Genomic DNA, 55,346 nt, shown 5'->3' with positions numbered 1-55,346 from the left:
CTGACGCAGCTGTCGGGCGGCTTCTACGATACGTGATCGGCGGCTTCATGGACACGCAACCCTGACCCGGCTCGCACCGTGACCACCTATTCGGACCGCATCTGCGGTCCCGACGAGACCTGGCGCCGGATCGAGGCCTTGCTACCCCGGTTCGGCATCACGCGGTTGTCGCGCCTGACGGGGCTCGACCGCGTCGGCATTCCGGTCTGGAACGCCGTCAGTCCCAATGCCCGTTCGATCGTCATCAACCAGGGCAAGGGCATCACCGATATCGACGCCAAGGTCTCCGCCGCCATGGAGGCGCTGGAGCGCTCGATCGCCGGCGAACCGCTCGTCCCGGCACGGCGCGCAGCACGACGGGATTTCGTGGCGGCCGGCGAAACCTGCCTGCCGCTCGACATCTTCGTGGCGAGCGGGCAGGCCTTCCTTGCGGAAGACGAAGGCCTCGACTGGCTCGCCGGGCGCGATATCGTGACGGGCGAGACGGTCTGGGTGCCGCGCGAGGCCGTCTGCCTCGACAGGACCGAAACGGCGCCGCGCTTCTGGCAATCCTCCGACGGCCTCGCCTCCGGCAATTCGCAGACCGAGGCGATCCTGCATGGCCTCCTGGAGCGCGTCGAGCGGGATGCCGACCGCCTTTGGCGCCTGCTGCCGCGTGAACGGCGCATGGCAACGGCCGTCGATCCGGCCGGTCTCGCCGATCCCCTCATCGATACGCTCGCCGGCCGGTTCGGCGCGGCCGGGCTGGATCTGCGCCTCTTCGACATCACCAGCGACCTCGCCATCCCGACCTATGCCGCCGTGCTCGGCGATGCCGGCCTTGCCGCGAAGAAGCGGCCGCTGTTCCACGATGCGACCATCGGCTACGGCACCCATCCGGTTGCCGCCCGCGCCGCCATCCGCGCGCTCACCGAAGTCGCCCAATCGCGCCTCACCTCCATCAGCGGCGCGCGCGATGATCTCTTCGCCGAAACCTTCACCCGGCCGCTGCCGCCGGAAACCCTCGCGCTCTTCGAAGCCCGCCCCCGCGCAGCGAAGACCCATCCCGCGCCGGGGGGCGATGCCGCCGCGCTGCTCGCCCATTGCGTGGCAAGGCTCGGCGCATCGGGCATCGCCCCCCTCGTCGCCGTCCCGCTGGGAGACGCGACGCTCCCCGTCTGCGTCGTCAAGATGGTCGTGCCGGCGCTGGAAAGTCCGGAAGGGGCACGCCGCCATGCCTTCGGCCCGCGCGCGCTCTCGCGCATGCTGTTCGCAGCCGCATGAAGATCCTCTTTGCCGGCCCGAGCCTGCCCGATGCCGCCGCCGTCTGCGGCAGTGCGATCGTCGTCCGCCCACCCGCTGCCCAGGGCGACGTTCTTGCCGCCGTGCGTGCCGGCGCTGACGCGATCGGCATCGTCGATGGCAATTTCGAGCATGTGGCCCCCGTCTGGCACAAGGAAATCCTCTACGCGCTGGATCAGGGCGTCGCCGTCCTCGGTGCGGCCAGCATGGGTGCGCTGCGCGCCGCCGAATGCGCCGCGTTCGGCATGGTCGGCATCGGCCGCATCTACGAGGACTATGCCTGCGGCCGGCGCGTCGACGATGCGGACGTCGCCCTGCTGCATGGTCCCGCCGAACTCGGCTATCCCGCCCTCTCCCTTCCCCTCGTCAACGCCGAGGCGACCTTCGATCGGCTGGAGGCGGAGGAAGCCCTTGATAAGCATCGAATATCGATGCTCCGCGCGGCAGCGGCACGGCTCTTCTACAAGGAGCGGACCTGGCTTGCGATCATAAAACAGGCCGAAGCGGCATCGGACCGGAAGGCGCTCCTGCAACTTCTCCTCGCAGCAACGGTCGACCAGAAGCGTGCGGACGCCCTCGCCCTCGTGCACGCCCTCAAAGATTTCGACGCAAAACCCCCTGAAAAACAGGGAAACTGGACATTCCGGGCGACATCGCTCTGGCGCATCCTCGCCGATCAACCCGAAACCTGAAAAGACGGGCAGTTTCCCATTCCGCGTGTGTCACGCTCGAGTCACGCGCGCCGCTTCGGAGTCACGCCTATACTTCGCCTCAGGGGTTGGAAGCGAGCATGGCTCGAGGGGGCACAGGACATGAAAATTGAGACCATCGAAACCGAAGACAGGGGCACGGAACTGATGGCGCTGGCGCGGCTTGTCGCATTCGCGCTGGAATCGGCCAAATCGCTGAATGCCGAGGTCGCCGAATTCTGTCTGGACAAGGCACTGCATGCGGTGCTGGAGCAGATCGACGAGCCTTCGCGCATGGCGCTGACATCGAGCGATATCGTGCTGATGAACCGGTCGCCGCTCTGCTGACCGGGCGGATGAGCCGGCCGACCGGCTGCAAGTCTAGCCGCCGTCGTCCTCCGCGGCGCTGATCGTGCCGGCGGCCCGAACCTGCGGGCCGCCGCCGATCTTCCCGCAATTCTCCGATTGCGAAACGAAAACACACGGTTGCACTGATCGCGGAACTCTGAAAGGTTCTCTTCTCGAAAAACGCCCCGAAAACGGGGCCGACGGAAAGAGGGAGAACAGCATGCGGAAGTTTCTGGCGGGCGGCGTGGCCGCTCTCGCGATCGCGACGGCGGGCGTCGCCCATGCCGAACCGGTGAAGATCGGCGTCATCACCACGCTGTCGGGCGGCGGCGCGGGCCTCGGCATCGACATGCGCGACGCCTTCCAGCTCGCCATCAAGCAATCCGGCAACAGCGAGATCGAACTCGTCGTGGAAGACGATGCGCAGAAGCCGGAACTCGCCGTTCAGATCGCCGAGAAGATGATCCAGAGCGACAAGGTGGACCTGATGACGGGCATCATCTGGTCGAACCTCGCGATGGCCGTGGTGCCGAACGCGGTGGCGCAGGACGTCATCTATCTCTCGCCCAATGCCGGCCCGTCGGCGCTCGCCGGCGCGAACTGCCATGCGAACTATTTCAACGTCGCCTACCAGAACGACAACTTCCACGAGGCGATGGGCGAATACGACAACAAGGACTACAAGAAGACCTTCATCCTGGCGCCGAACTACCCGGCCGGCAAGGACGCGTTGACCGGCTTCAAGCGCTATTACAAGGGCGAGCTCGCCGGCGAGGTCTATACCCAGGTCGGCCAGACGGACTATGCCGCCGAGATCGCGGAGATCCGCGCGTCCGGCGCCGATTCCGTCTATTTCTTCCTTCCCGGCGGCATGGGCATCGCCTTCATGAAGCAATATGCCCAGTCGGGCGTTTCCATCCCCGTCACCGGGCCCGGCTTCTCCTTCAGCCAGGACGTGCTGCCGGCGATCGGCGATGCCGCGCTGGGCGTGAAGAATTCCGGCACCTGGGCGAAGGACCTCGAAAACCCGGCCAACAAGGCCTTCGTCGAAGCGTTCCAGAAGGAATACAATCGCCTGCCCTCGATCTACGCGGCGCAGAGCTGGGACACGGCCAACCTTATCCTCTCGGCCATCGGCAAGGCGAGCGTGAAGGACAAGGACGCCTTCCGCGCCGCCCTGAAGGCGGCGGATTTCGCCTCCGTGCGCGGAAAATTCAAGTTCAACACGAACAACCATCCGATCCAGGACATCTATGTCACCGAGGTCGTGAAGGAAGGCGACGTACTGACCAACAGGATCATCGCCACCGCCTTCACCGATCACGGCGACGCCTACGCCGACAAGTGCTCGATGTAATCCGCGACCGGACATCCGCCCCCGGGCGGATGTCCCCGCATGACCTTCCGGACCGGCCATCTTGTCCCTCGCCCTCCTGATCGAACAGTTCCTGAACGGGCTCCAGCTCGGCGTGATGCTGTTCCTCATCGCCGCCGGCCTGACGCTGATCTTCGGCGTGATGGGACTGATCAACCTTGCCCACGGCGCGCTCTACATGGTCGGTGCCTTCGCCTGCGCCGCGGTTGCCGCCGCGACCGGCTCCTTCTGGCTCGGGCTCGTCGCGAGCCTTGCTGCCGCCGCCGCCGCCGGCGCGCTGATGGAGGTTGCCGTCATCCGCCGGCTCTATGCCCGCGACCATCTCGACCAGGTGCTCGCCACCTTCGCGCTGATCCTCATTTTCTCGGAGGGCACACGCTGGCTCTTCGGCTCCTTCCCGCTCTATCTCGATATCCCGCCGCTGCTACAGGGCGCCGTGACGCTGCCCGGCGGCGGGCAATATCCGCTCTACCGCCTCGCCATCATCGGCGTCGGCATCGCCGTCGCCATCGGCCTCTACCTCTTGATCGGCCGCACGCGGCTCGGCATGCGCATCCGCGCGGGCGAATCCGACCGTGAGATGATCGCCGCGCTCGGCATCGACATCCGCTCGCTCTACACGATCGTCTTCGCCTTCGGCGCAGCGCTCGCCGGCCTTGCCGGCGCGCTCGTCGGCGCGCTGCAATCGGTGCAGGTCGGCATGGGCGAACCGGCTCTGATCCTCGCCTTCGTCGTCGTCGTCATCGGCGGCATCGGCTCCATCAAGGGGGCACTGATCGGCGCGGTCCTCGTCGGCCTCGTCGATACGATGGGCCGTTTCCTGCTGCCCAAGGCGCTCGCTCTGGTGATGCCGGCGACCGAGGCCGGGCCCGTCGGCGCCGCGCTCGCCTCCATGCTCATCTATATCGTGATGGCGCTGATCCTCGCCTTCCGGCCGAGCGGCCTCTTCTCGGCGAGGGCCTGAGGCATGACGGCGCGCGAAACGACGGTCAACCTCCTCCTCGTCCTCCTGCTGCCGGCCGTCGCGCTCGCGGCACTCCTCACCGGCGAGGTCTTCTACATCACGCTTGCCACCCGCGTCGCGATCCTGGCATTGGCGGCCGTCGGGCTCAACATCGCGCTCGGGCTCGGTGGCCTCGTCTCCTTCGGCCATGCCGCCTTCTTCGGCCTCGGCGGCTATGCGGCCGGCGTTTTGGCGACGCACGCCTTCAACATGGAGCCTGTCGCCTTCGGCCTGCCGGGCACGACGTCCATGCCGGCGATCTGGCTCGTCGCGATCCTGCTGTGCGGCCTCGTCGCGCTGCCGATCGGCCTCGTCAGCCTGCGCACGTCGGGCGTCTATTTCATCATGATCACGCTTGCCTTCGCGCAGATGATCTACTATTTCGCGATCTCCTGGCCGGCCTATGGCGGCGAGGACGGCCTGTCGCTTTCCATGCGCAACGGCTTTCCCGGCCTCAACACGGCAAGGCCCTTTCCCTATTTCGCCGTGGTGTTCGTGCTGCTGCTCTTGGGCCTTCTCCTCTTCCATCGCCTGCGGGCCTCCCGCTTCGGCGCGGCGCTGGAGGCCGCGCGGCAGAACCCCGTGAGGCTCGCCGCCATCGGCATCTCGCCCTTCACGATCCGCCTCGTCGCCTTCGTGCTCTCGGCCGCGATCACCGGCCTTGCCGGCGCGCTCTTTGCCGATCTCAACCGCTTCGTCAGCCCTTCCATGCTGTCCTGGCACATGTCCGGCGAATTGATCGTGCTGATCATCCTCGGCGGCAAGAGCCGCCTGTTCGGCCCGCTGGCCGGGGCTACGCTCTACGTGCTCTTCGAATATGCGCTGGGCGGCCTGACGGAACGCTGGCAGTTCTTCCTCGGCCTCGTCCTCCTCGCCGTCGTCTTCTTCGCGCGCGGCGGGCTCCTCGGCCTTCTGGCCGGGAGGTCGCGCCATGGCTGAACCGGTGCTCGAAGTCAAAGACCTCGAAAAGTCCTTCGGCGCGCTGAAGGCGACGAACGGCGCCAGCCTCGATCTCAGGCCCGGCGAGATCCACGCCCTGATCGGCCCGAACGGCGCGGGCAAGAGCACGCTGATCAACCAGATTTCCGGCGCGCTCGCGCCTGATGCCGGCAGCATCCGCTTCCTCGGCACGGACGTCACCGCGTTCGACACGGCGCGGCGCGCCCGCATGGGCCTTGCCCGCACCTTCCAGATCTCCTCGCTCGCCCAGGAGTTTTCCGCGCTGCGCAACGTCATGCTCGCCGTGCAGGCACGGCAGGGAACGAGCCTGCGCTTCTTGCGTCCCGTGGCGCGCGACACCGCGCTCACCGAACCGGCAATGCGGATGCTGTCACGCGTCGGCCTTGCCGACCGGGCCAACATCCCCGCCGCGGCGCTCTCCCACGGCGAACGCCGGCAACTGGAGATCGCCGTGGCGCTGGCGATGGAGCCGAAGGCCTTCCTGCTCGACGAGCCGATGGCCGGCATGGGGCCGGAAGGCTCCAAGGCGCTGACCGGCTTTCTCGACGGGCTGCGCCGGGAAGCGCCGATCCTGCTGGTGGAGCACGACATGGACGCCGTCTTCGCGCTGGCCGACCGCGTGTCCGTGCTGGTCTACGGCCGCATCATCGCGACCGGCAGCGTCAGCGAGATCCGCAACGACCCCGAGGTGCGCCGGGCCTATCTGGGAGAACCCGCATGAGCCTGCTCGTGCTTGAGGCGGTCGAGACCTTCTACGGCGCCTCGCAGGCGCTGTTCGGCGTGTCGCTTGCGGTCGGCGAGGGCGAGGTGGTGGCGCTGATGGGCCGCAACGGCATGGGTAAGACGACGACGATCCGCTCGATCCTCGGCCTGACGCCGGCCCGTGCCGGCCGCATCGCCTTCGACGGCAAGGCCGTGACTTCCCTCCTGCCGCACCGTATCGCCCGGCTCGGGATCGGCCTCGTGCCCGAGGGGCGCCGCTGCTTCGCCAACCTGACGGTCGAGGAAAACCTCCTCGCCTCCGCCCGGCGCGGCGCCTGGACGCTGGCGAAGGTCGTCGATCTCTTTCCAAGGCTCGGCGAGCGGCTGGGGCAATATGCCGACACGCTGTCCGGCGGCGAGCAGCAGATGCTGGCGATCGGCCGCGCGCTGATGACCAACCCGAAGCTCCTCATCCTCGACGAGGCGACCGAAGGGCTGGCGCCGGTGATCCGGCAGGATATCTGGGCGGCGATCCGGCGGCTGAAGGCGGAAGGCCAGTCGATCCTCGTCGTCGACAAGACGCTTTCCGAGCTCCTGCCGCTCACCGACCGCTGCTGTGTGCTGGAAAAGGGCCGCACGGTGTTTTCCGGTCCGCCGCCGGCCTTCACCCGGGAGCTGCAGGACCGCTATCTCGGCGTTTAGGAAGGAAGGACCGCATGTTCGGCTACAGGATCACCGACTGGGACGACGCCTATGAGAACGGCAGCAACATTCCGGGCGGCGCCCGCTGGCCCGCCGCCTGGGTGGAGCCGGCAGAGCGGATGCGCGCGGCGCTTGCCGCCGAAGGCCGGACAAGGCTCGACCTTGCCTATGGCGAGGGCGAGCGCAATCGCCTCGACCTCTTCCTACCCGAGGGCACGCCATGCGGCCTCGTCGTCTACGTGCATGGCGGCTTCTGGCTGCGGCTCGACAAGAGCTTCTGGTCGCATCTTGCCGCCGGTCCCCTTGCCCATGGCTACGCCGTCGCCGTGCCCTCCTACACGCTCTGCCCGGCGATCCGCCTCGGCGGCATCGTGCGCGAGGTCGCGGCGGCGATCGAGACGGCAGCAGGTCTGGTCGCCGGCGACCTCCGCCTGATCGGCCATTCTGCCGGCGGCCAGCTCGTCAGCCGCATGGTATCGCAAGCCTCGCCGCTTTCCGCCGAAACGCTCGCCCGCATCCGCCATGTCCTCTCCCTCTCCGGCCTGCACGACCTGCGCCCGCTCATGCCCACCGCCATGAACGAACGGCTGCATATCGACGAGGCGGAGGCCATCGCCGAGAGCCCGGCCCTGCTGCGCCCCGTCACGGGCACACGGCTCACCTGCTGGGCGGGTGCCATGGAGCGGGCGGAGTTCCTGCGCCAGAACGCCCTGCTCGCCAACATCTGGACCGGTCTCGGCGCCACGACGGCGACCATCGTCGAGCCGAACCGGCACCATTTCGACATCGTCGACGGCCTTGCCGATCCCGGGCATCCCCTCACCCGAACCCTGCTTTCGCCCTGATCCGATGGGCACGCTTGCCGCCTATGGCGGGCTCTTCCTCGCCGCGCTCGTCGCCGCCACCATCCTGCCGGCGCAATCGGAAACCGTGCTCGGCGGCCTGCTGGCCACCGCAACCTATTCCCCAATCCTGCTGATCCTCGTCGCCGGCACCGGCAATGTGCTGGGCTCGGTCGTCAACTGGCTGCTCGGCCGCGGCGTCGAGCGGTTCCGCGGCGCGCGGTGGTTTCCCGTCAGCGACGGCAACCTCGAACGGGCCGGTCGGTGGTATCGCAGATACGGCTGGTGGAGCCTGCTGCTCAGCTGGATGCCGGTCATCGGCGACCCGTTGACGGTGGCCGCCGGCATCATGCGCGAACCCTTCCTGCGCTTCCTCGCCGTCGTCTCCATCGCCAAGTTCGGCCGCTACATCGTGCTCGCCGCCCTCGTGCTGCACTGGTTCTGAAAATTTTTCCAGCAGGAGTGGAATGGGCGCCGCCCGGCTTTCGTATACTGGGGTATGAACGGAAAGACACCCGGCTTCAACGTGATCGGACAGCTCGCAGCGCTCAGGCGCTACGCGCTCTCGCTCGTGCGCAATCCGGACGAGGCCGAGGACCTGGTGCACGACGCGCTGGTCAAGGCCTACGAGCGGCAGTCGACCTTCCGCACCGGCGCCAGCGTGCGCAACTGGCTGATGTCGATCCTGCACAACGCGCATGTCGACCGGCTGCGCCAGCGCCGCTCGCAGGAACGCCGGCACGATGCCGCCGCGGAATTGACGGAGGCGTCCGTTCCGGCGAACCAGGACCATTCGGTGCGCCTGACGCAGCTCCGCAACGCCTTCTTCGCCCTGCCGGAAGACCAGCGCGAGGCCCTGCATCTCGTCGCGATCGAGGAGCTTTCCTACCAGGAGGCGGCCGAAACGCTGGGCATTCCGGTCGGCACGCTGATGTCGCGCGTCGCCCGCGCCCGCCAGCGGCTGCGCGCCTTCGAACAGAGCGGCACAGCCGCTCCCGTCACACATCTCAGGCTCGTCGGAGGCACTGGCGATGACCAGCAATGACCCCATTCTCGAAACCGACCTCAACGCCTATGTCGACGAGCAGCTTGCCGTCGGCCGGCGCATCGAGGTGGAGGCCTATCTTTCGGAACGGCCGGAGGTCGCCGCGCAGATCATGAAGGACCTGCGCGTGCGCGACGAACTGCGCCTGGCGCTCGCCGACCACCGCACGGTGATCCGGCAGGAAACGCGCGAGGCCGCGCGGCTCCTCGAACGCGCGCTGTCGCGCCGCCGCATCTTCTCCGTCTTCCGCCGCGCCGCGGCCATCGCCCTGTTCGTTACCGCCGGCTGGACGGCCCATGCCGTGCTCGGCCCGTTCGGCGCCACCGAGGTCGTTGCCTCCACGCCGCCACCCGCCTTCGTGGAGGAGGCGGTGCGCGCGCACAAGACGACGCTGCTGCGCGACACCATGACCTCCCAGCCGGAGATCGAGACCTTCGATCCGGCCGAGATCCGCTCGGCCACCGCGATCGTGCTGCCGGACCTGCCGAAGGGCTGGGGCGTGATCGACACGCAGGTCTTCCCCTCCGCCTATGGCCCGAGCGTCGAACTGGTGCTGGAGCCGCGCAAGGGCGAGCGCCTGTCGCTCTTTGCCGTGCGCCCCGGCTCGTTCGGCGTGCAGCACGTCCTGCTCTTCCACGCCGACAATGCCCGGGCCGCCTACTGGCAGATCGGCGACGTCGCCTATGCGCTGGTGTCGGAAAGCCGAAAGGCCGACGACCTGGCTGAAACCGCGCGCGACCTCTCGCGCACGCTCTACTGATCAACCGCTTCCAAACCGAAGGAGACATTCGATGGACCCCGTACAACAGCGATTTGGCTACGGCGCGCAGGCGCAGTCGGCCGCCCTCTTCGACGAGGGCCTGCGCCAGCACATGCTGCGCGTCTACAACTATATGGGCGCCGGCCTCGTCATCACCGGCCTCGTCGCCTTCATCGTCGGCTCGACGCCGGCGCTCTACGTGCCGATCTTCTCCTCGCCGCTGAAATGGGTGGTGATGCTGGCGCCGCTCGCCTTCGTCTTCTTCTTCTCGTTCAAGATCCAGACGATGTCGGCCAGCGCCGCGCAGATGACCTTCTGGGCCTTCTGCGCCGTCATGGGCCTGTCGCTCGCCTCGGTGTTCCTCGTCTTCACCGGCACGAGCATCGCCCGCACCTTCTTTATCGCCGCCACCATGTTCGGTACGACGAGCCTCTACGGCTATGTGACGAAGCGTGACCTTTCGAAGTTCGGCTCGTTCCTGATCATGGGCCTCATCGGCGTCATCATCGCCTCGATCGTCAACATCTTCCTCGGCTCGAGCGCCCTGCAGTTCGCCATTTCCGTGATCGGCATCGTCGTCTTCGTCGGCCTCACCGCCTGGGACACGCAGAACATCAAGGAACAGTACGCCGAGAACATCGACCAGGAATCGCAGCAGAAGATGGCCGTGTTCGGCGCGCTTTCGCTCTACCTGAACTTCGTCAACATCTTCCAGCTGCTGCTGAACTTCACCGGCGAACGTGAATAGTTTTCGCCCGGGATTTCAAAGAGAACGGCGGGGCAAAACCCCGCCGTTTTCATTTCCCGCACCGTAATATACGTAAGTTATTTTTTACATATTTTACCCGGTTGACAAATCACCACGTAGCGTCTTTGCTTGGGGCATTCACCAGGGGGGTCCCGACAAGGGGCTGAGATACTGCTGGCTTTCGCAGCGCAGTGACCCGTTGAACCTGATCCAGTTCATACTGGCGTAGGGACGGTGCAAGCGCTGTAGAACCCGTAATCCGCAACCCGGATTCCGCCTACGCGTCCTTCCATCATTCCGGCTCTAGGACTGGGTCTCCAACCGCAAACTTGGAGCCTCACGATGAATATTGCCGCCCAGAAGCTCACCCCCACCGTCACGACCGGCGCCCTGCCCGCCTCGCGCAAGATCCACATAGCCGGCGAGCAGCACCCGCAGATCCGCGTGCCGATGCGCGAGATCGCCCTGCATCCGACCTCCGGCGAACCGCCGGTCATCGTCTACGACGCCTCCGGCCCCTATACCGACCCCGCCCATGTCGTCTCCATCGAGGGCGGCCTGCCGCGGCTGCGCGCGGCCTGGGTCGCGGCGCGCGGCGACACCGAGGAATACGACGGCCGCCACATCCGCCCGGAGGACAACGGCTTTGCCACCGGCGAGCGGCTGACGCCGGAATTCCCGATCCGCAACCGCCCGCGCCGGGCGAAGGACGGCAAGGCCGTCACCCAGATCGCCTATGCCCGCGCCGGCATCATCACGCCGGAAATGGAATTCATCGCCATCCGCGAAAACCTCGGTCGCAAGGCCGCCAAGCAAGCGCTCGTCCGCGACGGCGAGAGCTTCGGCGCCCATATCCCCGATTTCGTGACGCCGGAATTCGTTCGCCAGGAAGTCGCGAGCGGCCGGGCCATCATCCCGGCCAACATCAACCATCCGGAGGCCGAGCCGATGATCATCGGCCGGAACTTCCTGGTGAAGATCAACGCCAATATCGGCAATTCCGCCGTCACCTCCTCCATGGCGGAAGAGGTGGAGAAGATGGTCTGGGCGATCCGCTGGGGCGGCGATACGGTCATGGACCTCTCCACCGGCCGCAACATCCACAACATCCGCGAATGGATCGTCCGCAATTCTCCGGTCCCGATCGGCACCGTGCCGCTCTACCAGGCGCTGGAGAAGGTCAACGGCATTGCCGAGGACCTCACCTGGGAGGTCTTCCGCGACACGCTGATCGAGCAGGCCGAGCAGGGCGTCGACTATTTCACCATCCATGCCGGCGTGCGGCTCGCCTATATCCCGCTCACCGTGAACCGCGTCACCGGCATCGTCTCGCGCGGCGGCTCGATCATGGCCAAGTGGTGTCTCCATCACCACCGGGAAAGCTTCCTCTACGAGCATTTCGACGAGATCTGCGACATCGCCCAAGCCTATGACGTCTCCTTCTCGCTCGGCGACGGCCTGCGCCCCGGCTCGATCGCCGACGCCAACGACGCCGCGCAGTTCGCCGAACTCGAAACGCTCGGCGAACTGACGCAGATCGCCTGGGCGAAGGATTGCCAGGTCATGATCGAAGGCCCCGGCCATGTGCCGATGCACAAGATCAAGGAGAACATGGACAAGCAGTTGAAGACCTGCGGCGAGGCACCGTTCTATACGCTCGGGCCGCTGACGACGGACATCGCACCCGGCTACGACCACATCACCTCGGGCATCGGCGCGGCGATGATTGGCTGGTTCGGTACGGCCATGCTCTGCTACGTCACGCCGAAGGAACATCTCGGCCTGCCCGACCGAGACGACGTGAAGGTCGGCGTCATCACCTACAAGATCGCCGCCCACGCCGCCGATCTCGCCAAGGGCCATCCGGCGGCGAAGACCCGCGACGACGCGCTGTCGCGCGCCCGCTTCGAATTCCGCTGGGAGGACCAGTTCAACCTCTCGCTCGACCCGGAGACCGCCCGCGCCTTCCACGACGAGACGCTGCCGAAGGAGGCGCACAAGGTGGCACATTTCTGCTCCATGTGCGGCCCGAAATTCTGCTCCATGCGCATCTCGCACGATATTCGCGCCGAAGCGCAGAAGGAGGGGCTGGAGGCCATGGCGGCGAAATATCGTGACGGCGGCGACCTCTACATGCCGCTTTCCGACGTCGCGGCGGGAGAATGACCATGCGCGTCCTCGTCAAAGGAGCCGGCGTCGCCGGCCTCACGGTCGCCTGGCAGCTCTATCGCCACGGTTTCGACGTCACCATCGCCGAGCAGGCCGAAAAGGTCGGCCTCGGCGCTTCCGGCTTTGCCGGCGGCATGCTGGCCCCCTGGTGTGAGCGCGAAAGCGCGGAGGAACCCGTCGTGACGCTCGGCCGCTCGGCCGCCGACTGGTGGGAGGCGGCCGTGCCCGGTCATGTCACGCGTCGCGGAACGCTGGTCGTCGCCGCCGGCCGCGATGCCGGGGAGCTCGACCGTTTCGCCCGCCGCACGAGCGGCTGGGAATGGCTGGATGCCGCGGCCATCGCCGATCTGGAGCCCGATCTTGCCAGCCGCTTCCCCAGGGCGCTGTTCTTCCGGCAGGAGGCCCATCTCGACCCGCAACGCGCGCTCTCGGCCCTCACTGCCGGGCTGGAGGAGGCGCGCATGCGCTTCCTCTTCGGCGCGGACGGCACGCCGGATGCCGCACGCTACGACCGCGTGGTCGACTGCACCGGCGCCGCGCAGATCGGCAGCCTGCCGGACCTCAGGGGCGTGCGCGGCGAGATGCTCTATGTGGAAACTTCGGAGGTCAACCTCTCCCGCCCCGTCCGCCTGCTGCATCCGCGCCACCCGATCTACATCGTGCCGCGCGGAAGGAACCGCTTCATGGTGGGCGCGACGATGATCGAGAGCGCCGACGGCGGCGGCATCACCGCCCGTTCGCTCATGGAACTGCTGAACGCCGCCTATACGCTGCACCCCGCCTTCGGTGAGGCGCGGCTTACGGAAACAGGCGCCGGCATCCGCCCGGCCTATCCCGACAACCTGCCGCGCGTCAGCGAGCACGACGGCACGCTGCATGTGAACGGTCTCTACCGCCACGGCTTCCTGCTCGCCCCCGCCATGGCGGGCGAGGTCGCGCGGCGGCTCCTCGTAGAGCAGGCACAACCGGAAAGGAGGGCGTCATGACCTTCATCATCAACGGCGAGGAACAGGAGGTCGCGGCGGCGACGCTTGCCGACCTGCTCGCTGCCCTCGACTACGAGGGCGAGTGGCTGGCGACGGCCGTCAACGGCGAGCTGGTGCACCGCGAGGACCGCGCCGGCTTCACGCTCGGCGCGCGCGACCGCATCGAAATCCTCTCGCCCATGCAGGGAGGCTGACATGCTGAAGCTCTACGATAAGGAGGTGCGCTCCCGCCTGCTGCTCGGCACCGCCCGCTATCCCTCCCCCGCGATCCTCGCCGAGGCCGTGCGCCGCGCGAAGGCGGAGATCGTCACCGTGTCGCTGCGCCGCGAAACCGCCGGCGGCAAGGGGGGCGGTGCGTTCTTCGAGCTGATCCATGCGCTCGGCGTGCATGTCCTGCCCAACACCGCCGGCTGCCACAGCGTGCAGGAGGCCGTGCTGACGGCGAAAATGGCCCGCGAGGTCTTCCGCACGGACTGGATCAAGCTGGAGGTGATCGGCCATCACGACACCCTGCAGCCCGACGTCTTCGGCCTCGTCGAGGCCGCCCGCATCCTGACGGGAGAAGGCTTCCGGGTCTTCCCCTATACGACGGACGACCTCGTCGTCGCGGAAAAGCTGATCGAGGCCGGCTGCCGCGTGCTGATGCCGTGGTGCGCGCCGATCGGCTCGGCCATGGGGCCGGTGAACCAGATGGCGCTCAAGACGTTTCGTGCGCATTTCCCCGAGGTGCCGCTGATCGTCGATGCCGGCATCGGTCGCCCCTCGCACGCCGCCGGCGTCATGGAACTCGGCTATGATGCCGTGCTGCTCAACACCGCCGTCGCCGGCGCCGGCGATCCGGCCGCGATGGCCGAGGCCTTCGCGCTCGCCATCGATGCCGGCCGCCTCGCCCATGCCGCCGTGCCGCTGGAGCCGCGCGACATGGCCGTCCCCTCCACCCCCGTCATCGGAAAGGCGGTCTTCTCATGACGCTCGATCCCTTCTACCTCATCGTCGACAGCGCCGACTGGATCGACCGGCTCGTGCCGGTCGGCGTGAAACTCGTGCAACTGCGCATGAAGGACACGCCGGACGATCGTCTGCGTGACGAGATCCGCCGGGCGAAAACCACATGCGCCGAACATGGCTGCCAGCTCATCGTCAACGACTACTGGCGGATCGCCATCGAGGAGGGCTGCGATTACGTGCATCTGGGACAGGAGGATCTGGCGACCGCCGATGTCGGCGCCATCCGCGCGGCGGGAATGAAGCTCGGTCTTTCCACCCATGACGGCGCGGAGCTCGACATCGCGCTGGCGGCGAGGCCCGACTATGTCGCGCTCGGCCCTGTCTGGCCGACGATCCTGAAGAAGATGAAGTGGGCGCCGCAAGGCGTCGAACGCCTCCGGGACTGGAAGGCGCGCATCACGCCGCTTCCCCTCGTCGCCATCGGCGGCCTCAATCCGGATCGCCTGCAAGCCGTCTTCGAAAACGGCGCCGACAGCGCCGCCGTGGTGACGGATATCACGCTGAACGCCGATCCGGAGGCGCGCACGCGCGAATGGATCGAACGCACGGCGCGCTGGCGGTGATCACGCCTTCGGCGCGATCTTCCAGAGTCGCACGGCATTTTCCGAGAGCACGCGGCGCTTGTCCTCAAGGCTGATGCCCGACAGCAGCGCCTGCGTCGCGCCGATCCAGGTGGAAAGCCCGCCGCCGAGCGTGCAGACCGGCCAGTCGCTGCCCCAGACCATGCGTTCGAAGCCGAAATGCTCCGCCACATGGGCGAAATAGGGCTTCAGGTCCTCCAGCGTCCAGTCTTCCGCGCCATAGGCGGGAATGCCGGACAGCTTCACCGTGACGTTCGGCCGGCGCGCAATCTCCGCGACCGGCCCCTTCCAGGCGTCGAAACCGCCGCCCTTGATGTCGGGCACGCCGCAATGGTCGAGCACGAAGGATACGTCGGGCGCAAGGTCCGCCAGCCCGATCGCCTTCCCGATCTGGTGCGGCAGGACGCAAAGGTCGAAATTGAGGCCGGTGCCCGCCAGCCGCCTTATGTTCTCGCGGAAGAGCGCGCCTTCGGAAGCATCGTCCGGCACGACATGCAGCACACGGCGGAAACCTCGCACGAAGGGATTGGCAAGGACCGTATCGAGATAGGCCGGAAAATCCGGCGATTCCGGCCGGCAGGCGGCAATAGTGCCGACGAGCAGGCTGCCCGCTTCCTCCGCAAGCTCCTCGACCATGGCCGTCTCGCGCGCGATATCGCCCTCCGCCACATCCACTTCCATATGCAGCGCCGCGACGATGCCGAGGCGGCGCGCTTCCCGCGCATAGGTCTCCTGCGTGAAATCGGCATCGAGCAGCGGCACGCCGGCAAGCCAGGGATAGGACAGCCGGTCCCGGTAGATGAGATGCAGGTGCGTATCGACGATCATGCGGGCCTCCTCCAAGCACGCGGACACTGCCACAGAAGAATTGTTCATTCAAATACGAATTGAAGAGCCGCAAGGCTTCCAATCCCACTCCACCCTCCTACCTTCCCTTCCAACCACAGGAGGAACCGCATGAAGCTCAGCGCACGCAACCGCCTCAAGGGCAAGGTCGTCGAAGTCGTCCTCGGTGCGACGACGGCCCATGTCCGCATCGATATCGGCGGCTCGATCATCACCGCCGCCATCACCAACGATGCCGTGAACGAACTCGGCCTCGCCGCCGGCCACGAGGCCTATGCGCTGATCAAGGCATCGGACGTGATGGTGGGTATCGACGACTAGTCGTCGATCTTCTTGCACATATGCACCGGCTCGGTCGCGAAATCGCCCTTCTGGGGCGGCGCGATCGGCTTGAACAGGCTGCGGTCCGGCTTCAGGTCGATCAGCGGCGTGCCGTCGAGGCAGTCGAGCCCGCGCACGAAGAGCCGGTTGCCCTCGATCTTCTCCAGGACGACGAGCGATGTGCCGATCGGGTTGGGGCGCACGGGCGAGCGCAGCGAGAAGGTGCCGTGCACCTCGCCGTTCGAGGCGGGGCTTTGCAACACGAGGTCGCGCCGCGACTGGTGCAGCCAGTAGAGCACCTCCAGCCGCTCGAAACGCTCCACCCCCTTCAGCGCCTGTCCCCAGGGCTCGAAGACTTCGATGGTGCAGACCGGCCCGTCGGGGCGCCCCTGACGCGGCGTTTCCATGCGCGATGTCCAGGGCGTCGAAATCCGGCCGATGAAGACGAGCTGCGCATCCGCGGCATCGGGTGGGGTGATGGCCACCTCGTTCTTGCGGATTTCATTCAACCGGACCATGCAACGCTCCATCGCTGTATTTGTTTGTATATGACGATAGCCGCTGGGCATCGCGAGGGAAAGAGGCTTGCAGGCGACAGATCGACACCTGGCACGACGTCTCAGCCGGCACCGGAGGCCTCGGCATTCTGCGCACGCCAGTCCGCCGGGGAGAGGCCGGACCGCTTGCGGAAGAAACGCGAGAAATAGGCGGGATCCTCGAAGCCGATCTCCCGGCCAATGTCCTCCACCGGGCGGATGGTGAAGCGCAGCAGGCGCTTGGCCTCCAGCAGGCGTCGCTCCAGTACCATGTCCTTCACCGTCTGGCCGAAGACCGTGCGCGCCGCCTTGTCGAGCAGGTGCGTCGTCGTCGCCAGCCGCTCGACATAGCGCCCGACCGGCCAGTCTTCCCGGTATGCCGGTCGATGGCGCGGCGCAACTCCAGCCCCAGCGCGACCACAGGCGCGACCGCCGCAAAGCCGCCGGCGCCGCCAAGCCGCGCCATCAGCGAGAGCACGGGCCGATCAGCCCGGCAAGCACCCGCTCGCTCTCCCCCGCTCCGCCGCGACTCCTCCATCAAGCCGACATCGAGCGTGCGGCTCGGTTCGCCATAGACGAAGAAGGCGGGAACATCCTTGCGCGGGGTCATGCCGGAAAAAGCACCAGCGAATTGCCGTGTTTGTCCATGGCGCTCCGGACGCTCCAGACTTAGCGTTTGTCAGGATTTTCAAGGAGGAAGATCACCATGCGCGCGGAAAACCATCGCAGCGACAAGACCTGGCCGTTCACCGGCGCCGAATATCTCGCAAGCCTGCGCGACGGGCGCGAGGTCTATATCAACGGCGAACGCATCGCCGACGTCACCAGCCATCCGGGCATGCGCAATTCGGCCCGCTCCGTCGCCCGCATGTACGATGCGCTGCACGACCCGAAGCGGAAAGAGCGCCTGACGGCGCCGACCGACACCGGTTCCGGCGGCTATACGCACAAATATTTCCGCGTCGCCCATTCCTCAGCCGATCTCGTTGCCCAGCAGGACGCCATCGCCGACTGGGCGCGCATGTCCTATGGCTGGATGGGCCGCACGGCCGATTACAAGGCGGCGCTGATGAACACGCTCGGCACGAATGCCGACTGGTACGGCCCAATGCGCTCTCCTGGCACAAGCGCGCGCAGGAAAGCGTGCTCTTTATGAACCATGCCATCGTCAACCCGCCGATCGACCGCCACAAGCCGGCCGATCCGGTGAAAGACGTCTTCGTTCACATCACGAAGGAGACGGATGCCGGGATCTATGTCTCGGGCGCCAAGGTCGTCGCCACCTCCTCGGCGCTGACGCACTACAACTTCCTCGCCCAGAGTTCGGCGACCGTCACCGAGGACCCGTCGCTGTCGGTCATGTTCATCCTGCCGATGAATGCGCCCGGCATGAAGATGTTCTGCCGCACCTCCTACGAACAGACGGCGGCACTTGCTGCCCATCCCTTCGACTACCCGCTCTCCTCGCGCTTCGACGAGAACGATGCGATCCTGGTGCTCGACAATGTCTTCGTGCCCTGGGAGGACGTGCTGGTGCTGCGCGATGCGGCAAAGATCCTGTCCTTCCACCCGGCCTCGGGCTTCATGCACGGCTATTGCTTCCAGGGCTGCACGCGCCTTGCGGTGAAGATGGACTTTCTCGCCGGGCTGAAGCCGGACCATGCGCTTTCGGAGATCACCTACGAGATCCCGATCCCCACGCCGGAGAAGATCATCTGCGTCGGCGTGAACTTTCCCGATCGAAACGAGGAATACAAGGACGGCCAGGCTGCCCCCGCCAATCCCTCGCTGTTCGTCCGCTTCCCGCGCTCTTTCACCGGCCACGACCGGCCGCCGGAAAGTCCGCAACTCGACTATGAGGGCGAGATCGTCATCGTCATCGGCAAGGGCGGGCGGCGGATTGCCGAAGCCGACGCGCTGAGCCACATCGCGGCGCTTTCGCTGTGCAACGAGGGCACGATCCGCGACTGGGTGCGCCATGCCAAGTTCAACGTCACCCGGGGCAAGAACTTCGACCGGACCGGCTCGATCGGCCCTGGCTCGTACCCTATGCAAACGAAAGCCAGCTCGCCGACATCAAGCTCGAAACCCGCGTCAACGGCGAAGTACGCCAGAGCGACTGCACCGGCCGCATGATCTTTCCCTTTCGCAGGATCATCGCCTATATCTCCACCTTCACGACGCTCGTGCCCGGCGCCGGCGCGCGTTTCGATCGCCGGTCTGGCTGAAGCCGGGCGACGTGGTCGAGGCCGAAGGCATCGGCACGCTCCGCAACACCATCGCCGACGAGGTCTGACCATGATGACGCCAGAGGAGATCCACACCGCCGCCGCAAGCCTCGACGAGGCCGAACGCACCCGCATCCAGACCGGCCTTCTCTCGCTGAAGCACCCCGCGATCACCATGGACGACGCCTATGCGATCCAGGGCGCCTGGGTGAAGAAGAAGATCGCCGACGGCCGGCGGGTGATCGGCTGGAAGATCGGCCTCACATCCAAGGCCATGCAATATGCGCTGAACATCGACATCCCGGATTCCGGCGTGCTGTTCGACGAAATGGTCTTCGAGGACGGCGCCACCGTTCCGGCCGGCCGCTTCATCCAGCCGCGCGTCGAGGCCGAAATCGCCTTCGTGATGAAGGCGCCGCTGAAGGGGCCGGGCGTCACCGTCTTCGACGTGCTGAACGCCACGGACTACGTCACCCCAGCGCTGGAAATCCTCGACACGCGCATCCTGCGCGTCGATCCAGAGACGAAGACGGCGCGCACCATCTTCGACACGATCTCCGACAATGCCGCCAATGCCGGCATCGTCACGGGCGGCCGCGCCGTGCGCCCCGACCGGATCGACATGCGCTGGATGGGCGCCATCGTCAGCCGCAATGCCGAGGTCGAGGAAACCGGCCTTGGCGCCGGCGTGCTCAACCAGCCGGAGCGCGGCGTCGCCTGGCTCGCCAATCGGCTGGCGCAGTACGGCGAGGGCATCGAGGCCGGCCAGATCGTGCTCGCCGGTTCGTTCATTCGGCCGGTGGAGGCCCGGCCCGGTGATACGATCGTCGGCGATTTCGGCCCCTACGGCACCGTCAGCCTGTTCTTCGCATAGGAAACGCCCATGCCCGCTCCGAAAACCGCTTCAAGCAGGCGCTCCGCGAAGGCCGCGCGCAGATCGGCCTCTGGCAAGCGCTCGCCAATCCCTACACGGTTGAGATCTGCGCCGAGGCGGGCAATGACTGGCTGCTGCTCGATGCCGAGCACGCGCCGAACGACGTGCCGCTGCTCGTCTCGCAGCTCCAGGCCATGAAGGGCACGGCAAGACACGCCGTCATCCGCCCGCCGGTCGGCGAGACCTGGATCGTCAAGCAATTGCTCGGCGCCACCTTCGTCGCCATCGGCAACGATGTGACGCTGCTGGCCAATGCCACGACGAAGCTCCTCGCCGATTTCAAGGCCGCAGAGCCCGCCAAGGCCCCGGCCGGCGCCAAGTCTACTGATCCGGAAAAGCCCTATTCCTTGCCGTCGAGCTTGAGGGTGGCGAGTTCCTCCAGCATGTCGAGCAGTTCTTCGACACGGCCTGCGCCGAAGCGGGCGTCGATATCCGCATAGACACGGCGGGAATCGGGCATGACCTCGTCGATGACCGCCTGACCGGCCGGCGCGAGCCGCAGCAGCACGCGACGGCCGTCCTCCTTGTCCTTGTGCCGGGTGATCAGGCCGCGCTCCTCCAGCGACCGCAGCATGCGCGTCAGGCTCGGCGCCAGGATGAAGGCCTTCTCCGCCACTTCCGTCGCATCGAGCGTGCCGGCTTCGAACAGGACGCGGATCACCCGCCATTGCTGCTCGGTCACGTCGTGATCGGCAAGGATCGGCCGGAAATGGCTCATCACCGCCTCGCGCGCCTTCAGGAGGCCGATGGCCAGCGACCGGCGCCGCTCGCGTGGCGGAGCATCCTTCGCTTCGACGGGCGGGGTCGCGCCGGCGGGGACATCGTTCGTCATCCTGCCTCTATTTGCGATTTTTCCGGCCTGCGCAATGCGCGGGAAGCGGTATGAGGCGAGATCGAAGATCGATTGCGGCTGTCTGGCATGCTAGCCTCGCCTGTGAAGCCAACCCAGCGAAAGTGCAACAGCCGATGACGCCTGAAACATCCCTGTCGGACACCCACCATGTGTTCCCGCCCGCCCCCGTTCCCGGCCTGCCGGTCCGGGGCAGCACCGCTGTCTTTCCGGTCCACCGCATCTATTGCGTCGGGCGCAACTTTGCCGACCACGCCATCGAGATGGGCCACGACCCCGACAAGGAGCCGCCGTTCTTCTTTCAGAAGAATCCCGACACGCTGGTGCTGCCGGGCAGCCCCTTCCCCTACCCCGCCGCCAGCCGCGACGTGCACCACGAGGTCGAGCTGGTCGTCGCGCTCCACGACGGCGGCACGGACATTCCCGTCGAGCGGGCGCTCTCCTGCGTCTACGGCTATGCCGTCGGTCTCGACATGACGCGCCGCGACCTGCAGGCGGAGGCGAAGAAACAGGGCCGGCCCTGGGAGGTCGCGAAGGCCTTCGAACATTCCGCCCCCTGCGGCCCGATCCACCCCGTCGCCGATATCGGCCATCCCGAGGAGGGTACGATCCGGCTTGCGGTCAACGGCGCGATCCGTCAGGACGGCAACCTCAACCAGATGATCTGGAAGGTGCCGGAAATGATCGCCTATCTCTCGCGCCTCTTCACGCTGAAGCCCGGAGACCTGATCTTCGCGGGCACGCCGGCCGGCGTCGGCGCGGTGGAACGGGGCGACACGATGCTGGCGCATATCGACGGGCTGGACGAGGTGCGCTTCACCGTCGCCTGAAAGCGAAGGACAGACGGGCTCTCCGACCCGGGGAGCCCGCGGAACCTGCGACAGGACGCCACGCACCATCACCTCGTTGTTTGATTAAAGTCAAAGAACGACGTCTCCGGCGGGTCTACTTCCTTGGTCATGAACGAGAGACGTTCGTCAGCAAGGAGAATTCCAGTGCGTACCATGGCAAAGAGCATCGTCGGCGCGGCAGCAGTCATTCTGGCGCTTGCGCTTCCGGCAGCAGCGGCAGATTTCGAAGTGCATATGCTGAACAAGGGCGCCGAGGGCGCCATGGTGTTCGAGCCCGCCTTCGTGAAGGTCGCCCCCGGCGATAGCATCACTTTCATCCCGACCGACAAGGGGCACAATGTCGAGACGATCAAGGGCATGATCCCCGAGGGCGCGGAAGCCTTCAAGAGCAAGATCAACGAGAACTTCAAGGTCACCTTCGACACGGCCGGCGCCTATGGCGTCAAGTGCACGCCGCATGTCGGCATGGGCATGGTGGGCGTCGTGGTCGTCGGCGATGCGCCGGCCAATCTCGATGCGGTCAAGACCGCCAAGCTGCCGAAGAAGGCACGCGAGCGCATGGACGCCGCCATCGTGGCGGCAGGCCTGTAATCCTCCTTCTTCGGGACGGGGCGGAACCCGGGGCGGAGCGATCCGCTCCGGGTTTTCCATGTCCGGCCGGCACCGATCATGTTCCATCTTCTGCATGATCTGGATTTACACATTTAATTTTCTAATGCCATCGCCCCCTGTTAACGTGCCGGCACGAACCAACGGGAACGCGCATGCTGAAACTCGCCCTGCTGTCGGCCTGGCTCTTCCTCGCGGCTCTCTGCCCTTCCCTTCTCGCCGCCGAAAACGCCATGGATATCCAACTGCACAAGGCCGCCGCCGCCGATGACGCCGCCGCCATCAAGACATTGCTCGCCAGCGGCGCCGACATCGATACGCGGGACGGGAGCGGCGCGACGCCGCTGCTCGTGGCAACGCACGACAACCGGGTGAACGCCGCCCGCGCGCTGATCGAGGCCGGCGCCGACGTCAATGCCAAGGATGCGATCAGCGACAGCCCCTATCTCTATGCCGGCGCACGCGGCCATCTCGATATCCTGAAACTGACGCTGGCCCACGGCGCCGACCTCGGGAGCGTCAACCGCTACGGCGGCACCGCCCTCATTCCCGCGGCCGAGCGCGGCCATGTCGAGACCGTCGCCACGCTGATCGAGGCCGGGGCCGATGTCGACCACGTCAACCGCCTCGGCTGGACGGCGCTGCTGGAGGCGATCATCCTCGGCGACGGCGGGCCGCGCCATGTCGAGATCGTCGCGCTGCTGATCGCCGGCGGCACCCATGTCGAGCTTGCCGACAATGACGGCGTCAGCCCGCTCCGGCATGCCCGCGACCGCGGTTACGGCGCAATCGCCGCGCTTTTGGAAAAGGCCGGCGCGAAAAGATAGGCGGGCGCCGAACGTCCCGCAGATGAACATCGCAAACACCAAACCGAAGGGCCCGAGACGATGCAACGAAGCTACTATTCCTCCCTCGGCGGCCATCCGCCGCAGAGCGACCTCCTGACCGGCCGCGCCGTCTTCACCGAGGCCTATGCGGTGATCCCCAAGGGGGTGATGCAGGACATCGTCACCAGCTTCCTGCCCTTCTGGGACGACACGCGCTGCTGGGTCATCGCCCGCCCGCTTTCCGGTTTTGCCGAGACCTTCTCGCAATATGTCATGGAAGTGGCACCGGGCGGCGGCAGCGACCGGCCGGAACAGGATCCGGAGGCGGAAGGCGTGCTCTTCGTCGTCGACGGCGAGGTGGAACTGACGCTGCCGACCGGCACGCACAGGCTGCAGCCGGGCGGCTATGCTTTCCTGCCCCCGGCCCTGAAATGGTCGCTGCGCAACCGCTCGGGCGCCCATGCCCGCTTCCACTGGATCCGCAAGGCCTACGAGGCCGTCGACGGCCTTGCCCATCCCGAGCCGCTGATCCTCAACGAGAAGGACATCACCCCGAACGCGATGCCCGGCACGAACGGCGGCTGGGCGACGACGCGCTTCGTCGATCCGAACGATCTGCGCCACGACATGCACGTGACGATCGTCACGCTGATGCCCGGCGCCGTCATTCCCTTCGCGGAGACCCATGTCATGGAGCATGGCCTCTATGTGCTGCAGGGCAAGGCCGTCTACCGCCTGAACCAGGATTGGGTGGAGGTGGAGGCCGGCGACTTCATGTGGCTGCGCGCCTTCTGCCCGCAGGCCTGCTACGCCGGCGGCCCCGGTCCGTTCCGCTACCTGCTCTACAAGGACGTGAACCGCCACATGAACCTGCGCCCCTTTGGCGCCCGCCGCTAAGCCGGGGATTTATCGACCGAAACCCGCGCCCATCGGGCACGGGTTTCTTGCGTTCATCGGGCAGGGGCCATCGCCGCCGGATAAAGCTGCGGGTCGAAGCGCAGATAGAGCAGCGCCGTCGCGAGCACGCAGCCGAGATGCAGCGCCCAGCCCGCCGCAAAGCCGCCGGTCCAGTCGTGCAGCAGCGCCATCGCATAGGAGCCGAGCGCGGCGATGAGGAAACCGCCGCCCTGCATCAGCGCGGCCAGCGCCCCGGCCTGCTCGGGCCGCGGCAGGTGGTCGAGCGCCGTGACGATCGCAAGCGCGAAGCTGCCGCCGAGGCCTGCGCCGCACAGCCCGGCCCAAACGGCCGGCGGCCGGCCAGGAAGGGTCGCAAGGCCGAAGAAGCCGACGGCCTGGAGGAGGATCGTCAGCCAGAGCCAGCGGCGGCGCTCGTCCAGCCCTGTGCCTGAGGGCCGGAGATTGAGGCCGATCAGCACCACCAGTGCAAGCATTGCCCAATTGCGGCCGGAACGCGTATCCGTCATGGTTCGACTTTCGTGCTGAAAAGACATGATCGGGCCAAGGCGCAGCGCCGATCCTGACCTATCGCTATCACCGGCTTGAATCATGCGTAAATTAGATGTTTAGATAACTGTCATTCCGATTTCCGATGGAGGCCCCGTGCTCGATCCGCGCCTGCTCCGGGCCTTCGTGGCGATCGCCGATGCCGGCAGCTTCACCGCCGCGGCCGACCGGCTGCACATGACCCAGTCCACGATGAGCCAGCAGATCGCCCGCCTCGAGGAGGCGATCGGCCGGGAGCTGGTCGACCGTGCCGCGCGGCCCGTGCGCCTGACGGTGACCGGCGAGCGCCTGCTCGGCCATGCCCGGCGGATCCTCGCGCTGCAGAACGAGGCACTGACGCTGGTCGCGGAGACCTCCGGCACCACCTCGGTGCGCATCGGCATGCCCGACGATATCGCGACACCCGAAATGGCCCATGCCTTTGCCGCCTTCGCAAGGCGCCACAAGGAGGCGCGCCTCGACGTCACCACGGGCCTGCGCGCCGACCTGACGCGGCGCTACCGCTCCGGCGAACTCGATATCGTCGTGCTCAAGGAGGACACGCCGAGCGCCGACAGCTGGGCGAGCTTCGAGGAGCCGATCGCCTGGTTCACCGCGCTCGATGCGCCGGCGGAGCTGCCCGACCCCGTGCCACTCGTCACCTTTCCGCCCGGCGGCCTCTATCGCGACGCCATGTTCGAACGGCTGGAGCGCGAACGGCGGCGCTGGTACGTCGCCTTCACTTCCGCCAGCCTGCGCAACGTGCTCATGGCGATCGAGGCCGGCCTCGGCCTCTCCATGCTGCCCGTCGATGCGGCGAAGGCGTGGCGGGTGAAGCGCTTTGCCGACTTCCCGCCAGAGCCGCCGGTCGTCGCCTCGCTCTATTCGTGGGAGCAGAGCGGCATCGTCGGCGAACTTGCAAGCGAGGTGCGCGACATCCTCAAGCGGCATTTTGCGCGCGAAGGGCACCCGCTGGGGTAGCATCCGCGGCGCTTCCGCCGCCTCGAAACGCCGTCGAAAATCGCGTTGGAACAAGTAGGGAGGATTTGCGTTTTCTGGCCGAGAAAACGCACACGCCCAGGACCCCATGACCCGCCCTTCCTCAATCTATCGTCTTTCGTTCCGCAATGGCATGGACTTCGGGAGAGCACGAAAACTGGTGCCCTATCTCCAGCACCTCGGCATCAGCCATCTCCACGCCTCCCCGGTGATGGCGGCCGTGAAGGGCTCCTCGCATGGCCGCGATGTCATCGATCCGACCGTCGTCGATCCCGTCCTCGGCGGCCTCGACGGCTTGCGCCGGCTTGCCGGCGATCTCAAGGCGAACGGTCTCGGCCTCATCCTCGATATCGTGCCGAACCATGTCGCCGCGAGCCTCGAAAATCCCTGGTGGCACAGTGTCCTCACCTGGGGCGCGGAAAGTCCGTTTTCCGGGCATTTCGATATCGACTGGTCGGAGAAGCTGGCCTTGCCCGTTCTCGACAGGGATTTCGCGGCGGAAGCCGCCGAAGGCGGGATCCGCCTCGCGCTGGACCCGGAACGGGACGTCCTGGCGCTGTGCCATCGCGGCGCTTTCTATCCCCTGCATCCCGAGACGTGCCGGCAGGCCCTCGAAACGCATGAGGACCTCCTGGTGATCACTGCCCCCGCCACGGCTTTCGAGGGCGCGCCCGGCTCTGGCGGCCCGCTCGCCCGCATGGACGAGCAGGAGATCGTCGCAAGGATGTTGGCCGAGATCTCGCGTGACCCGCGACGGATCGCGGCCATCCACGAGGCGCAGCCATGGCGGCTGGTGGAACGAAAGGCGGGGCGCCCGCCGGCCGGCTACCGGCGCCTTGCCGGCTCCGCCGACCTCGTCGGGCTGCGCCTCGACGATGCCAGGGTGTTCGACGACAGCCACCGGCTGATCGTGGACCTTGTGCGCGAGGGCACGGTGGACGGGCTGGCCATCCTCAACATCGACGGGTTCGCCGATCCGCACGCCTATCTGGAACGGCTGCGCGCTGCCGTCGGCCCCGCCTATCTGATCGTCGACAAGCGGCTTTCGGGCGGCGAGCGGCTGGCGGCGGATTGGCCGGTCCATGGCACGACGGGCGGCGAGATCGTCGATGCCCTTGCCGGCATGCTGGCCGGCGGCGGCCCGCGGGCGGAAACGATGCGGGAAGCCTGCAAGCGGCACATCCTCATGACGGAGCTCGAAAGCGAGACCGCACAACTGACCCTTTTGGCCAAGGCCATCGCCGACCGGTCCGACGCCGACCTCTCCCGCAGTTCGCTCACCGAGGCGATCCGCGCCATGATCGTCGCCCTGCCCGTCGCACGGACCTATGCGACGGCCGTCCATATCAGCGAGCACGATCGGGCGCTCATCGCGACGGCCCGGCAGCACGCGCAGGAGGGCAACCGGCCGGAGGTCCGCGAGGCGATCGATTTCGTCTGGGAACTGCTGGCCGACGACAGGGTCGCGCGCACCCTTGCCGGCTGCGCAGAATTCCGCGTCCGTTTCCAGCAATTGAGCGGCTGCGTCGCGGCCAGGGTGCCGGACGACGCTCTTCTGCCCCACGACGCGGAGCCCAGCCTGCCGGACGGCCCCGCGACGTTTCACGCGTCGATGCGGGCGCGGGCGGAAGCCATGCCGCACGGCCTGTCGGCGATAGCCCCGTTCGGCGCGGCCTGCGGCGGCGATACCAGGGCCCGGCTCCATGCCCTCGCCGAAGCGCCGGACCTCTGGCACAGCGCGACGGGGCGCTGGTCCGCCCTCAGCGCCGGAATGATCGGCGACATGCCCGGCCGGATCGCACCGCAGCCCGGTATAGAGCCGCTGCTTTACAACGCCATCGCCGCCATCTGGCCGATCGCAGGCCTTCAGGACAGCGCGGCGATCCGGTCCCTTGCTGCCGACCTCAAGGTGCTCATCGGGCGCGAAGGCTGGACCGGCGCCTGCTGCGACGCTCCGGACACCGGCCCGACGCCGGCCCTTGCCGGCGTCATCGAGGCCCTGTTCGGCAACGACGCCTTCCTGCGCGACCTCGACGAGACGCTGCCGCCCTTCATCGATGCCGGCCTGATGAACGCCCTTGCGCAAACGCTGATCAAGCTGACTATGCCGGGCGTTCCGAACATCCGGCAGGGCAGCGAACACGGGGACTTCTTCCTCAGGCGGGCGGGTCGCCGTGGGGTCATGCCGCCCTCCCGCGTCCGGCCGGAAAAGCCGCCCGCGACACGCGCCGGTTTCGCCTCCTACAAGCAATGGATGGTGGCGACCGTCCTTGCCACGCGGGCGAAGGACCTGGACGGGCCCTTTGCCGGCCCCTATCTTCCGCTCGGCGTTTCGGACGGCGGCGCACAGGCCCTCGCCTTCCTGCGCGGCGCACCGCAAGCCTTCGCCATCACCGTGGCGCCGCGTCACACCTTCGGCAAGACGCAGCCCGGCGCCCTGCAGCTGACGGAGGACGCCATGCGCGGCGTTTCCATCACGATTCCCGATCGCTTCCACGGACGCACGGTGCGGTCGGTGCTCGACGACCGCCGCCTGGTGCTCGCCGGCGACATGCCGCTGACCGAGGCCCTTGCGGGCGAGCCCGTCGCGCTCTTCACCAGCGCATAGGCGCGCTGGCGCCGCGGTTCGGGAGAGGCGGAGCTACCGTATCTCCCGGGCCAAGGTTTGCAGCCGCGTGAAGGCATCGTAGCGCCGGGCATGCAGGGCGGCGATATCGGCGCCGGCCGGCTGGTAGGCGCGGTCGGTCGCCGAAAGGGCCGCCATCGCCGCACGCATATCCGGGAAGGCGCCGGCGGCAACGCTGCCGAGGATGGCGGCGCCGAGCAGCACCGGCTCCTCCGCCCGCGTCGCGATGAGGGTCTTGCCGGTCGCATCGCAAAGGAGCTGGCGGACCAGGTCGAGCTGGCCCGCACCGCCGCTGATGACGATCCTGTCGATCGGCGCACCGGCGGCCGCCTGCGCATCGATGATCTGGCGCAGACCGTAGCCGATGCCGCAGAGCCCGGCGACATAGAGCGACACGAGATCGGCAAGATCGCGCTCCATGCCGAGGCCGACGATCGCCGCACGCGCATGTGGATCGGCGAAGGGCGCGCGGTTGCCGAGGAATTCCGGCACGACATGCAGGCCCTCCGCCAGCCGCGCGACGGCCGAAAGCGTCGGCGCCTTCTCCACGGCGAGCCCCGCCAGGAACACGGGCAGGGAAAGGCCCTTCGCCTTCGCCAGCGCCGCGGCCTCGCCGGCCGCCGGATGGAAGGACAGAAGCTGCTCGATGGCCGCGCCAGCCGCCGACTGTCCCCCTTCGTTCAGCCACATGCCAGGCACCATGGCGGAATAATACGGCCCCCAGACGCCCGGCACGAAGACCGGTTCGCGGGTCGAGGTCATGGTGCAGGAAGATGTGCCGAAGACATAGCCGAGATTGCTCTCCGGCGGGCCGTCGACCCCCACCGTGCCGATACCGCCCGCATGGGCATCGATCATGCCGGCGCCGACCGGCGTTCCAGCGACAAGGCCGAGTTCCGCCGCCGCGCGCGCCGTCAGGCCGCCGCCGAGCGGCGTGCCCGGCTCGACGACACGCCGGCCGATGCGGGCGAAATCCTCGTCCGCGAGCACGCCGAGGCCGATGGCGCGGAAATAGCCCGGATCCCAGCGCTTCTCATGCGCGAGATAGGTCCATTTGCAGGTGACGGTGCAGGTGGAGCGGGCAAGGTCGTCCGTCGCCCGCCAGGTCAGGAAGTCCGCAAGATCGAAGAACTGCCAGGCGGCGTCGAAAACCTGCGGGCGGTTCTCCTTGAGCCAGAGCAGTTTGGGCGTCTCCATCTCCGGCGAGATGATGCCGCCGACATAGCGCAGCACGTCGTGGCCCATGGCGTTGATGCGCTCGACCTGGTCGACCGAACGGTGATCCATCCACACGATGATGTCGCGCTCGGGATCCTCCGAAGGACCGACGGGCAGCGGCTTGCCCCCTTCCCCGAGCACGACGAGGGAGCAGGTCGCGTCGAAGCCGAGGCTTGCGACCTGCTCGGGCGCGACGCGCGCATCGGCGACGGCTTCGCGCACCGAGGCGCAGACGGCGGCCCAGATTTGCGTGCTCGACTGCTCGACCATCGCGCCCGGGCCGCGGAACAGCGCGATGTCGCGCTTGCCCGAGGCCAGCATGCGGCCGGTCATGTCGAAGAGGCCGGCTCGGGCGCTTCCCGTGCCGACATCGACGCCGACGAGGTAGCGTTCGCCGCCCGCGGGGCGTGCGGAGGAAGGAGTGCTCATGGGTCTACCGCCTGCAATCGGAACGTTCTTCGGGCAGGCGGCCTCATGCCGCCCGCGGGCTTTCTTCAGAGATCGACGCTGTTCGGCAGGATCACCAGGTCGCGGATCGTGACGTTGCGCGGCCGGGTCAACATGAAGAGCACGGCGTCGGCCACTTCCTTGGGCTGCATCAGGCTGCCGTTCGCAAGGGCCTCGTCCATCTTCTCCTTCGGCCAGTCGTCGAGCAGCGCGGTGACGACCGGGCCGGGCAGCACCGCGCCGACGCGCACACCATGCTGCGCCACCTGCCGGCGCGTCGAATGCACGAAGGCCTGCACGGCGAATTTCGAGGCCGTGTAGATCGGCTCCCAGACGACGGGCACCACGCCGGCGATCGACGAGGTGAAGAGGATGTCGCCCGTCTTCTTCCCGATCATGTAGGGCAGAACCGCATGGACCGAGCGGAAGGCGGCGTTGATGTTGAGGTTCAGCATGCGGTCCCAGGCATCGGGATCGCCTTCCGCCACCGGCCCGCCGATATAGGCGCCGGCATTGGCGTGGAAGACGTCCAGCCCGCCGGCGATCTCGAGGATGCGCGGCAGCATGCCGGAGACGTCCTGCGGGTTGAGGAGGTCGACGACGAGCGGCAGGGCGGTGGGGCCAAGCTCGTCGCAAAGCTGTTCCAGCCTGTCCTTCGCCCGGTCGACGAGCACCACCTTCGCCCCTTCGGCAAGGAGGGTCCTGGCGCATTCGAGGCCGATGCCGGAGGCGGCACCGGTGATGGCAGCGATCTTGCCCTTCATGAGGTCGGCCATGGTCTAAAACTCCATTCCAGTATTCTTTAGGCGCGGCCGTGGCTGACGCGCGAGCGTCGGGCGAGCGAATCGACGATGACGGCGATGGCAAGGACCGCCCCGGTGATCATGTAGCGCAGCGACGACGACAGGTTGAGCAGCGTCAGGCCGTTCGAGATCGCCTGGATGACGATGATGCCGAGGAGGGCCGAATAGGCGCTGCCCCGCCCGCCGAAGAGGCTCGTGCCGCCGATGACCGCCGCAGCGATGGCGTTGAGGTTGACGTCGCCCGTGCCGGCCTGCTGGCTCGACGAGGCGAGGCGCGAGGCCGAGAGGATGCCGCCGAGCGCCGCCAGCGTCGAGCAGAGCATGAAGGCGCTCATGTAGATGCGGCGCACATTGATGCCCGAGCGGCGCGCCGCCTCCTTGTTGCCGCCGACGGCGAACATGGAGCGGCCCCATTTCGTGCGCGTCAGCGCATAGTTGAGGACGACGGCGAGCGCGACGAAGAGGGCGAACATCCAGGGAAGGCCGCGGCCGAGATTGAGGTAGAAGACGGCGACTTCCAGCGCGGCCGTCAGCACCACGGCCTTCAGGATCAGCGCCCGCATCGGCTGGGCCGAGAGATTGGCGGCAATGCGCTGGGTGCGGGTGCGAAGCCCCCGGCCGATCATCACGAGGCCCGGCATGAGCGCCAGCGCATAGGACAGCCAGTCGGGCATGATGAGGATCTGGCCGAAGCGCACCAGCGAGGAGGCGTAGGGCAGGTTGATCGAGCCGGTCGGGCCGAGGATGTAGAGTTGCAGGCCGAGCAGCGCGAGAAGACCGGCAAGCGTGGCGACGAAGCTCGGCATGCCCAGGCGATTGTAGAGCATCGCATAGAGGAGGCCCACGCCCGCGCCCACCACGAGGGCGGCAAGAATGGCGCCGACGATCGGCCAGCCCTGGTTGACCCAGAGCACGCCGACCATGGCGGAGGCGAGGCCGCTCATCGAACCGACGGAAAGGTCGATCTCGCCGAGCACCAGCACGCAGACGATGCCGAGCGAGATGACGCCGACCGTGGCGCAGTCGAACAGGAGGTTCACGAGGTTGTTCGGCGCGAGGAAGATCGGGTTCAGCGCGGAAAAGACGACGGAGATGACGACGAGGCCGACGGCGACCGGCAGCATGCCGAGGTCGCCGGAGCGCACCCGGTCGATGAAGCCGCGGGCCATGGCGGAAAGGCTGTCGTCGTGGCGCACGCGCTCGTCGCTGCGGTCCAGCATCGGCTGGGAAGGATTCTGGCTCATGCGGCGCCCCCGTGGTTTTCCTGGACGTGAGACTTGCGCTCGGCGCGGCGCGAGACGGAATTGTCCGTCGCGCCGGTAATGGCGGAAACGAGTTCCTGGTTGGACGAGTCGGGCGTGAAGACGCCGTTGTTGCGCCCGAGGCGGAGCACGACGATGCGGTCGGCGACGGCGCGCACGTCCTCCATGTTGTGGCTGATGATGATGACGCCCAAGCCGCGGTCGCGCACGCGCTCGATGAGGTTCAGCACCTCCGCCGTCTGCGCGACGCCGAGGGCGGCGGTCGGCTCGTCCAGCATGATGAGTTTCGGGTTGAGCAGCAGCGAGCGGGCGATGGCGACCGTCTGGCGCTGGCCGCCGGACAGCGAGGCGATCGGCTCGCGCACCGAAGGAATGCGCGCGGCAAGCTCGCGCAGCAGCGTCCACGCCCGCACCTCCATGGCCACTTCGTCGAGCGCCCAGGGCGACATCTCGTGGCCGAGGAAGAGATTGGCGACGACGTCGAGGTTTTCGCAGAGCGCAAGATCCTGGAACACGGTGGCGATGCCGAGGTCCAGCGCCCTGGCCGGGCTGTCGAGCGTCACCTGCTGGCCGCAGAACTCGACCGTGCCCGAGGACGGCTGGTGCACGCCGGCGAGCACCTTGACCAACGTCGACTTGCCGGCGCCGTTGTCGCCGACCAGCGCGACGACCTCGCCGGCCTTCACCTCAAGCTCGATATCCGTCAATGCGGAGACGGCCCCGAAATTCTTCGACACGCCGCGAAGACGCAGCACCGGTTCTCCCTTGGCGGGAGTATTTTGAAGTATGGCTGTCATGGCCCCGAACCTTCGGACTGACCTTTCGGCGGATAGGAATGTCCGGCCGCGCTTGCGGCCGGACACGACTGGCGTCGCTTACTGGATGATGCCCAGTTTGCGGCAACCTTCAACATATTCGCCGGTGCAGACCTCTTCCGGCTTGTTGATGCCCTTGTCGAAGATCTCGGCCTTGATGTTCTCGGCCGTCACGACCGCCGGGACGAAGAGCTGCGAGGGCGTCTCGTAGAGCTTGTGGGTGGCTTCCGGCGTCTCGCCCTTCAGGAGCTGGACGGCAACGTTCGCCGCCGCGGCAGCGACGATTTCCGAGGGCTTGGAGATCGTGTTGTACTGGTCGCCCGAGATGATGAGCTGCAGCGCCGCGATGGTCGCGTCGTTGCCGGTCACCGGCGGCATCTCCTTGACGCCGGCCGCCTTCAGCGCCGCGATCGCGCCGCCGCCCGTACCGTCGTTCGCCGCGACGATGCCCTTGATCTCGTCGCCGAAGCGGGTGATCTGGCCGGCCGCCCATTCCTGTGCCTTCGGCGGCGCCCAGTCCGGCGTGTCGAACTCGGCGAGCGTCTTGTAGGGCGAGGCGTCGAGGGCGGAATCGATACCGTCGCGGATGAGGCCGGCGGCAGCGTCGGTCGGCGAGCCGTTGATCTGCAGCACGCCCGCGCCGTCCGGAACGCCCTTGGCCTTCAGGTGATCGACCAGCGACTGCGCGATGGCCTTGCCGATGCCCTGGTTGTCGAAGGAGACGTAGTAGTCGGCCGGCTTGGCGGGGATCGGACGGTCATAGGCGATGACCTTGACGTCCTGCGACTGGGCGATCTCGACGAGCGCGGCGGCGGCGGCCGAATCGACCGGATCGAGCACGACGACCTTGGCGCCCTGCGCGATGACGGAGTTGAACTGCTGCTGCTGGAGCGCGACGTCGGCATTGGCGTTCTGGTAGATCACCGTGCAGCTCGGGCACAGTTTCTCCATCTCGGCCTTGAAGCCGGGATAGTCGTGCTGCTCGTAACGGGTCGAAGCCTGGTCGGGCATCAGGAAGGCGACGGTCGCCCCTTCCTGGGCGAAGGCGGCACTGGCGAGCGACAGGACGAGGCCGGTCGAGGCGAGCAGATGGGTAAGCGTCTTCATTGGGTTCCTCCACGGTTGGTTTTCGCCGGTTCCCTCAAGCCTCCAAGGGCGACAGGATCGACGGCTCCGCGCATCGAAACAAGCGCAGATCATCGTTCGCCGCGGCCGCGCCGCAACGTCCGGTTCGTCGATGCTCCATCTGACACCTCCCTTGGGTCAGTCTTGCTGTTCAGGCAAATTCATCGATGGAGCACGCTTGCTCAATCGATGAAGCAAGAATTGCCACCAAACGCCATTGGTGTCAAGGTGGCTCACGAAACGGAGATGACATGTGAAGCGGACGACGCAGACGAAAAGGACGACCATCTACGATCTGGCAGAGCTGGCGGGCACCTCGGCGAGCGCCGTCAGCGCGATTCTCAACGGCAACTGGAAGAAGCGGCGCATCAGCGTCAAGCTGGCCGAGAAGATCACGAAACTCGCCGAGGAGCAGGGCTACGCGCTCAACATGCAGGCGAGCGTGCTGCGCCGCGACCGCTCGAAGATCATCGGCATGATCGTGCCGAAATACGACAACCGCTATTTCGCCTCGATCGTCGAGCAGTTCGAGATGCTCGCGCGCGCGCGCGGGCTCTTTCCCATCATCACCTGCACGCAGCGCGACCCGGCGCTGGAGGTGGAGGCGGCGCGCGCCATGCTGTCCTACCAGGTCGACTGCCTGGTCGCGACGGGCGCCACCGACCCGGACCGCATCGTCGACCTCTGTGCCGCCGCCGGCGTGCGCACCATCAATCTCGACCTTCCGGGCTCGCGCGCGCCCTCCATCATCTCGGACAATTACGGCGGCGCGCTGGAGCTGACGCGCCGTGTGCTCGCCAATTGCGAGCGGGAGTTCGGTGAGAAGAGCCCCCTGCTCTTCGTCGGCGGCCGCGGCAGCGACCACAACACGATGGAGCGCGTGCGAGGCTTCCGCGATGCGCATGGCGAGGCGGGCGTGCCGGTGGACGAGACGCTGGTGATGACCTGCGGCTACGCCCCCGAGAAGGCGGAGAACGCCATGAAACTGCTCGCCGAGCGCAAGAACCCGCTGCCGCGCGGCATGTTCGTCAACTCCACCATTTCGCTGGAAGGCGTCATGCGCTGGATCCGCCGTTCCGGCCACTATGCCGACCGGGTGCCCCAGCTCGGCTGTTTCGACTGGGACCCCTTCGTCGCCATGCTCGGCGATCATATCGAGATGGTGCGGCAGGACGTGCCGAAAATGCTGGAGGCCGTGTTCGGCATCATCGATTCCGGCGCAACGGATCCCACCGTCGTGCAGATTCCGCCCATCGTCGAGAAGATCGGCTGACGCAACCGGCCTCGGCGACGAGGCGGCCAGCGAACCACCCTGCTTCTTTTCAGTTCTTTTTCCGAACGGGAGGGAATAATCCGGCCGGTGCCGGTGTCTTGGCAGGGGCGGCTGAGGAAAGTCGCCGTAACGATGGGAGACGACCATGAAGTTCCTAGTCCTCGTGCCATTCGCCGTCGCGACCCTTGCCGGCACGGCTTTCGCCGCCGAACCGTTCACCACCGTCAAGACCGACAAGGGCGAGGTGCTTGCCGGCGAGAAGGGCATGACCCTCTACACCTTCAAGAACGACCAGCCCGGCACCTCCAACTGCTACGACAAATGCGCGACGAACTGGCCGCCGGCCATCGCCGCTTCCGATGCGACAGCGGAGGGTGCATACTCCCTCGTCACCCGCAAGGACGGGGCGAAGCAATGGGCCAAGGACGGCATGCCGCTCTACTACTGGATCAAGGACATGAAGGAAGGCGATACGACCGGCGACGGCGTGAACGGCGTCTGGGATGTCGCCAAGCCCTGACGCCCACGACGCCGGGGCGGGCAGCGGACGGGAGGGCACGCCCTCCCCGCCCCTTTCCTTCGAGGCCGAGATCCTTGCCCTGCTGCCGCAGCTCCGGCGCTATTCCCGCAGCCTGACGCGATCAGATGCGGAGAGCGAGGACCTGTTGCAGGACTGCGTCGAGAAGGCCCTGAGCCACCGGGCGCAATGGCGCGGCGCGAACATTCGCGCCTGGGCCTACCGGATCATGACCAACCTGCACCTCAATGCCCGCCGTGCCGTCGCCCGCCGCCCCTCCGTCGGCATCGAGGCGGCCAAAAGCGTTGCCGAAAGCGCCCCTCCCTCCGATCCGCTGGCGCGGAACCGGCTGGTGCAGGCGCTCGACACCCTGCCGAAGGAGGCGCGGGCCGTGCTGATGCTGGTCGCCGTCGAGGGCCGCAGCTATCAGGAGGTCGCCGATATCCTGGAGGTCCCGGTCGGCACCGTCATGTCGCGCCTGTCGCGCGCCCGGCAGATGCTGCGCGAGAAGCTGCTGGCCGAAAACGTCATCCACCTGCGGAGCCCCCGATGAGCGAGAGCCGCCCCGTGACCGAAACGGACCTGCACGCCTATGCCGACGGCTTACTGGACGAAGCCGGACGCGCACGCGTGGAAAGCCATCTCGCCCGCGACCCGGAAGCCGCGCGGCTGGTGGCCGACTGGCAGGCGCAGAACGACAGCCTGAGGGACGCCTTCGCTGCCCATGCCGCCGCCCGCCCCTCCGATATCGCACTCGTCGCCGGCCGCCCGGCCGTTGCAAAGCCCGCCGCGCCGCGCCTTGCCCTGGCGGCCGCGGCCATGCTTCTCTTCGTGCTCGGCGGCCTTGCCGGCCATTTCGGCCCGATGCTCCTCGAAAAGACCCCGGCGGTGACGGCGATGGATGCCCTGCCCCGCGAGGCGCGCAACGCCTATCTCGTCTATGCGGGCGAGGTGCGTCATCCCGTCGAGGTCTTCGCCGACCAGGAGGCGCATCTGGCGCGCTGGCTGGGAAAGCGCCTCGCGATCGACGACCTGAAGGTCCCCGACCTTACGGCGATCGGCTTCAGGCTGGTGGGCGGGCGCCTGCTGCCCGTCACCGACAAGCCGGGCGCCCTGTTCATGTACGAGGACGAGGCCGGCCGGCGCGTCACGGTCCTCGTCGCCCGCAACGGCGAGAACCGCACGACGAGCTTCCGCTTCGCCGCCGCCAATGGCGTGGAGACCTTCTACTGGATCGACGGCGACCTCGGCTATGCGGTGACCGGCGACATTTCCCGCGAGCGGCTCCAGCAGATCGCGGAGGAATGCTACCGGCAATTCCCGACCTGAGGCGAGCGCAAATCAGGCCCGGCCGGCGCGGATCATCGAGAAATAGTCGTCGCCGCCGACCTGTCCGCCCTTCAGGGCGATCTCCAGGCCGTCCGCCGCCCCGCCATGGGCGATGCACAGCGGCGAACCCGGCGTCTGCGGCAGCGGCATCTTCAGCGTCAGCGCCGCGATGCCCATCTCGCCGAGCGCATGGCTGGACGTATCGCCCCCCGCCACGACCGCACGGGTAAGTCCGGCGCACGCGACGAGTTCCGACTGGATGCGCCCGAGTGCACGGCCGAGGCGGTGACGGGCGCCCGTCGCGGTATCGAGCTCCCCGCCGCGGTCCGCCGCAGGCCCGAGCGCGGTGTAGAGCACGACGCTGCGCCCCTCTTGCAGGGCCGCAAGGCCGCTCTCGACCGCCGCCACCACCGCCGCCCCGTTTTCCTCGCCCGACAGGGCGAGAGGATCGAGCGTGACGCCGGCAAAGCCGTTTTCCAGCGCATGGCGGATCTGCCGCTCGGTGGTAGGCGAGACGCTGCCCGAGACGACCGCGATGCGGTCCACCGGCCCGGCCGCGGGGAAGGCGGGCCTTTCCCCGATCAGGCCTTCGTCCCGCCAGGCCGGGATCAGGGCATATTCGAGGCCGGAGGAGCCGCAGACAAAGCGGCTCTCCCCGCGCAGCCGGTTCCAGAGCAATGCGCCGGCGGCGGCCTGCGTCGCCGCGTCGAGCACGTCGATGAGCAGGATATCGGCCTCCTCGGGTGGCAGGCCGGCCGACAGCACGACCGTGTCGAGAAGGGCGGAGGAAAGCGCCGTCTGCCGCGAAAGGTGCAGCAGCAGGTTGGCCTCGTGCATCGGCGTCACCGGGTGGCGCGCCATGACCGGGTGGCGATCGATGCGATAGTTGCGCCCCTGATAGGCCGCGAAGAGCTCGCCGAAGGCCGTGTAGCGCCGGATCTGCGGCGCGCCGACGATGAGCGGCACGCATGCCTTGCCGAAGACGGCGCGGCCGATCTCGATGGCCCGGCCGATATTGCCGACATGCGGGGCGGAATCGAAGGTCGAGCAGACCTTGTAGTGGCAAAGCGCGGCATCGAGCGTCTTCAGCCATTCGAAGGCGGCGCGAAGATGCACGTCCATCCAGTCCGGCGTCTCGCTGCGGCTGGTGCCGGCAAGACCGAAGGCCCGCGCCCCGGCGAACCGCGCCAGGAGGTCGGCATCCGGCACGTCGAGGAAGAGCACGGTCTCCACGCCGTTCGAGGCGAGCGCCTCCATGACGTCGGTCGAGCCGGTGAAATCGTCGCCGTAATAGCTGATGAGGGGTCGTGTCATGCTCTACGCCGCCTTGCCGTCGGCGAATTTCGCTATGGATTGCGCCAGTTCGGGATGGTCCTTGGCATAGGTCTCCAGCGGCACGCCCGCCACGGCCGCCTCCCAGGCCTGCTTCACCGCCTTCACGCCCGCCCCCGGCCCGCCGGGATGGCTGACGATGCCGCCGCCGCACAGGTAGAGCAGGTCCGTCGAGCCGCCCGTCGCCGCGATCGTGTCCGGCGCCTGCCCGCCCCACTGGCCCGAGCAGACGACCGGCAGCGCCACGTCCTTTTGCGAGAACAACGGCATACTGACAGCCTTGTAGGAGCGCACGAAGCTCTCGTCGGGCTCCCAGTATTTCACGCGGATGCCGTTGATCTGGAACTGGTCGACGCCGAGCAACCGCCAGAACTGCTGCCAGAGGGAGAATTCGAAGCCGAGGCCGGCATGGCGCGTCAGGATGTCCCAGCCGTTGCGGTGGGCGTGCAGCACGAGGCCGGAACGCTTACGCAGGAAGGAAAGGCCGCCGAAGCCGATGGAATTGATGTTGACGACGGCGCAATTGCCGCCGGCCGCGAGCACCAGGTCATGGTTGCGCATCATCTCGTCGGGATCGGCATGGCTGATGCCGAAGGCATACATCACCTTCTTGCCGGTCTTCTGCTCATGGTCGAGGATCTTCGGCATGATCGTCGCCACGCGGTCCTTCAGCGGCGAATAGGCCGGGCTCATCAGCTTTTCATCGTCCTTGATGAAATCGACGCCCGCCTCGATCAGTTCGCCGACCATCTCGGCCGTCTCGTGCGGGCGCAGGCCGAGCGCCGGCTTGACGATGGTGCCGATGATCGGCCGGTCTTTCACGCCCGTCAGCGCGAAACTGCCGGGAACGCCGAATTGCGGGCCGGGATGGGCCGCGGCGAATTCCGGCGGAAGCTGCATGTCGACGATGCGGATGCCCGTCAGCCCCTTGATGGAGAAGACGCCGCCGATGGCGATGGTCATCAGCGCCGAAAGGTCGGTGCCGACCGCATCCATCGGGAAATCGATATCCACATCCGCACGGTTGAACTGCGTCGCGCTCCCCGCTTCGTCCGGAAAGGAGGCGCGATCGGCGGGCGGCAGGGGACGGACGGCGGCGACACGCGCCGCGACGCGGGCTTTCAGTTCCTCCGTCTCGCCCGGCAGGGCTACGAAGGTGCCGGTCGACTGGTCGCTGGCGATCTTCATCGCCATCGCCTCGGGCGAACCCGATGTCTCTATCCGATACGTCAGACGGATCACGTTTTCTCCTCCCGTTCGTGCCGCAATAAGCTTGTGAAAGCGCGATAACTGGTATAATGAGTATTTATGTTATTGCAAGCCGGCATTCGCGAAAGCTGTTGCGGCCGGCGAACTTGATGCATATTCAAACCTGTCGAAACCAGGTGTCCCATGAACGTCGCTTCCGAACCGATCGTCCGCAAGAAACTCTCCGACGAAGTCTTCGCCCGGCTGAAGCACATGATCGAGACCGGCGAATTGAAGGCCGGCGACGACATGCCCTCCGAGCGCGAGCTTATGGAGCGCTACGGCGTCGGCCGCCCGGCCATCCGCGAAGCGATGCAGGCGCTCGCCGGCAAGGGCCTGGTCGAGATTTCGCAGGGCGAGCGCGCCAAGGTGCTGCGCATCACCGCCGAATCCATCATCCGCCAGGTCGACCTGCCGGCCAAGCTCATGCTCTCCGGCTCCTCGGACACGCTGGAGCACCTGAAGAGCGCCCGCATCTTCTTCGAGCGCGGCATGATCCGCGAGGCGGCCACCAAGGCGACCCCCGCCCATATCGCCGACCTGCGCGCCCTGCTCGACAAACAGAAGGAAAGTCTTGGCGATGCCGATGCGTTCATCGACGCGGACATGGCGTTCCACCAGTTGATCGCGCAGATTTCCGGCAACCCGATCTTCGCAGCGGTCAGCGGCGCCATGCTGGGCTGGTTGAAGTCCTATCATACGGAAATGCTCATCTGGACGGGCCGCGAGAATTTCACGCTGGCCGAACACGAGGAAATCATCCGCGCCATCGAGAAGGGCGATGCCGACCGCGCCGAAAGGGCGATGATCAAGCATCTCGAACGCTCCCGTGCGCTCTATGCCCTCAAGGGGCACAAATAAGGCTCACCGCAGGATCTCGACCACCCCATAGGGCGGCAGGCCGATCCGCCCGGCCGCCGGCAGGTCCGCACCCTTGCCGTCGATGACCGATACCCTGCACGGCAGCGCCGGAAGGACCACCGCCTGCACCTGCGGCGTGATGTTCGCCAAAAGCAGTCGGTCGGCCGTCGCAAGGCCCAGCACCGCCTCCGGACGGGACGTCTCGACGGCGACCGCCGCCCCGCCCGCAAGGCTGCCGAGCGCCGCCAGCACATGCGCGAGGGGCCGCAACCCGCCCGCGGGCGTCGCTTCCCCCTCGCCCGCCACGAGCCCGAAGGGCCCGGCCAGCGTCGACAGCGCCAGGACTTCCAGGCCGGCCGGGGCGACCGTCGCGGCATAGGCCAGCGTCCAGGCGGCGCCGAAGGCGCCGTTGTGGCGGGGATCGACATTCGCCATAGGGATACGGCCGCCGGCCGGATTGTCCTTGGTCGCGCTGCCATAGGGGTTCTGCCGCATGGCGATCGTCGAGGGGCCGATGCGGTAAGGCTTGTCGCCATAGAGCGCGCGCACCGAGCCGACCACGAAGCGCAGCGCCTCGAAGGTCTGCATGACGGAGAGATCGTCGGCCGCGTGCACGATCGGATTGGTGCAATGGCTGATATAGTCCAGCCTTTCGCCCGGCACGCGCTTGCGGTTGAGTTCGGTGAAATAGCTCATCATGCCGCCGCCGAGGGGCACGCCCGGAAAGGCTGCTCGCGCCGCGGCATAGACCGCCGCGAGCGGCGGGCATTCCGGCCAGGCGCTGCCGGGCGGCGTCGATTGCCGGTCCACGGCGGGGGAGACGAACAGCGTGTCGAGGACAAGCCCTGCCTCGCCGACAAACCCGGCAATGCCGGCCATCTCCTCATCGAGCGGGCCGCGGCACGGCACGGCAAGCTCCAGCGTCACCTTGAGGCCGGAGCGCGCGGCGATCTCCGCATATCCCCGCAATGCCTCGATGCCGTGCCCCGCGACAGGATCGAAATGGGCGATCAGGTGCCGCGCGCCAATCGTTTCCAGCACGGCGAGCGCAGCGCGCTCCCCGGCAAGGCATTCCGGCCGGAGCCCGACGCCGATCTCGGGGAACCGGCGCGTCGTCGGCACCAGTCTCAGCGAAACGGCGTCGCCCGCGCCGGCGGCGGGCGCAGCGCCCGCCTCCGCCTCGATCCTGACGGAGATCGCCTGGCGGAACGGTTCGTTCTTCGGCACGCGATAGGGCCAGGGCAGCGCCAGCGGCCGCACATAGGTCTTGTAGGACCCGTCGGTCCAGTTGCGCTGGTCCTCCATCTCGAACACATCGCCGGAAAAATCCGTCGTCGCCGTGATGCCGGGCGCAACGCGATGGGTGATGGCGGCGATCTCCTTGAAGGGTTGCCACGGCTCGATCCGGTCGGGCCAGCAGGCCTTTTCGACGCTGCCGTCGCCATGGCGCACCTTAACCGGCGCGCCCGCGACGCCGACCACCGGATGCAGCACGACGAAGCCGGCGCGGGCGGTTTCGAAATCGGCGTCGCTGACGCAGTCGGCGGAGAAGGTCACGCCGCCGGCACTGCCGGCGATCGAGATGGCGCAGTCGAGATGGGCGCCGGAGGGCGCGCTGAAGCGGGCGTCGTAGCGAACGGAGAAGCCCGCCGTCGTCTCTTCGACCGCAAGATTGGCGATGGCGGCGCCGCAGGTGCCCCAATCCTTGTCTCGCACGAGGAAGGCGACGGCGCGCAGCACCTCATGGCCGCGAAACCGCAGGGTGCGCAGATTGCCGTCCTGAAGCTCCACGCTCACGTCGCCGGCCGAAAGCGTCCGGCTTTCCGGCTCGCGCTCGCTCGTGCCGTAGAGGCGGAGCAGGTCCCCGCTCATCCGAGGAGATCCTTGAGGGCGACCGTCTCGCCGCGCTCGGCGCTGAGATAGGCCGCCTCGACCAGTGCGAAGGTCTTGAGATTGTCGCGGCCGGACGTGTCCGGCTCCCGGCCCGCGACCAGCCGCTCGGCCCAGTGTTTCTGGATGAGCGCGACGCTCTCCTGGATATTGTGCCAGGGCCGCGACGCCCAGAGCAGAAGGTTCGGCGCGACGATGCTTTCCGTGGTGCCGCCCGGTCCATGGACCGTCAGCCTGTAGCCCTTGCCGAGCCGCAGCGTGCCGTTGCTACCGTCGATCTCGACGAAGGTTTCCGGGAAGGGTTCTTCCGGCAGCTTCGTCGCGTAGCTGACGTCGACGATCGAGGTGATGCCGCCCTCGTGGTCGAGCAGCATGGTGGCCACGTCCTCGCCGGCAATGTCGGGGTTGATGCGGCGCGTGCGGGCGGTCATGCGGTCGGCATCGCCGAAGAGGAAGCGGGCGATGTCGAGGGAATGGATGCCGAGGTCCTCGATGATGAAGCGCTTGCCGCGGGCGAGATAGGGCTGGCCCGAGAAGACGTCGAAGCCGGAGCGGAAGGAGACCCGGCCCCAGAAGGGCGTGCCGATCGCCCCGCTGTCGAGCGCGGCCTTGACGGCGAGGATCGGCGTCTGCCAGCGGAAGTTCTCGTGGATCATCAGCGGAACGCCGGCCGCCTCCATGGCGGCGACCATGGCCTTGGCATCCTCCAGCGTCGGCGCGAACGGCTTCTGGCAGATCGCGGGCACCTTGTGGCTTGCCGCAAGCTCGACCAGCGCGCGGTGGCTGCCGACCGTCGTGGCGATATCGACGAAGTCGAAGCCGCCGTCGGCAAACATGTCGTCCGCCGACCGGTAGCGCCTCGTCACGCCGAACTGGTCGCCGACGATGCCGAGCCGCTCCGCATCGCGGTCGCAGATCGCCACGATCTCGACGTCGGCGAGATCCTGCCAGCCATGCATCTGGTTGACGGCGAAGAAGCCGCAGCCGATCAACGCACCCTTCGTCTTCGCCATGCTCAGCCCGCCTTCGCCATCTGCATCAGGGTGACGCGCTGCTGGAGCCGGCGCTGGGCCTGGTCCACCACCACGGCCACGATGATCACGAGGCCCTTGATCACCATCTGCCAGAAGGAACTGACCCCCATCATCACCAACCCGTCCGAGAGAATGCCGATCACGAAGGCGCCGATGATCGTGCCGCCGATCGTGCCGCGCCCGCCCGACATGGATGTACCACCAAGAACGGCCGCCGCAATGGCGTTGAGTTCGAGATTGGTGCCGGTCGCCGGGTGCGAGGCCATCAGTTCGGAGGAGATGATGAGGCCGACGATCGCCGCGCAGAAGCCGGAGAACATGTAGACGAACATTTTTACGCGGTTGACGCGGATGCCGGACATGCGCGAGGCGCGCTCATTGCCGCCGACTGCGAAGATGTGCCGGCCGAGGGGAACGAAGCGGGCGAAATAGGCAGCGCCCAATGCGACGACGATCAGTATCCACACGGAAACAGGCAGGCCGAGGATCGAGCCGGAGCCGAGATAGGAAAAGCCCTGGTTGCCGAGGTCCTCGCGGCCCGTCAGATTGGGCAGGGTCTGGCCGTCGGAATAGAGCAGCGCCATGCCGCGCGCCACATAGAGCGTGCCGAGCGTCGCGATGAAGGGCGCGACGTTGAGCCGGGTGATGAGCAGGCCGTTGACCGCGCCGATCAGGATGCCGACGGCCATGACGATGATCGCGACCTCGACGATGTTGAAATAGACGGTGTAGCCGAGTGGCAGCGCCACGCCGTACATGATGAGGCCGCCGGCGATCATGCCGCAGAGGCCGACGATCGAGCCGACCGAAAGGTCGATGCCGCCGGTGATGATGACGAAGGTCATGCCGATCGCGAGGAAGGCGTTCTGCGTCGCGTGCTTCGACATCAGGATCATGTTCGCGGTCGACAGGAAGTTCGGCGCGAAGATCGAGAAGAAGATGATCACCGCGAAGAGCGCGATGAAGGTCCTCAGCTTCATGATCGTGAGCAGGGCGGCGCCCGTGGAGAGATGGTTGCCGGCGGCGGCAGTGTGCGTTGCTGTCGTCATCACGCATGCATCCTTTTGGTTTTATGTCCCTCCGCGGAGGCCGAAATCACCATGTCCTCGGTGGCGTCCTTGCGGTCCACCACCATCACCAGCCGGCCGTTGCTCATGACGGCGATGCGGTCGGAGAGCGCCATGACCTCTTCGAGGTCCGAGGTGGAGAAGAGGATGGCGAGCCCCTCGCCCGCCAGCCGCCGCATGGTGCGGAAGACGTCCGCCTTGGCCCCGACGTCGATGCCGCGGCTCGGTTCGTCCATCAAGAGCACCTTCGGCCCCGTCATCAGCGCCTTGCCGATGACGACCTTCTGCTGGTTGCCGCCGGACATGGAGGTGACGTCGAATTCCGGATTCTTCGCCTTGATCGAAAGGCTGCGGATCGCCTCCAGGATCGCCTTCTTCTCAAGCTTCAGGTCGATGTGGAAGCCACCCTTTAAAAACTGGCCGAGGCTCGCCATCGAGAGGTTGTCGGCAATCGACATGGATTGCACGAGGCCCTCGCGCTGCCGGTCCTCCGGGATCAGCGCCAGGCCCTCGCGGATGCGCCGGGTCGTGTCGCGTCCCTTCAGTTCCTCGCCCTCGACGAAGATTTTCCCCGTATAGTGCTCGTGCCGGCCGATGATGCATTCGAAGAGCTCGGAGCGCCCCGCGCCCATCAGCCCGTAGATGCCGAGAATCTCGCCCTTGCGCACGCCGATGGAGACATGGTCGACCGCATAGCCGCCCTGGGCGCGCGGCAGGCAGATGTTTTCCGTGCGGAAGACTTCCGCGCCCGGCTCGTGATCGACCTGCTTGGCGAAGTCCTTGGCGTCGGAACCGATCATCGAGCGGACGATCCAGCGCGTATCGATATCCTTGACCATGGCATGGCCGGTGATCTGGCCGTCCTTCAGGACGGTGATGTAGTCGCCGATGCGCATCAGCTCTTCCAGCCGGTGCGAGATGTAGACGATGGCGACGCCGCGCGCCTTGAGGTCGGCGATGACGCGGAAGAGCACGTCGACTTCCGCAGCGCTCAGCGCCGAGGTCGGCTCGTCCATGATGAGGATGCGCGTGTCGAGCGAGACGGCCCTGGCGATCTCGACGAGCTGCTGCTGGCCGATCGGCAGGTCTTCCGCGAGCGTATCGGCGGAAATGCCGGCTTCGAGGCGGTTCAGGAACTCGTTGGCCTTCTCCACCTGCGCCTTGTGGTCGATGCCGCGCAGGCCGCGGGTGATCTCGCGCGTCGCGAAGATGTTCTCGGCGACCGAGAGATTGCCGAAGAGGTTCAGCTCCTGGAAGACGATGCCGATGCCGTGGCGCACCGCATCGGAGGGGCTATCGAGATGGATGCGCTTGCCCTCCATCCAGATCTCGCCCAGCGTCGGCCGCTCGACGCCGGCGATGATGCGCATCATCGTCGACTTGCCGGCGCCGTTCTCGCCGACGAGCACGTTGACCGCGCCGCGCCGAAGCTTCAGGTCCGCCTTCTTCAGCGCCACGATGCCGGAATAGGCCTTGGTGATGTCTTTCAGTTCGAGGATGACGTCGCCGTCGTCGATGGCGCTCATGTCAGCCTCCGACGGTGATGGTGACGGGCACGAATTGCGGCAACTGGCCCTTGGCCGGCAGCGGATAGGCCCCCGTCGCCGTGATCGTCTTGCCGGTCAGGTTCTCGCGCGAAAGCTTTTCCAGCAGTGAACCGTTCACATGGGTGTTGAACGACTTGCCGTACTGCGCCCATTCGATCTGGTTCTTGAACTCGTTGAAATTCACGAATTTCAGGCTGTCGCGGATCGCCGTGCCGCGGATCGCCGGCCCGATCGAAACGCGCACATCCGCCTTTTTGTCGCCGTCGACGTCCACGTCGACATAGCCCGCCCGCGACTTCGTCTCTTCCGCGACGATCACGCCGTCGACCTTGGCCACGAAGGTCCAGGGCGCATTGCCCTGCTTTTCCTTATGGCCGTATTTTTCCGCGGCGGCATCGAGATCGCTCGCCGCAAGGGCGGAAACCTCCTGGAACGGGCCGGCGCGCTCCGCGATATAGGGCACGACCTTGGCGTCCCATATGTCGGCGACCAGCTTGTCCGGATCGAAGGCATTGGCCGCAGCCTGCCTCTGCTCGTCCTCGGTCTTGACGAACTTGCAGCCGCCGAGCGCCAGTGCGCCGGCAAGCAAAACCGGAAAGGCAGCCTGAAACCTCAGCATTCGCATTCTCCGTCATGAACAGAAATGCGAGGCGGGACCGCACCCCGCCTCGCACCCTCGCGGGGGAGGATTATTCCGCGAGCGCGAAGGTTTCGAGCTTGCCGGCGTTGTCAGCGGTGATGAGCACGCAGTCCATCAGCTGCTTTTCCTCGGCGGGCGCCTTGCCGGTCGTGATGTATTCGTGCGCCTGGGTGACGGCGAGCTGGGCCTGGGCGTAGGCCGGCTGCATGACGGTGGCCTTGATGCCGCCCGCCTTGATCGAGTCCCGCACGTCGTTCGAACCGTCGAAGCCGACGACGATGACATCCTTGCGGCCGGCGGCCTGCAGCGCGGCGATCGCGCCCATGGCCATGGTGTCGTTGCCGGCGATCACGCCCTGGATGTCCGGGTTCGCCTGAAGGATCGTCTCCATCTTGGAGTAGCCTTCGGTCTGGCTCCAGTTGGCCGACTGCTGGGCGACCATCTTCATGTCCGGATATTCGTCGATGACGTCGTGATAGCCCTTGGAGCGGATGCCGGCGTTAAGGTCGGCTTCACGGCCCAGCAGCTCGACATAGTTGCCCTTCTCGCCCATCAGCTTGACGAACTCCTCGGCGCCGAGCTGCGCGCCCTGGTAGTTGTTCGAGACGATCTGCGAGACGGCGACGCCCGTGGCGTTGATCTCGCGGTCGATCAGGAAGGAGGGAACGCCCGCGTCCTTGGCCTTCTGCACGGCGGCGATAGAGGCTTCCGAGCCGGCATTGTCGAGGATGATCGCCTTCGCGCCGCGGCCGATCGCCGTGTCGATGAGCTGCGACTGCTTGTTGGCGTCGTCATCGTGCACGAGGACCAGCGTCTCGTAGCCGAGTTCCTTGGCCTTCGCCTCGGCGCCGACGGCTTCCGCCTTGAAGAACGGGTTGTCGTGGCTCGGCGTGATGATGGCGATGAGATCGGCGGCGAAGGACGGCATGGCGACGCCAGCCGCCATGACGGCGGCGAAACCGACGGTGATCAGTCTACGGGTAATGTTCATCTTTTCCTCCCGGTTAGGCACCGGCGTCTCCAGCGGCCACTCCTCCATTGAAAATGGCCGCCCCGGTGCAAGTCGTTTCATCGGCGGGCGAACCCGCCGGCTATCAGGTGATACGCCGGATGCTGGCGGCGATCTCCTCGGGCTCGAACACGCGCTTCCAGTCGTCCTTCATCAGGACGGGCTTGCCGAACTCGATGGCCTTGTTGCAGGCATCGGAGAAGACGCCGGGCGTCTCCTCGAAGATGACGGCGCCGAGCACGTTCATGTGGCCGAGCAGGAAGTCGCGGGCGGCTTCCTTGGCGACGCCGCGCCGGACGCATTCGTCCATGGCTTCGCGCATGACGACGAGCAGCGAAGCGCAGACCGTCTCGGAAAGGCCGGGCTCCAGCAGCGCCATCTGCTCGACGGTGACGCGGTGCGAACGCATGACCGGCGCCCAGATGACCTTGGCGATCTCCTCGCCGAGCGCATAGGCCTCTTCCGGCCCCTGCATCAGCGCGGAAACGATATGCTGCTTGGCGGCAATGCCGCCGAAGAAATCACGCTTGGCAGCCGGATCCGTCTCGTCGTTGAAGATCGGCGGATGGCAGGGATGCGTGACGAAATAGGTGATATCCGCACGCGCCGGCAGATGGCCGGCGAAGGGCGCCGCGGCGTCGAGCACCACGATCATCGTGCCCGGCTTCAGCTTGTCGACGATGCCGGTCGCGACCTTGCCGATCGCCGTATCCGGAACCGCCAGGACGACGACATCGGCGCCGTCGAGGCCTTCATCGGCGGAAACGCAGGAGAGACCGAGATCGTCGGCGAGCCGCGCCTTGCCGGCCTCGCTCAGCTCGACATGGCGGACCTCGAAACGCGACCCCTTGAGATTCTTGGCAAGCCGATAGCCCATTTTGCCACCGGCACCGAACAACGCGATCGATGTCATCGAAGACCTCCCCTGAATGCGGCAGCCGGATCGCAGGTCCATCCGGCAGAAATTTCCTCCACCGGGCACCCGGCGTGAGCTTGTATCCCTCAACTGGTATAACATGTCAATAACTATGTCTCAGAATATGTGACGTCGAATAGACACGCCAAGGCCCCGCCCGGAAGGGAGCGGAGAGGCCCCAACGCAAGGGTTTGAAAAGGCGTGCTTTCGCGGCGGCAGCGCCCGTCAGAGCCGGCCGGCGACGGTCCGTGCGACGAGGGCCAGCGAGACGGCGCCGGCATCGGGATGACCGATGCTGCGCTCGGCGAGCGGGCGCGCCCGGCCGAGCCGGGGCGAAAGCGGCGCGGTCGCCTCGGCCGCCGCCGCGCAGGCGGTGCTGGCCTTCTGCCAGGCGTCCTTCCGGGAAAGCCCCTCGGCCGCTGCCGTCTCGAGCGCCGTGACGAAGGGCACGAAGGCATCGACAAGGGTCTTGTCGCCCGGCTTCGCCCCGCCGAGGCGCATCACGTCGTCCAGCGCCAGGCGGGCGCCGCGCACGATATCGGCGTCCTGCAAGGCCGTGGTGTCCGAAAAGGCCGAGCTCCAGGAGCGCAGCAGCAGGCCCCAGATGGCGCCGGAGGTTCCCCCGGCCCGGTCCGCCCAGGCATCGCCGGCGGCGGCAAGGGCGCTTTTCGCCCCGGCCCCGCCCGCCACCGCCTGGTGGATGGCATCGCGGGCGGCGGTCGCGCCGCGTCGCATGCCCTGGCCATGGTCGCCATCGCCGGCAAAGGCGTCGATGCGGCCGAGTTCGGCCTCCGCCTCCGCCAGGGCTACCACCATGGCGTCGAGAATGCCGGCCAGGCAGCGGGCGCTTTCGCGCGCGGCGCCGGAGGTCGGGCCGAAGGTCGGCGCCGCGTCCTCGGCCTCTTCCCGGACCAGGGCCGGCTGCGTCTCGAACGCCGCACCGCGGCGGAAGACCGGCGTGTCGCACGGGGCGAGCCAGAAGCGGTCCAGTTCCTCGTCGAGCCACATCACGGTCAGCGAACACCCCTGCATGTCGAGGCTGGTGACATATTCCCCGGCCTCGGGCGCGACGAGGTCGACGCCCTGCGCCTGCAGGCGCCTTTCGACCACGCCCCACAGCACGAACAGTTCCTCGTATTTGGTGGCGCCGAGGCCGTTGAGCAGCACGGCGGCGCGGCGCGCGCCGGCCGGGCGCTCGGCGAGCACGGTGTCCACGAGCAGCGCCGCGAGGTCGCTGGCGGGAACAATGCGCGCGTCTCGGATACCCGGCTCGCCATGAATGCCGAGGCCGAGCGCCATCATGCCTTCGGGCACGGTGAAGAGCGGCCCAGTCGCGCCCGGCAGCGTGCAGCCGCCGAAGGCAACGCCGAAGGAGAAGGTGCGGGCATTGGCAAGCCGCGTCACGCGCTCGACCTCGTCGAGGGAAAGCCCGGCCTCGGCGGCGGCGCCCGCCACCTTGAAGACGAGGAAATCGCCGGCGATGCCGCGCCGTGCCAGGTGCCGGTCCGCCGGCGCGCTCGCCACGTCGTCCGTGACGGTGACGATGCGCACGTCGATGCCTTCGGCCCGCAAGCGCTCCGCCGCCACGCCGAAATTCAGGACGTCGCCGGCATAGTTGCCGAAGCCGAGGAGAATGCCGCCGCCATGGTCGGCATTGCGGCAGACGCGGGCGACGGCGGCCGTCGAGGGCGAGGCGAAGATCTCGCCCGCCACCGCCGCATCCGCCATGCCCGGCCCGACATAGCCGGCAAAGGCCGGGTAATGCCCCGAACCGCCACCGACGACGACCGAGACCTTTCCGCGTGGAACCGCCGTGGAGCGCACGACGCCGCCCGTCACCAGCCGGACATAACGCCCGTAGACCCGCGAAAAGCCCGCGAGCGCGGACGAGGCGAAGCTTTCGGGATCATCGACGATCTTGGTCATAGGCGGTCCTCCTTGCGAGCGATCATGCCGCGAGGATGCAATATCGGCCGGGGAGAGGAAAGGGCAAAGGGCTCAGGCGGAGCGCTCGGCATCCGCCACGACGACGTTGATGCCGGCCGAGCGCATGCGCGACAAATGCGAGATCGGGATATCCTCGTCGACGACGACGGCGTCGAACTCCTGGAGCGTCGCGAAGTGATGCAGCGCGCGCCGTTCGAACTTGGTGTGGTCGGCGAGAAGCACGCGCCTTGAGGCGCTTTCGAACATCGCCCGCTTGGTTTCCACCGTTTCGGGCGACTGGTGATAGACGCCGTCGCCGACGATCGCCGAGAGCGACATGAACACGGTGTCGGCCCGAAGGCGGCGGATCTCGTTGGTGGTGATATGCCCCATGAAGGCATTGCACCAATTGTAGAACTGGCCGCCGAGACAGATGAGGTTGAGGTCGTTGACGTCCTTCAACTCGTTGATGAGCACGAGCGAATTGGTGATGACCGTCAAGGGCACCTTGGCCGGCAGGAAGGCGGTCATCTCGTGCACGGTGGTCGCGTCGTCGAGGAAGATCGCCTGGCCCGGCTCGACGAAACGCATCGCCGCCCGGGCGATCGCCTTCTTCTCCCTCGCCTGCTTCGTGGCGCGGTAGACGTCGGAGGATTCGATCAGGCTGGTGGGCGCCGCGGAGACGATGCCGCGCGTCTTGCGGAAGAGGCCGCGGCTGACCAGCTCGTCGACGTCGCGATGCGCCGTCATCAGGCTGATGCCGAAGCGTTCGGTCAGGTCCTCGATGCGCAGGGAGCCTTCGGCGATGACCGTCTCGGCGATCATCTGGCGGCGCACGAGCTGGCGCGCATGCCGGCTGTCGCTCGGCAGCTCTTCCGAAAGCAAATCCCTGACGTCGACTTTCTTGTTCACGGGGCGGACCCTGCCATGCTTCGAGGATAGCGTTTCGTATCTCGTACCGGGCGGCAAGGGAAATGCCAAGCGGAGCCGGGTCGCCCGCAATGCGAAAGGGAGCGCCCCGCAAAGGGCGCTCCCCGGTTCCGATTATTCGCTGAGGACGAACGGAGCAGTGTACTTGTCGACATTGTCCTTGGTGATCAGCAGGCAATCGAAAAGCTGCTTTTCGGTGTCGACGCCGGTGGAGCCGTTCTTGATCACGCTGTCGGCCTGCTTGACGGCGGCTTCCGAGAAGACGGCGACCGGCTGGAGCACGGTGTACTGCAGTTCGCCGGCCTTAATGGCGGCGACGGCATCCGGCGAGCCGTCGAAGCCGCCGACCTTGACCTGTTCCAGCTTGCCGGCTTCCTTCAGGGCCGCGATCGCGCCGAGCGCCATTTCATCGTTGCCGCTGATGACGCCGATGATGTCGGGGTTGGCCTGAAGCAGCGACTGCATCTTGGCGTGGCCCTTAGTGCGATCCCAGTCGGCGACTTCCTTGCCGGACTTTTCAAGGTCCGGATACTGCGTCAGGACTGTCTCGTAGCCGTTCGAGCGCGTCGCGGCGTTGTTGTCGGAAGGGGCGCCGAAGAGTTCGACATACTTGCCCTTGTCGCCGACCGCTTCGACCCACTGCTGCGCGCCGAGGGCGGCGCCCTGGGCGTTGTTCGAGACGAGCTGCGCCTTGGCAAGGCCCTCCTGGTTGATCTCGGCATTGACGAGAATGACCGGGATGCCGGCCGCGACGGCCTTCTTGACGGCGCCGACGGAACCGTCGGCGTTGGCCGGGTCGAGGATGATGGCGACCGACTTGTTGGTGATGGCCGTGTCGATCAGGTTGCTTTCGGTGTTGGTATCACCCTTGTGCGCGCCGACATTGGCCGTGTAGCCGAGGTCTTCGGCCGTCTTCTTGGCCACCTCGCCTTCCGTGAACCAATAGGGGTTCGACGGATCGTTGACGATGACCGTGATCAGGCCTTCGGCCCAGGCCGTGCTGAACAGCAGCGGCAGCGCGGCGGTCGCAGCGAAAAGTACACGCATTCCTTTTTTGAACATGGTCTCACTCCCTTGTTGAGTCCGGTTGCGCCGATTTTTCGGCAATACTTTCCACCGCCGGGGCTTCGATGATCCGCCTCCCCCAGCCGCAGTCAGTTCCTGTCAGTCGCCGCTTGCCTCAGCGGCGACCGTATTTGATGCTGTTCAACAGAACGGCGGTGACGATCACGGCGCCGGTGAAAACCGTCTGCCAGTAGGCCGAGACGCCGATGATCACGAGCCCGTCCGACAGGAAGCCGATCACGAAGGCGCCGAGCATGGTGCCGATGACCGTGCCGCGCCCGCCCGTCAGCGCTGCCCCGCCGATGACGACGGCGGCGATCGCCGTCAGCTCGTAGGTCGTGCCGGCCGTGGGGCCTGCGGAGGTGAGCTGCGAGGAGAGCACGAGGCCGGCGACCGCCGCGCAGATGCCCGACAGCACGTAGACGGTGATCTTCACCCGCTTGACCGGCACGCCGGAGAGTTCCGCCGCGCGCTCGTTGCCGCCGGACGAATAGAGCCAGCGGCCGAAGGCCGTGCGGGCGAGCAGCACATGGCAGGCGATGGCGAAGGCGAAAAGGACGAGAACGCCGATCGGCACGCCGGCGAGTCGGTTGAAGCCGAGCCAGTCGAAGCCGGTATTGCCAAGTTCAGGACGACCGCCGAGATTGTTGTAGGTAAGGCCGTTGGTCATCAGAAGCGCGACGCCGCGGGCGACATAGAGCACACCGAGCGTCGCGACGAAGGCGGGAACGCGCAGGTAGGCGATCAGCACGCCGTTGACCGCGCCGACGACGGCGCCGAGCAGGCAGGTCAGCACCACCACGACCCAGACCGAGGGATAGAGGATGACGCCGAGCTGCGGCAACGTCACGCCCTGCATGAGGAAACCCGCGACGACGCCGGCAAGCCCGAGCGTCGAGCCGACCGACAGATCGATGCCGCCGTTGAGGATGACGAGCAGCATGCCGATGGCGAGCAGGCCGAAGATCGCGACATGCGAAGCCATGATCAGGAAGTTGTTGACCGTGAAATAGTTCGGCGACATCAGCGAGAAGACGACGATGATGGCGATCAGCGCGAAGAAGGCGCGGCCCTCGAACAGGAGCTCGACGAAGCTCTTCTTGCGCTTGCCGCCGCTCGCCGCCGCCTTCGTCTGGATTGCAGGTGTGACTGACATTGCTTCAGCGCTCCTAGAGCATTTCCAGCCAGAGCATCGCTTCGGCGTCGGATAATGCGGTAAAACAAGTATCTAGAACAGTTCCGGCACGCCGGACCGTTCTAGTGGGCATGCACGGCTTCGCCGGAGGCGGCCATGATCTGTTCCTTGGTCGCGTCGGGACCGAATTCCGCGGAAATGCGGCCGCGCCGCATGACGATGATGCGATGGGCGATGCTGAGGCATTCGCCGACTTCCGACGTGGTGTAGACGACGGCGAGGCCCTGCCTGGCGCGCTCGGCAAGCAGCTTGAACACCTCGGCCTTGGCGCCGATGTCGATGCCGCGGCTCGGTTCGTCGAGCAGGATCACCTCGGGGTTCGTCGCCAGCATCTTGCCGATGACGACCTTCTGCTGGTTGCCGCCGGACAGCGAACCGATCGCCGCGCCGCCCCCATCCGTCTTGATATGCACCTTGCGGATCGCCTCGCCGACAAGGCCCGTCTCGCGCGCGGTCGAGGTGAAGAGGCCGCGCGTGAAGGTGCCCAGGCTGGCGAGCGACAGGTTGCGGCCGACCGTCATGGTCTGCACCAGGCCGTCGCGCTGCCGGTCTTCCGGCACGAGCACGAGGCCGTCGCGAATGCAGGCCGCGATGGACTGGCCGGTGACGTCCCGGCCCTTCAGCACGACCCTGCCGGCCGAGGCCGTCAGACGCCCCGCGACGGTTTCGAGCAGTTCCGTCCGCCCCGCGCCCATCAGGCCGTAGATGCAGACGATCTCGCCCGCGTGCACCGAAAGCGACATGTCGTCGACGACGGAATAGCCCGCGCCGCCCGGATCGGGCACTGTCAGGCCCTCGATGGAGAGCGCGACGTCGCCCTTGTCGTAGCCGACCGGCGGTGAGCCGAGGTCGAAATTGTCGCCGACCATGTGGCGCACGATCCATTCGAGGTCGATGTCCTTGCGCTCGGCATAGGCCGTCATCGCCCCGTCGCGCAGGACCACCGCGTGATTGGTGATCTGCAGGGCCTCTTCGAGATGGTGCGAGATGTAGACGATCGAAACGCCGCGGTTCATCAGGTCGCGGATGACCTTGAACAGCACCTCGACTTCGGAGGCCGACAGCGCCGAGGTCGGCTCGTCCATGATCAGGATGCGCGAATTGACCGAGAGGGCGCGCGCGATCTCGACAATCTGCTGCTGGCCGAGGCGCAGGTCCTCGACCGGGGTGAGAGGATCGATGTCCTCCTCGAGTTCCTCCATCAGGAGCCGCGCCTGGCGCTCTTCTTCCGCGAAGTCCACGCCTGTCGCCGTCATGATTTCGCGCCCCATGAAGATGTTGTCGCGAACGTTCATGTTGGGCGCCAGGCTGAGCTCCTGATGGATGATGGAGATGCCGCGGTCACGGGCTTGGGAGGATGACGCGAAAACGACCGGCTCCCCATCTAGAATGATTTCACCGGACGTGGGCTGCACCACGCCGGACAGGATTTTCATCAGCGTCGACTTGCCGGCGCCGTTTTCGCCGAACAGCGTCGTCACCTGGCCGCGATGAATGTCGAAATTGACGCCCTTGAGGGCATGGACGCTACCGTAGGACTTCGCCACGTTGCGCGCGGCGAGCACGACTTCCCCCGTCCGGCCAGTTTCAGCGGATACGCTCATTGGACGTCGAGCCTCACCGGCGTG

56 protein-coding genes, 4 pseudogenes and 1 riboswitch (2 of these 61 cut by a window edge) are annotated in these 55,346 nt (G+C 66.9%); of the genes and pseudogenes, 35 read left to right on the top strand and 25 right to left on the bottom strand.

Annotated features, from left to right (window positions below; genetic code table 11):
• The 19 genes from AB3G45_RS09305 to AB3G45_RS09215 form a co-directional block, all read left to right on the top strand.
• Positions 1 to 36, top strand: partial view of a hypothetical protein gene (locus AB3G45_RS09305; RefSeq protein ID WP_367830275.1) — the 3' portion only. 201 nt of this gene lie to the left of the window's left edge; only the last 36 of its 237 coding nucleotides appear in the window; the start codon falls outside the window, past its left edge; it ends in the stop codon at positions 34 to 36.
• Between the two features lie 42 nt (positions 37 to 78).
• Positions 79 to 1,263 carry a YcaO-like family protein gene (locus AB3G45_RS09300; RefSeq protein WP_367830274.1) on the top strand — a complete coding sequence of 395 codons (1,185 nt, stop codon included), beginning with the start codon at positions 79 to 81 and terminating at the stop codon, positions 1,261 to 1,263.
• Positions 1,260 to 1,973, top strand: a complete 714-nt coding sequence (locus tag AB3G45_RS09295) for a TfuA-like protein (RefSeq protein WP_367830273.1) — start codon at positions 1,260 to 1,262, stop codon at positions 1,971 to 1,973. Before AB3G45_RS09300 ends, AB3G45_RS09295 begins: the two co-directional genes overlap by 4 nt.
• Before the next feature lie 120 nt (positions 1,974 to 2,093).
• Positions 2,094 to 2,318, top strand: a complete 225-nt coding sequence (locus AB3G45_RS09290) for a hypothetical protein (RefSeq protein WP_367830272.1) — start codon at positions 2,094 to 2,096, stop codon at positions 2,316 to 2,318.
• A gap of 220 nt (positions 2,319 to 2,538) precedes the next feature.
• Entirely contained in the window at positions 2,539 to 3,675 is a 1,137-nt protein-coding gene (locus AB3G45_RS09285; protein ID WP_367830271.1) for an ABC transporter substrate-binding protein, read from the top strand.
• Positions 3,676 to 3,736: 61 nt separating this feature from the next.
• Positions 3,737 to 4,657, top strand: a complete 921-nt coding sequence (locus AB3G45_RS09280) for a branched-chain amino acid ABC transporter permease (protein WP_367830270.1) — start codon at positions 3,737 to 3,739, stop codon at positions 4,655 to 4,657.
• Positions 4,658 to 4,660: 3 nt separating this feature from the next.
• Positions 4,661 to 5,635, top strand: coding sequence for a branched-chain amino acid ABC transporter permease (locus tag AB3G45_RS09275; RefSeq protein WP_367830269.1), 975 nt, complete (start codon positions 4,661 to 4,663; stop codon positions 5,633 to 5,635).
• Entirely contained in the window at positions 5,628 to 6,377 is a 750-nt protein-coding gene (locus tag AB3G45_RS09270; RefSeq protein WP_367830268.1) for an ABC transporter ATP-binding protein, read from the top strand. Before AB3G45_RS09275 ends, AB3G45_RS09270 begins: the two co-directional genes overlap by 8 nt.
• On the top strand, positions 6,374 to 7,060 hold the full coding sequence (locus AB3G45_RS09265; protein WP_367830267.1) for an ABC transporter ATP-binding protein: 687 nt from the start codon (positions 6,374 to 6,376) through the stop codon (positions 7,058 to 7,060). Before AB3G45_RS09270 ends, AB3G45_RS09265 begins: the two co-directional genes overlap by 4 nt.
• A 14-nt stretch (positions 7,061 to 7,074) precedes the next feature.
• Positions 7,075 to 7,905: an alpha/beta hydrolase gene (locus AB3G45_RS09260; protein WP_367830266.1), complete on the top strand. Its 831-nt coding sequence runs from the start codon at positions 7,075 to 7,077 to the stop codon at positions 7,903 to 7,905.
• A gap of 4 nt (positions 7,906 to 7,909) precedes the next feature.
• Positions 7,910 to 8,347 (top strand): YqaA family protein, encoded by a 438-nt coding sequence (locus AB3G45_RS09255; protein WP_367830265.1) that lies wholly within the window; start codon positions 7,910 to 7,912, stop codon positions 8,345 to 8,347.
• A 54-nt stretch (positions 8,348 to 8,401) separates the two neighbouring features.
• Positions 8,402 to 8,947 carry a sigma-70 family RNA polymerase sigma factor gene (locus AB3G45_RS09250; protein ID WP_367830264.1) on the top strand — a complete coding sequence of 182 codons (546 nt, stop codon included), beginning with the start codon at positions 8,402 to 8,404 and terminating at the stop codon, positions 8,945 to 8,947.
• Entirely contained in the window at positions 8,934 to 9,707 is a 774-nt protein-coding gene (locus AB3G45_RS09245) for an anti-sigma factor (RefSeq protein WP_367830263.1), read from the top strand. The genes AB3G45_RS09250 and AB3G45_RS09245 overlap by 14 nt, the downstream gene beginning before the upstream one ends.
• Positions 9,708 to 9,738: 31 nt before the next feature.
• Complete coding sequence (locus tag AB3G45_RS09240) at positions 9,739 to 10,455, top strand: Bax inhibitor-1/YccA family protein (protein WP_367830262.1); 717 nt, start codon at positions 9,739 to 9,741, stop codon at positions 10,453 to 10,455.
• A gap of 133 nt (positions 10,456 to 10,588) precedes the next feature.
• Positions 10,589 to 10,705, top strand: a riboswitch (TPP riboswitch).
• A gap of 92 nt (positions 10,706 to 10,797) precedes the next feature.
• The gene (gene thiC / locus AB3G45_RS09235) at positions 10,798 to 12,621 is read left to right on the top strand and encodes a phosphomethylpyrimidine synthase ThiC (protein ID WP_367830261.1); all 1,824 of its coding nucleotides are present in this window, start codon (positions 10,798 to 10,800) and stop codon (positions 12,619 to 12,621) included.
• A gap of 2 nt (positions 12,622 to 12,623) precedes the next feature.
• Positions 12,624 to 13,610, top strand: coding sequence for a glycine oxidase ThiO (thiO, locus tag AB3G45_RS09230; RefSeq protein WP_367830260.1), 987 nt, complete (start codon positions 12,624 to 12,626; stop codon positions 13,608 to 13,610).
• Positions 13,607 to 13,804: a sulfur carrier protein ThiS gene (gene thiS / locus AB3G45_RS09225; RefSeq protein WP_367830259.1), complete on the top strand. Its 198-nt coding sequence runs from the start codon at positions 13,607 to 13,609 to the stop codon at positions 13,802 to 13,804. The genes thiO and thiS overlap by 4 nt, the downstream gene beginning before the upstream one ends.
• Before the next feature lies 1 nt (position 13,805).
• On the top strand, positions 13,806 to 14,579 hold the full coding sequence (locus tag AB3G45_RS09220) for a thiazole synthase (protein WP_367830258.1): 774 nt from the start codon (positions 13,806 to 13,808) through the stop codon (positions 14,577 to 14,579).
• Complete coding sequence (locus tag AB3G45_RS09215; RefSeq protein WP_367830257.1) at positions 14,576 to 15,181, top strand: thiamine phosphate synthase; 606 nt, start codon at positions 14,576 to 14,578, stop codon at positions 15,179 to 15,181. Before AB3G45_RS09220 ends, AB3G45_RS09215 begins: the two co-directional genes overlap by 4 nt.
• On the opposite strand, the gene AB3G45_RS09210 is transcribed toward AB3G45_RS09215, so the two are convergent.
• A complete protein-coding gene (locus tag AB3G45_RS09210; RefSeq protein ID WP_367830256.1) occupies positions 15,182 to 16,027 on the bottom strand; it encodes an amidohydrolase in 846 nt (281 codons plus the stop codon). It lies immediately after the preceding gene.
• A 129-nt stretch (positions 16,028 to 16,156) separates the two neighbouring features.
• Here AB3G45_RS09210 and AB3G45_RS09205 point away from each other — a divergent pair, with 129 nt between their 5' ends.
• On the top strand, positions 16,157 to 16,366 hold the full coding sequence (locus AB3G45_RS09205; RefSeq protein WP_367830255.1) for a molybdopterin-binding protein: 210 nt from the start codon (positions 16,157 to 16,159) through the stop codon (positions 16,364 to 16,366).
• Here the strand turns inward: AB3G45_RS09205 and tsaA are convergent.
• Both tsaA and AB3G45_RS09195 read right to left on the bottom strand, forming a co-directional pair.
• A complete protein-coding gene (gene tsaA / locus AB3G45_RS09200; protein ID WP_367830254.1) occupies positions 16,363 to 16,884 on the bottom strand; it encodes a tRNA (N6-threonylcarbamoyladenosine(37)-N6)-methyltransferase TrmO in 522 nt (173 codons plus the stop codon). The two genes, AB3G45_RS09205 and tsaA, sit on opposite strands and share 4 nt — an antisense overlap.
• A 101-nt stretch (positions 16,885 to 16,985) precedes the next feature.
• Positions 16,986 to 17,439: pseudogene (locus tag AB3G45_RS09195) on the bottom strand (helix-turn-helix domain-containing protein); the annotation flags it as partial.
• A gap of 169 nt (positions 17,440 to 17,608) precedes the next feature.
• On the opposite strand from AB3G45_RS09195, the pseudogene AB3G45_RS09190 reads away from it, so the two are divergent.
• From AB3G45_RS09190 to AB3G45_RS09175, 4 genes and pseudogenes are all read left to right on the top strand, one after another.
• Positions 17,609 to 18,552 (top strand): annotated as a pseudogene (locus AB3G45_RS09190) (4-hydroxyphenylacetate 3-hydroxylase N-terminal domain-containing protein); the annotation flags it as partial.
• A gap of 15 nt (positions 18,553 to 18,567) precedes the next feature.
• Positions 18,568 to 19,198, top strand: a pseudogene (locus tag AB3G45_RS09185) (fumarylacetoacetate hydrolase family protein); the annotation flags it as partial.
• A gap of 2 nt (positions 19,199 to 19,200) precedes the next feature.
• Positions 19,201 to 20,004 carry a 2-oxo-hept-4-ene-1,7-dioate hydratase gene (gene hpaH, locus AB3G45_RS09180; RefSeq protein WP_367830253.1) on the top strand — a complete coding sequence of 268 codons (804 nt, stop codon included), beginning with the start codon at positions 19,201 to 19,203 and terminating at the stop codon, positions 20,002 to 20,004.
• Positions 20,001 to 20,270, top strand: a pseudogene (locus tag AB3G45_RS09175) (aldolase/citrate lyase family protein); the annotation flags it as partial. The gene hpaH and the pseudogene AB3G45_RS09175, both read left to right, overlap by 4 nt.
• Positions 20,271 to 20,404: 134 nt before the next feature.
• On the opposite strand, the gene hpaR reads toward AB3G45_RS09175, so the two are convergent.
• Positions 20,405 to 20,896, bottom strand: coding sequence for a homoprotocatechuate degradation operon regulator HpaR (hpaR, locus tag AB3G45_RS09170; RefSeq protein WP_367830252.1), 492 nt, complete (start codon positions 20,894 to 20,896; stop codon positions 20,405 to 20,407).
• Positions 20,897 to 21,030: 134 nt separating this feature from the next.
• Between hpaR and AB3G45_RS09165 the strand changes: the two genes are divergently transcribed.
• The 4 genes from AB3G45_RS09165 to AB3G45_RS09150 all read left to right on the top strand — a co-directional run bounded on the left by AB3G45_RS09165 (position 21,031) and on the right by AB3G45_RS09150 (position 24,098).
• Entirely contained in the window at positions 21,031 to 21,744 is a 714-nt protein-coding gene (locus tag AB3G45_RS09165; RefSeq protein ID WP_367830251.1) for a fumarylacetoacetate hydrolase family protein, read from the top strand.
• Positions 21,745 to 21,909: 165 nt separating this feature from the next.
• On the top strand, positions 21,910 to 22,356 hold the full coding sequence (locus tag AB3G45_RS09160) for a pseudoazurin (protein WP_367830250.1): 447 nt from the start codon (positions 21,910 to 21,912) through the stop codon (positions 22,354 to 22,356).
• Between the two features lie 251 nt (positions 22,357 to 22,607).
• Positions 22,608 to 23,201 (top strand): ankyrin repeat domain-containing protein, encoded by a 594-nt coding sequence (locus AB3G45_RS09155; RefSeq protein ID WP_367833545.1) that lies wholly within the window; start codon positions 22,608 to 22,610, stop codon positions 23,199 to 23,201.
• A gap of 60 nt (positions 23,202 to 23,261) precedes the next feature.
• On the top strand, positions 23,262 to 24,098 hold the full coding sequence (locus AB3G45_RS09150) for a bifunctional allantoicase/(S)-ureidoglycine aminohydrolase (RefSeq protein WP_367830249.1): 837 nt from the start codon (positions 23,262 to 23,264) through the stop codon (positions 24,096 to 24,098).
• 53 nt (positions 24,099 to 24,151) lie between these two features.
• Here the strand turns inward: AB3G45_RS09150 and AB3G45_RS09145 are convergent, their stop codons facing one another.
• On the bottom strand, positions 24,152 to 24,625 hold the full coding sequence (locus AB3G45_RS09145; protein WP_367830248.1) for a hypothetical protein: 474 nt from the start codon (positions 24,623 to 24,625) through the stop codon (positions 24,152 to 24,154).
• A 136-nt stretch (positions 24,626 to 24,761) separates the two neighbouring features.
• Between AB3G45_RS09145 and AB3G45_RS09140 the strand changes: the two genes are divergently transcribed.
• Entirely contained in the window at positions 24,762 to 25,625 is an 864-nt protein-coding gene (locus AB3G45_RS09140) for a LysR family transcriptional regulator (protein ID WP_367830247.1), read from the top strand.
• A 106-nt stretch (positions 25,626 to 25,731) separates the two neighbouring features.
• Positions 25,732 to 28,251, top strand: coding sequence for a malto-oligosyltrehalose synthase (treY, locus tag AB3G45_RS09135; RefSeq protein WP_367830246.1), 2,520 nt, complete (start codon positions 25,732 to 25,734; stop codon positions 28,249 to 28,251).
• A 33-nt stretch (positions 28,252 to 28,284) separates the two neighbouring features.
• Here the strand turns inward: treY and AB3G45_RS09130 are convergent, their stop codons facing one another.
• From AB3G45_RS09130 to AB3G45_RS09110, 5 genes are all read right to left on the bottom strand, one after another.
• Positions 28,285 to 29,916 (bottom strand): FGGY-family carbohydrate kinase, encoded by a 1,632-nt coding sequence (locus AB3G45_RS09130; RefSeq protein WP_367830245.1) that lies wholly within the window; start codon positions 29,914 to 29,916, stop codon positions 28,285 to 28,287.
• Positions 29,917 to 29,981: 65 nt separating this feature from the next.
• A complete protein-coding gene (locus AB3G45_RS09125; protein ID WP_367830244.1) occupies positions 29,982 to 30,710 on the bottom strand; it encodes an SDR family oxidoreductase in 729 nt (242 codons plus the stop codon).
• A gap of 26 nt (positions 30,711 to 30,736) precedes the next feature.
• Positions 30,737 to 31,981, bottom strand: a complete 1,245-nt coding sequence (locus tag AB3G45_RS09120; protein ID WP_367830243.1) for a sugar ABC transporter permease — start codon at positions 31,979 to 31,981, stop codon at positions 30,737 to 30,739.
• The gene (locus tag AB3G45_RS09115; RefSeq protein ID WP_367830242.1) at positions 31,978 to 32,796 is read right to left on the bottom strand and encodes an ATP-binding cassette domain-containing protein; all 819 of its coding nucleotides are present in this window, start codon (positions 32,794 to 32,796) and stop codon (positions 31,978 to 31,980) included. The genes AB3G45_RS09120 and AB3G45_RS09115 overlap by 4 nt, the downstream gene beginning before the upstream one ends.
• 78 nt (positions 32,797 to 32,874) lie before the next feature.
• Complete coding sequence (locus AB3G45_RS09110; RefSeq protein WP_367830241.1) at positions 32,875 to 33,921, bottom strand: sugar ABC transporter substrate-binding protein; 1,047 nt, start codon at positions 33,919 to 33,921, stop codon at positions 32,875 to 32,877.
• Positions 33,922 to 34,192: 271 nt separating this feature from the next.
• On the opposite strand from AB3G45_RS09110, the gene AB3G45_RS09105 reads away from it, so the two are divergent.
• The 4 genes from AB3G45_RS09105 (at position 34,193) to AB3G45_RS09090 (ending at position 37,058) form a co-directional block, all read left to right on the top strand.
• The gene (locus AB3G45_RS09105; protein ID WP_367830240.1) at positions 34,193 to 35,212 is read left to right on the top strand and encodes a LacI family DNA-binding transcriptional regulator; all 1,020 of its coding nucleotides are present in this window, start codon (positions 34,193 to 34,195) and stop codon (positions 35,210 to 35,212) included.
• A gap of 145 nt (positions 35,213 to 35,357) precedes the next feature.
• Positions 35,358 to 35,732: a hypothetical protein gene (locus tag AB3G45_RS09100; RefSeq protein ID WP_367830239.1), complete on the top strand. Its 375-nt coding sequence runs from the start codon at positions 35,358 to 35,360 to the stop codon at positions 35,730 to 35,732.
• Positions 35,716 to 36,282, top strand: a complete 567-nt coding sequence (locus tag AB3G45_RS09095; RefSeq protein WP_367830238.1) for an RNA polymerase sigma factor — start codon at positions 35,716 to 35,718, stop codon at positions 36,280 to 36,282. Before AB3G45_RS09100 ends, AB3G45_RS09095 begins: the two co-directional genes overlap by 17 nt.
• Positions 36,279 to 37,058: an anti-sigma factor gene (locus AB3G45_RS09090; RefSeq protein WP_367830237.1), complete on the top strand. Its 780-nt coding sequence runs from the start codon at positions 36,279 to 36,281 to the stop codon at positions 37,056 to 37,058. The genes AB3G45_RS09095 and AB3G45_RS09090 overlap by 4 nt, the downstream gene beginning before the upstream one ends.
• A 12-nt stretch (positions 37,059 to 37,070) precedes the next feature.
• Here the strand turns inward: AB3G45_RS09090 and AB3G45_RS09085 are convergent, their stop codons facing one another.
• Both AB3G45_RS09085 and oiaX read right to left on the bottom strand, forming a co-directional pair.
• The gene (locus AB3G45_RS09085) at positions 37,071 to 38,372 is read right to left on the bottom strand and encodes a four-carbon acid sugar kinase family protein (protein ID WP_367830236.1); all 1,302 of its coding nucleotides are present in this window, start codon (positions 38,370 to 38,372) and stop codon (positions 37,071 to 37,073) included.
• A gap of 3 nt (positions 38,373 to 38,375) precedes the next feature.
• Complete coding sequence (gene oiaX, locus AB3G45_RS09080; protein ID WP_367830235.1) at positions 38,376 to 39,632, bottom strand: 3-oxo-isoapionate-4-phosphate decarboxylase OiaX; 1,257 nt, start codon at positions 39,630 to 39,632, stop codon at positions 38,376 to 38,378.
• Between the two features lie 150 nt (positions 39,633 to 39,782).
• Between oiaX and AB3G45_RS09075 the strand changes: the two genes are divergently transcribed.
• Positions 39,783 to 40,499: a transcriptional regulator NanR gene (locus AB3G45_RS09075; RefSeq protein WP_367830234.1), complete on the top strand. Its 717-nt coding sequence runs from the start codon at positions 39,783 to 39,785 to the stop codon at positions 40,497 to 40,499.
• A gap of 3 nt (positions 40,500 to 40,502) precedes the next feature.
• Here AB3G45_RS09075 and AB3G45_RS09070 read toward each other — a convergent pair whose 3' ends face one another.
• The 13 genes from AB3G45_RS09070 to AB3G45_RS09010 all read right to left on the bottom strand — a co-directional run.
• Positions 40,503 to 42,371: a hypothetical protein gene (locus AB3G45_RS09070; protein ID WP_367830233.1), complete on the bottom strand. Its 1,869-nt coding sequence runs from the start codon at positions 42,369 to 42,371 to the stop codon at positions 40,503 to 40,505.
• Positions 42,368 to 43,402, bottom strand: coding sequence for a Gfo/Idh/MocA family protein (locus AB3G45_RS09065; protein ID WP_367830232.1), 1,035 nt, complete (start codon positions 43,400 to 43,402; stop codon positions 42,368 to 42,370). The genes AB3G45_RS09070 and AB3G45_RS09065 overlap by 4 nt, the downstream gene beginning before the upstream one ends.
• A 2-nt stretch (positions 43,403 to 43,404) precedes the next feature.
• The gene (locus AB3G45_RS09060) at positions 43,405 to 44,472 is read right to left on the bottom strand and encodes an ABC transporter permease (protein ID WP_367833544.1); all 1,068 of its coding nucleotides are present in this window, start codon (positions 44,470 to 44,472) and stop codon (positions 43,405 to 43,407) included.
• Positions 44,472 to 46,016: a sugar ABC transporter ATP-binding protein gene (locus AB3G45_RS09055; protein WP_367830231.1), complete on the bottom strand. Its 1,545-nt coding sequence runs from the start codon at positions 46,014 to 46,016 to the stop codon at positions 44,472 to 44,474. Before AB3G45_RS09055 ends, AB3G45_RS09060 begins: the two co-directional genes overlap by 1 nt.
• A 1-nt stretch (position 46,017) precedes the next feature.
• Entirely contained in the window at positions 46,018 to 46,656 is a 639-nt protein-coding gene (locus AB3G45_RS09050) for a DUF2291 family protein (RefSeq protein WP_367830230.1), read from the bottom strand.
• A gap of 70 nt (positions 46,657 to 46,726) precedes the next feature.
• Positions 46,727 to 47,668, bottom strand: coding sequence for a D-ribose ABC transporter substrate-binding protein (locus tag AB3G45_RS09045; RefSeq protein ID WP_024271314.1), 942 nt, complete (start codon positions 47,666 to 47,668; stop codon positions 46,727 to 46,729).
• Between the two features lie 103 nt (positions 47,669 to 47,771).
• Entirely contained in the window at positions 47,772 to 48,599 is an 828-nt protein-coding gene (locus AB3G45_RS09040; RefSeq protein ID WP_367830229.1) for a phosphogluconate dehydrogenase C-terminal domain-containing protein, read from the bottom strand.
• A 228-nt stretch (positions 48,600 to 48,827) separates the two neighbouring features.
• Positions 48,828 to 50,528, bottom strand: a complete 1,701-nt coding sequence (locus AB3G45_RS09035) for a dihydroxyacetone kinase family protein (protein WP_367830228.1) — start codon at positions 50,526 to 50,528, stop codon at positions 48,828 to 48,830.
• A 72-nt stretch (positions 50,529 to 50,600) separates the two neighbouring features.
• A complete protein-coding gene (locus AB3G45_RS09030) occupies positions 50,601 to 51,440 on the bottom strand; it encodes a DeoR/GlpR family DNA-binding transcription regulator (protein WP_367830227.1) in 840 nt (279 codons plus the stop codon).
• Positions 51,441 to 51,572: 132 nt separating this feature from the next.
• Positions 51,573 to 52,520: a D-ribose ABC transporter substrate-binding protein gene (locus AB3G45_RS09025; RefSeq protein ID WP_367830226.1), complete on the bottom strand. Its 948-nt coding sequence runs from the start codon at positions 52,518 to 52,520 to the stop codon at positions 51,573 to 51,575.
• 118 nt (positions 52,521 to 52,638) lie between these two features.
• A complete protein-coding gene (locus tag AB3G45_RS09020) occupies positions 52,639 to 53,679 on the bottom strand; it encodes an ABC transporter permease (RefSeq protein WP_367830225.1) in 1,041 nt (346 codons plus the stop codon).
• Positions 53,680 to 53,780: 101 nt separating this feature from the next.
• The gene (locus AB3G45_RS09015) at positions 53,781 to 55,322 is read right to left on the bottom strand and encodes a sugar ABC transporter ATP-binding protein (protein WP_367830224.1); all 1,542 of its coding nucleotides are present in this window, start codon (positions 55,320 to 55,322) and stop codon (positions 53,781 to 53,783) included.
• Positions 55,319 to 55,346, bottom strand: partial view of a DUF2291 family protein gene (locus AB3G45_RS09010; RefSeq protein ID WP_367830223.1) — the final stretch only. Its footprint extends 623 nt past the window's final position; the window shows 28 of its 651 coding nt (coding positions 624-651); its start codon lies off the right edge, out of view — the gene reads right to left on this strand; the stop codon is at positions 55,319 to 55,321. The genes AB3G45_RS09015 and AB3G45_RS09010 overlap by 4 nt, the downstream gene beginning before the upstream one ends.

It is taken from the genome of Shinella sp. S4-D37 (assembly GCF_040812195.1).
GTDB lineage: Bacteria > Pseudomonadota > Alphaproteobacteria > Rhizobiales > Rhizobiaceae > Shinella.
This window is presented reverse-complemented; position numbering and strand designations above follow the sequence as displayed.

Coding starts and splice junctions, on each gene's coding strand:
- AB3G45_RS09295 (WP_367830273.1), top strand. CDS start 1,260: ATGAAGATCCTCTTTGCCGGCCCGAGCCTGCCCGATGCCGCCGCCGTC.
- AB3G45_RS09290 (WP_367830272.1), top strand. CDS start 2,094: ATGAAAATTGAGACCATCGAAACCGAAGACAGGGGCACGGAACTGATG.
- AB3G45_RS09285 (WP_367830271.1), top strand. CDS start 2,539: ATGCGGAAGTTTCTGGCGGGCGGCGTGGCCGCTCTCGCGATCGCGACG.
- AB3G45_RS09275 (WP_367830269.1), top strand. CDS start 4,661: ATGACGGCGCGCGAAACGACGGTCAACCTCCTCCTCGTCCTCCTGCTG.
- AB3G45_RS09270 (WP_367830268.1), top strand. CDS start 5,628: ATGGCTGAACCGGTGCTCGAAGTCAAAGACCTCGAAAAGTCCTTCGGC.
- AB3G45_RS09265 (WP_367830267.1), top strand. CDS start 6,374: ATGAGCCTGCTCGTGCTTGAGGCGGTCGAGACCTTCTACGGCGCCTCG.
- AB3G45_RS09260 (WP_367830266.1), top strand. CDS start 7,075: ATGTTCGGCTACAGGATCACCGACTGGGACGACGCCTATGAGAACGGC.
- AB3G45_RS09255 (WP_367830265.1), top strand. CDS start 7,910: ATGGGCACGCTTGCCGCCTATGGCGGGCTCTTCCTCGCCGCGCTCGTC.
- AB3G45_RS09250 (WP_367830264.1), top strand. CDS start 8,402: ATGAACGGAAAGACACCCGGCTTCAACGTGATCGGACAGCTCGCAGCG.
- AB3G45_RS09245 (WP_367830263.1), top strand. CDS start 8,934: ATGACCAGCAATGACCCCATTCTCGAAACCGACCTCAACGCCTATGTC.
- AB3G45_RS09240 (WP_367830262.1), top strand. CDS start 9,739: ATGGACCCCGTACAACAGCGATTTGGCTACGGCGCGCAGGCGCAGTCG.
- thiC (WP_367830261.1), top strand. CDS start 10,798: ATGAATATTGCCGCCCAGAAGCTCACCCCCACCGTCACGACCGGCGCC.
- thiO (WP_367830260.1), top strand. CDS start 12,624: ATGCGCGTCCTCGTCAAAGGAGCCGGCGTCGCCGGCCTCACGGTCGCC.
- thiS (WP_367830259.1), top strand. CDS start 13,607: ATGACCTTCATCATCAACGGCGAGGAACAGGAGGTCGCGGCGGCGACG.
- AB3G45_RS09220 (WP_367830258.1), top strand. CDS start 13,806: ATGCTGAAGCTCTACGATAAGGAGGTGCGCTCCCGCCTGCTGCTCGGC.
- AB3G45_RS09215 (WP_367830257.1), top strand. CDS start 14,576: ATGACGCTCGATCCCTTCTACCTCATCGTCGACAGCGCCGACTGGATC.
- AB3G45_RS09210 (WP_367830256.1), bottom strand. CDS start 16,027: ATGATCGTCGATACGCACCTGCATCTCATCTACCGGGACCGGCTGTCC.
- AB3G45_RS09205 (WP_367830255.1), top strand. CDS start 16,157: ATGAAGCTCAGCGCACGCAACCGCCTCAAGGGCAAGGTCGTCGAAGTC.
- tsaA (WP_367830254.1), bottom strand. CDS start 16,884: ATGGTCCGGTTGAATGAAATCCGCAAGAACGAGGTGGCCATCACCCCA.
- hpaH (WP_367830253.1), top strand. CDS start 19,201: ATGATGACGCCAGAGGAGATCCACACCGCCGCCGCAAGCCTCGACGAG.
- hpaR (WP_367830252.1), bottom strand. CDS start 20,896: ATGACGAACGATGTCCCCGCCGGCGCGACCCCGCCCGTCGAAGCGAAG.
- AB3G45_RS09165 (WP_367830251.1), top strand. CDS start 21,031: ATGACGCCTGAAACATCCCTGTCGGACACCCACCATGTGTTCCCGCCC.
- AB3G45_RS09155 (WP_367833545.1), top strand. CDS start 22,608: ATGGATATCCAACTGCACAAGGCCGCCGCCGCCGATGACGCCGCCGCC.
- AB3G45_RS09150 (WP_367830249.1), top strand. CDS start 23,262: ATGCAACGAAGCTACTATTCCTCCCTCGGCGGCCATCCGCCGCAGAGC.
- AB3G45_RS09145 (WP_367830248.1), bottom strand. CDS start 24,625: ATGACGGATACGCGTTCCGGCCGCAATTGGGCAATGCTTGCACTGGTG.
- treY (WP_367830246.1), top strand. CDS start 25,732: ATGACCCGCCCTTCCTCAATCTATCGTCTTTCGTTCCGCAATGGCATG.
- AB3G45_RS09130 (WP_367830245.1), bottom strand. CDS start 29,916: ATGAGCACTCCTTCCTCCGCACGCCCCGCGGGCGGCGAACGCTACCTC.
- AB3G45_RS09125 (WP_367830244.1), bottom strand. CDS start 30,710: ATGGCCGACCTCATGAAGGGCAAGATCGCTGCCATCACCGGTGCCGCC.
- AB3G45_RS09120 (WP_367830243.1), bottom strand. CDS start 31,981: ATGAGCCAGAATCCTTCCCAGCCGATGCTGGACCGCAGCGACGAGCGC.
- AB3G45_RS09115 (WP_367830242.1), bottom strand. CDS start 32,796: ATGACAGCCATACTTCAAAATACTCCCGCCAAGGGAGAACCGGTGCTG.
- AB3G45_RS09110 (WP_367830241.1), bottom strand. CDS start 33,921: ATGAAGACGCTTACCCATCTGCTCGCCTCGACCGGCCTCGTCCTGTCG.
- AB3G45_RS09100 (WP_367830239.1), top strand. CDS start 35,358: ATGAAGTTCCTAGTCCTCGTGCCATTCGCCGTCGCGACCCTTGCCGGC.
- AB3G45_RS09095 (WP_367830238.1), top strand. CDS start 35,716: ATGTCGCCAAGCCCTGACGCCCACGACGCCGGGGCGGGCAGCGGACGG.
- AB3G45_RS09090 (WP_367830237.1), top strand. CDS start 36,279: ATGAGCGAGAGCCGCCCCGTGACCGAAACGGACCTGCACGCCTATGCC.
- AB3G45_RS09085 (WP_367830236.1), bottom strand. CDS start 38,372: ATGACACGACCCCTCATCAGCTATTACGGCGACGATTTCACCGGCTCG.
- AB3G45_RS09075 (WP_367830234.1), top strand. CDS start 39,783: ATGAACGTCGCTTCCGAACCGATCGTCCGCAAGAAACTCTCCGACGAA.
- AB3G45_RS09070 (WP_367830233.1), bottom strand. CDS start 42,371: ATGAGCGGGGACCTGCTCCGCCTCTACGGCACGAGCGAGCGCGAGCCG.
- AB3G45_RS09065 (WP_367830232.1), bottom strand. CDS start 43,402: ATGGCGAAGACGAAGGGTGCGTTGATCGGCTGCGGCTTCTTCGCCGTC.
- AB3G45_RS09060 (WP_367833544.1), bottom strand. CDS start 44,472: ATGACGACAGCAACGCACACTGCCGCCGCCGGCAACCATCTCTCCACG.
- AB3G45_RS09055 (WP_367830231.1), bottom strand. CDS start 46,016: ATGAGCGCCATCGACGACGGCGACGTCATCCTCGAACTGAAAGACATC.
- AB3G45_RS09050 (WP_367830230.1), bottom strand. CDS start 46,656: ATGCTGAGGTTTCAGGCTGCCTTTCCGGTTTTGCTTGCCGGCGCACTG.
- AB3G45_RS09045 (WP_024271314.1), bottom strand. CDS start 47,668: ATGAACATTACCCGTAGACTGATCACCGTCGGTTTCGCCGCCGTCATG.
- AB3G45_RS09040 (WP_367830229.1), bottom strand. CDS start 48,599: ATGACATCGATCGCGTTGTTCGGTGCCGGTGGCAAAATGGGCTATCGG.
- AB3G45_RS09035 (WP_367830228.1), bottom strand. CDS start 50,528: ATGACCAAGATCGTCGATGATCCCGAAAGCTTCGCCTCGTCCGCGCTC.
- AB3G45_RS09025 (WP_367830226.1), bottom strand. CDS start 52,520: ATGTTCAAAAAAGGAATGCGTGTACTTTTCGCTGCGACCGCCGCGCTG.
- AB3G45_RS09020 (WP_367830225.1), bottom strand. CDS start 53,679: ATGTCAGTCACACCTGCAATCCAGACGAAGGCGGCGGCGAGCGGCGGC.
- AB3G45_RS09015 (WP_367830224.1), bottom strand. CDS start 55,322: ATGAGCGTATCCGCTGAAACTGGCCGGACGGGGGAAGTCGTGCTCGCC.